The 57,671-nt window shown below is 49.9% G+C and carries 47 protein-coding genes, 5 pseudogenes and 1 CRISPR repeat array; of the genes and pseudogenes, 11 read left to right on the top strand and 41 right to left on the bottom strand.

Translation table 11 applies throughout. The features are described 5' to 3' along the window. The first annotated feature begins 379 nt into the window (after window positions 1-379). A complete protein-coding gene (locus K7397_RS05245; RefSeq protein WP_223066894.1) occupies window positions 380-946 on the top strand; it encodes an RNA polymerase sigma factor in 567 nt (188 codons plus the stop codon). A 138-nt stretch (window positions 947-1,084) separates the two neighbouring features. Here K7397_RS05245 and htpG read toward each other — a convergent pair whose 3' ends face one another. The 13 genes from htpG to K7397_RS05180 all read right to left on the bottom strand — a co-directional run bounded on the left by htpG (window position 1,085) and on the right by K7397_RS05180 (window position 14,237). Then, entirely contained in the window at window positions 1,085-2,965 is a 1,881-nt protein-coding gene (htpG, locus tag K7397_RS05240; protein ID WP_223066893.1) for a molecular chaperone HtpG, read from the bottom strand. Window positions 2,966-3,232: 267 nt separating this feature from the next. Beyond that, window positions 3,233-3,892: a bacillithiol biosynthesis deacetylase BshB2 gene (gene bshB2, locus K7397_RS05235; protein ID WP_223066892.1), complete on the bottom strand. Its 660-nt coding sequence runs from the start codon at window positions 3,890-3,892 to the stop codon at window positions 3,233-3,235. 24 nt (window positions 3,893-3,916) lie between these two features. Further along, window positions 3,917-4,261, bottom strand: coding sequence for a YojF family protein (locus K7397_RS05230; protein ID WP_223066891.1), 345 nt, complete (start codon window positions 4,259-4,261; stop codon window positions 3,917-3,919). Between the two features lie 297 nt (window positions 4,262-4,558). After that, on the bottom strand, window positions 4,559-5,332 hold the full coding sequence (locus K7397_RS05225; protein WP_223066977.1) for a LamB/YcsF family protein: 774 nt from the start codon (window positions 5,330-5,332) through the stop codon (window positions 4,559-4,561). 76 nt (window positions 5,333-5,408) lie between these two features. Then, window positions 5,409-6,413, bottom strand: coding sequence for a 5-oxoprolinase subunit C family protein (locus tag K7397_RS05220; protein ID WP_273545576.1), 1,005 nt, complete (start codon window positions 6,411-6,413; stop codon window positions 5,409-5,411). Continuing rightward, the gene (pxpB, locus tag K7397_RS05215; RefSeq protein ID WP_223066975.1) at window positions 6,410-7,135 is read right to left on the bottom strand and encodes a 5-oxoprolinase subunit PxpB; all 726 of its coding nucleotides are present in this window, start codon (window positions 7,133-7,135) and stop codon (window positions 6,410-6,412) included. Before pxpB ends, K7397_RS05220 begins: the two co-directional genes overlap by 4 nt. Before the next feature lie 44 nt (window positions 7,136-7,179). Then, a complete protein-coding gene (locus K7397_RS05210) occupies window positions 7,180-7,323 on the bottom strand; it encodes a hypothetical protein (RefSeq protein WP_223066890.1) in 144 nt (47 codons plus the stop codon). Window positions 7,324-7,813: 490 nt separating this feature from the next. Continuing rightward, on the bottom strand, window positions 7,814-9,163 hold the full coding sequence (locus K7397_RS05205) for an LLM class flavin-dependent oxidoreductase (RefSeq protein WP_223066889.1): 1,350 nt from the start codon (window positions 9,161-9,163) through the stop codon (window positions 7,814-7,816). A gap of 63 nt (window positions 9,164-9,226) precedes the next feature. Continuing rightward, window positions 9,227-9,700 (bottom strand): DinB family protein, encoded by a 474-nt coding sequence (locus K7397_RS05200; protein WP_223066888.1) that lies wholly within the window; start codon window positions 9,698-9,700, stop codon window positions 9,227-9,229. After that, the gene (gene solA / locus K7397_RS05195; RefSeq protein WP_337926678.1) at window positions 9,701-10,882 is read right to left on the bottom strand and encodes an N-methyl-L-tryptophan oxidase; all 1,182 of its coding nucleotides are present in this window, start codon (window positions 10,880-10,882) and stop codon (window positions 9,701-9,703) included. It lies immediately after the preceding gene. Continuing rightward, window positions 10,879-12,066: an amidohydrolase gene (locus K7397_RS05190; protein ID WP_223066886.1), complete on the bottom strand. Its 1,188-nt coding sequence runs from the start codon at window positions 12,064-12,066 to the stop codon at window positions 10,879-10,881. Before K7397_RS05190 ends, solA begins: the two co-directional genes overlap by 4 nt. A gap of 45 nt (window positions 12,067-12,111) precedes the next feature. Next, window positions 12,112-13,128, bottom strand: a complete 1,017-nt coding sequence (locus tag K7397_RS05185) for an LLM class flavin-dependent oxidoreductase (RefSeq protein WP_223066885.1) — start codon at window positions 13,126-13,128, stop codon at window positions 12,112-12,114. 236 nt (window positions 13,129-13,364) lie between these two features. Then, window positions 13,365-14,237, bottom strand: coding sequence for a LysR family transcriptional regulator (locus K7397_RS05180; protein ID WP_223066974.1), 873 nt, complete (start codon window positions 14,235-14,237; stop codon window positions 13,365-13,367). A 406-nt stretch (window positions 14,238-14,643) separates the two neighbouring features. Here K7397_RS05180 and K7397_RS05175 point away from each other — a divergent pair, with 406 nt between their 5' ends. The 4 genes from K7397_RS05175 (at window position 14,644) to K7397_RS22280 (ending at window position 17,095) form a co-directional block, all read left to right on the top strand. Then, window positions 14,644-14,913, top strand: a complete 270-nt coding sequence (locus K7397_RS05175; RefSeq protein ID WP_223066884.1) for an ACT domain-containing protein — start codon at window positions 14,644-14,646, stop codon at window positions 14,911-14,913. A gap of 57 nt (window positions 14,914-14,970) precedes the next feature. Then, the gene (locus tag K7397_RS05170; protein WP_223066883.1) at window positions 14,971-16,329 is read left to right on the top strand and encodes a PFL family protein; all 1,359 of its coding nucleotides are present in this window, start codon (window positions 14,971-14,973) and stop codon (window positions 16,327-16,329) included. Window positions 16,330-16,767: 438 nt separating this feature from the next. Then, window positions 16,768-16,992, top strand: a complete 225-nt coding sequence (locus K7397_RS22285) for a four-helix bundle copper-binding protein (RefSeq protein ID WP_475599097.1) — start codon at window positions 16,768-16,770, stop codon at window positions 16,990-16,992. Beyond that, a complete protein-coding gene (locus K7397_RS22280; RefSeq protein WP_475599060.1) occupies window positions 16,970-17,095 on the top strand; it encodes a four-helix bundle copper-binding protein in 126 nt (41 codons plus the stop codon). Before K7397_RS22285 ends, K7397_RS22280 begins: the two co-directional genes overlap by 23 nt. A gap of 185 nt (window positions 17,096-17,280) precedes the next feature. Here the strand turns inward: K7397_RS22280 and K7397_RS05165 are convergent, their stop codons facing one another. The 3 genes from K7397_RS05165 to K7397_RS05155 all read right to left on the bottom strand — a co-directional run bounded on the left by K7397_RS05165 (window position 17,281) and on the right by K7397_RS05155 (window position 20,367). Next, on the bottom strand, window positions 17,281-18,288 hold the full coding sequence (locus K7397_RS05165) for a FecCD family ABC transporter permease (protein WP_223066882.1): 1,008 nt from the start codon (window positions 18,286-18,288) through the stop codon (window positions 17,281-17,283). A gap of 2 nt (window positions 18,289-18,290) precedes the next feature. Beyond that, the gene (locus K7397_RS05160; protein WP_223066973.1) at window positions 18,291-19,235 is read right to left on the bottom strand and encodes a FecCD family ABC transporter permease; all 945 of its coding nucleotides are present in this window, start codon (window positions 19,233-19,235) and stop codon (window positions 18,291-18,293) included. Window positions 19,236-19,410: 175 nt separating this feature from the next. Beyond that, window positions 19,411-20,367 carry an ABC transporter substrate-binding protein gene (locus K7397_RS05155; RefSeq protein ID WP_223066881.1) on the bottom strand — a complete coding sequence of 319 codons (957 nt, stop codon included), beginning with the start codon at window positions 20,365-20,367 and terminating at the stop codon, window positions 19,411-19,413. 239 nt (window positions 20,368-20,606) lie between these two features. Between K7397_RS05155 and K7397_RS05150 the strand changes: the two genes are divergently transcribed. Both K7397_RS05150 and K7397_RS05145 read left to right on the top strand, forming a co-directional pair. Then, window positions 20,607-21,503: a gamma-glutamylcyclotransferase family protein gene (locus K7397_RS05150; protein WP_223066880.1), complete on the top strand. Its 897-nt coding sequence runs from the start codon at window positions 20,607-20,609 to the stop codon at window positions 21,501-21,503. Window positions 21,504-21,728: 225 nt separating this feature from the next. Next, window positions 21,729-22,796: a Gfo/Idh/MocA family protein gene (locus K7397_RS05145; RefSeq protein WP_223066879.1), complete on the top strand. Its 1,068-nt coding sequence runs from the start codon at window positions 21,729-21,731 to the stop codon at window positions 22,794-22,796. 85 nt (window positions 22,797-22,881) lie between these two features. Here the strand turns inward: K7397_RS05145 and K7397_RS05140 are convergent, their stop codons facing one another. The 9 genes and pseudogenes from K7397_RS05140 to K7397_RS21315 all read right to left on the bottom strand — a co-directional run. Continuing rightward, a complete protein-coding gene (locus K7397_RS05140) occupies window positions 22,882-24,462 on the bottom strand; it encodes an ABC transporter substrate-binding protein (protein ID WP_223066878.1) in 1,581 nt (526 codons plus the stop codon). A gap of 56 nt (window positions 24,463-24,518) precedes the next feature. After that, a complete protein-coding gene (locus K7397_RS05135; protein WP_223066877.1) occupies window positions 24,519-25,400 on the bottom strand; it encodes a carbohydrate ABC transporter permease in 882 nt (293 codons plus the stop codon). A gap of 10 nt (window positions 25,401-25,410) precedes the next feature. After that, window positions 25,411-26,373 carry an ABC transporter permease gene (locus tag K7397_RS05130; RefSeq protein WP_223066876.1) on the bottom strand — a complete coding sequence of 321 codons (963 nt, stop codon included), beginning with the start codon at window positions 26,371-26,373 and terminating at the stop codon, window positions 25,411-25,413. 76 nt (window positions 26,374-26,449) lie between these two features. After that, window positions 26,450-28,087: a helix-turn-helix domain-containing protein gene (locus tag K7397_RS05125; protein ID WP_223066875.1), complete on the bottom strand. Its 1,638-nt coding sequence runs from the start codon at window positions 28,085-28,087 to the stop codon at window positions 26,450-26,452. After that, window positions 28,080-29,837, bottom strand: a complete 1,758-nt coding sequence (locus tag K7397_RS05120) for a sensor histidine kinase (RefSeq protein WP_223066874.1) — start codon at window positions 29,835-29,837, stop codon at window positions 28,080-28,082. The genes K7397_RS05125 and K7397_RS05120 overlap by 8 nt, the downstream gene beginning before the upstream one ends. A gap of 398 nt (window positions 29,838-30,235) precedes the next feature. Then, window positions 30,236-30,583, bottom strand: coding sequence for a hypothetical protein (locus tag K7397_RS05115; protein WP_223066873.1), 348 nt, complete (start codon window positions 30,581-30,583; stop codon window positions 30,236-30,238). A 77-nt stretch (window positions 30,584-30,660) separates the two neighbouring features. Beyond that, window positions 30,661-33,753 carry an SbcC/MukB-like Walker B domain-containing protein gene (locus tag K7397_RS05110; protein WP_223066872.1) on the bottom strand — a complete coding sequence of 1,031 codons (3,093 nt, stop codon included), beginning with the start codon at window positions 33,751-33,753 and terminating at the stop codon, window positions 30,661-30,663. After that, on the bottom strand, window positions 33,710-34,906 hold the full coding sequence (locus K7397_RS05105) for an exonuclease SbcCD subunit D (RefSeq protein WP_223066871.1): 1,197 nt from the start codon (window positions 34,904-34,906) through the stop codon (window positions 33,710-33,712). The genes K7397_RS05110 and K7397_RS05105 overlap by 44 nt, the downstream gene beginning before the upstream one ends. A gap of 112 nt (window positions 34,907-35,018) precedes the next feature. Beyond that, window positions 35,019-35,243 (bottom strand): annotated as a pseudogene (locus K7397_RS21315) (LysR family transcriptional regulator); the annotation flags it as partial. A gap of 10 nt (window positions 35,244-35,253) precedes the next feature. Between K7397_RS21315 and K7397_RS05100 the strand changes: the two are divergent. Both K7397_RS05100 and K7397_RS21310 read left to right on the top strand, forming a co-directional pair. Beyond that, window positions 35,254-35,613, top strand: a complete 360-nt coding sequence (locus K7397_RS05100) for a tautomerase family protein (RefSeq protein ID WP_223066870.1) — start codon at window positions 35,254-35,256, stop codon at window positions 35,611-35,613. Next, window positions 35,606-35,782 (top strand): annotated as a pseudogene (locus K7397_RS21310) (carboxymuconolactone decarboxylase family protein); the annotation flags it as partial. The gene K7397_RS05100 and the pseudogene K7397_RS21310, both read left to right, overlap by 8 nt. Next, a CRISPR array of direct repeats spans window positions 35,783-37,342; the repeat unit is 32 nt; unit sequence ATTTCAATCCACGCACTCACATGGAGTGCGAC. A gap of 206 nt (window positions 37,343-37,548) precedes the next feature. On the opposite strand, the gene cas2 reads toward K7397_RS21310, so the two are convergent. The 7 genes and pseudogenes from cas2 to cas3 form a co-directional block, all read right to left on the bottom strand. Beyond that, window positions 37,549-37,839 carry a CRISPR-associated endonuclease Cas2 gene (cas2, locus tag K7397_RS05095; protein WP_223066869.1) on the bottom strand — a complete coding sequence of 97 codons (291 nt, stop codon included), beginning with the start codon at window positions 37,837-37,839 and terminating at the stop codon, window positions 37,549-37,551. An 8-nt stretch (window positions 37,840-37,847) separates the two neighbouring features. Continuing rightward, a pseudogene (gene cas1c / locus K7397_RS05090) lies at window positions 37,848-38,878 on the bottom strand (type I-C CRISPR-associated endonuclease Cas1c). After that, a pseudogene (cas4, locus tag K7397_RS05085) lies at window positions 38,875-39,523 on the bottom strand (CRISPR-associated protein Cas4). The pseudogenes cas1c and cas4 overlap by 4 nt, the downstream one beginning before the upstream one ends. Next, the gene (gene cas7c / locus K7397_RS05080) at window positions 39,513-40,385 is read right to left on the bottom strand and encodes a type I-C CRISPR-associated protein Cas7/Csd2 (protein WP_223066868.1); all 873 of its coding nucleotides are present in this window, start codon (window positions 40,383-40,385) and stop codon (window positions 39,513-39,515) included. The pseudogene cas4 and the gene cas7c overlap by 11 nt, the downstream one beginning before the upstream one ends. A gap of 1 nt (window position 40,386) precedes the next feature. Beyond that, on the bottom strand, window positions 40,387-42,312 hold the full coding sequence (gene cas8c / locus K7397_RS05075) for a type I-C CRISPR-associated protein Cas8c/Csd1 (RefSeq protein WP_223066867.1): 1,926 nt from the start codon (window positions 42,310-42,312) through the stop codon (window positions 40,387-40,389). Next, on the bottom strand, window positions 42,309-43,031 hold the full coding sequence (cas5c, locus tag K7397_RS05070) for a type I-C CRISPR-associated protein Cas5c (RefSeq protein ID WP_223066866.1): 723 nt from the start codon (window positions 43,029-43,031) through the stop codon (window positions 42,309-42,311). The genes cas8c and cas5c overlap by 4 nt, the downstream gene beginning before the upstream one ends. A 212-nt stretch (window positions 43,032-43,243) precedes the next feature. Continuing rightward, on the bottom strand, window positions 43,244-45,667 hold the full coding sequence (cas3, locus tag K7397_RS05065; protein ID WP_223066865.1) for a CRISPR-associated helicase Cas3': 2,424 nt from the start codon (window positions 45,665-45,667) through the stop codon (window positions 43,244-43,246). A gap of 351 nt (window positions 45,668-46,018) precedes the next feature. Between cas3 and K7397_RS05060 the strand changes: the two genes are divergently transcribed. Next, complete coding sequence (locus tag K7397_RS05060; RefSeq protein ID WP_223066864.1) at window positions 46,019-46,924, top strand: DMT family transporter; 906 nt, start codon at window positions 46,019-46,021, stop codon at window positions 46,922-46,924. A gap of 40 nt (window positions 46,925-46,964) precedes the next feature. Here the strand turns inward: K7397_RS05060 and K7397_RS05055 are convergent, their stop codons facing one another. The 5 genes and pseudogenes from K7397_RS05055 to K7397_RS21305 form a co-directional block, all read right to left on the bottom strand. After that, the gene (locus K7397_RS05055) at window positions 46,965-47,972 is read right to left on the bottom strand and encodes a GGDEF domain-containing protein (protein ID WP_223066863.1); all 1,008 of its coding nucleotides are present in this window, start codon (window positions 47,970-47,972) and stop codon (window positions 46,965-46,967) included. A 448-nt stretch (window positions 47,973-48,420) separates the two neighbouring features. Further along, entirely contained in the window at window positions 48,421-49,056 is a 636-nt protein-coding gene (locus tag K7397_RS05050) for a TetR/AcrR family transcriptional regulator (protein ID WP_223066862.1), read from the bottom strand. A 73-nt stretch (window positions 49,057-49,129) separates the two neighbouring features. After that, on the bottom strand, window positions 49,130-50,374 hold the full coding sequence (locus K7397_RS05045; RefSeq protein ID WP_223066861.1) for a cytochrome P450: 1,245 nt from the start codon (window positions 50,372-50,374) through the stop codon (window positions 49,130-49,132). A gap of 255 nt (window positions 50,375-50,629) precedes the next feature. Then, on the bottom strand, window positions 50,630-52,093 hold the full coding sequence (locus K7397_RS05040) for an esterase-like activity of phytase family protein (protein ID WP_223066860.1): 1,464 nt from the start codon (window positions 52,091-52,093) through the stop codon (window positions 50,630-50,632). A gap of 179 nt (window positions 52,094-52,272) precedes the next feature. After that, a pseudogene (locus K7397_RS21305) lies at window positions 52,273-52,555 on the bottom strand (Fic family protein); the annotation flags it as partial. Between the two features lie 494 nt (window positions 52,556-53,049). Here K7397_RS21305 and K7397_RS05035 point away from each other — a divergent pair. Next, window positions 53,050-53,964, top strand: a complete 915-nt coding sequence (locus K7397_RS05035; protein WP_223066859.1) for a methyl-accepting chemotaxis protein — start codon at window positions 53,050-53,052, stop codon at window positions 53,962-53,964. Between the two features lie 371 nt (window positions 53,965-54,335). On the opposite strand, the gene K7397_RS05030 is transcribed toward K7397_RS05035, so the two are convergent. The 4 genes from K7397_RS05030 to K7397_RS05015 all read right to left on the bottom strand — a co-directional run bounded on the left by K7397_RS05030 (window position 54,336) and on the right by K7397_RS05015 (window position 57,489). Beyond that, window positions 54,336-54,854, bottom strand: coding sequence for a MalT transcriptional regulator family protein (locus K7397_RS05030; RefSeq protein ID WP_223066858.1), 519 nt, complete (start codon window positions 54,852-54,854; stop codon window positions 54,336-54,338). 133 nt (window positions 54,855-54,987) lie between these two features. Continuing rightward, on the bottom strand, window positions 54,988-55,701 hold the full coding sequence (locus tag K7397_RS05025) for a DUF4274 domain-containing protein (RefSeq protein ID WP_223066857.1): 714 nt from the start codon (window positions 55,699-55,701) through the stop codon (window positions 54,988-54,990). A gap of 213 nt (window positions 55,702-55,914) precedes the next feature. Continuing rightward, window positions 55,915-56,397, bottom strand: coding sequence for a hypothetical protein (locus K7397_RS05020; RefSeq protein WP_223066856.1), 483 nt, complete (start codon window positions 56,395-56,397; stop codon window positions 55,915-55,917). A gap of 30 nt (window positions 56,398-56,427) precedes the next feature. Next, window positions 56,428-57,489, bottom strand: coding sequence for a suppressor of fused domain protein (locus tag K7397_RS05015; protein WP_223066855.1), 1,062 nt, complete (start codon window positions 57,487-57,489; stop codon window positions 56,428-56,430). Window positions 57,490-57,671 lie beyond the last annotated feature (182 nt).

The following is a 57,671-nucleotide window of genomic DNA, read 5'->3' as shown; positions in this document are numbered from 1 at the left end:
TCCTGTTCGTTGGCAGAATACTATTGTAAATCAAACCTTAAACGACCCGTTTCCCTTCCCAAAACACTCGTTTTCATCCCTAACGTTCGATGATGTCGGAATGTTTCAGGGAGGTTGTCTGTCTTACAAAATGATGAAAGCGCCTACCTCCTTTCGAACTTGTCGGGATGTCTGCACTTCCTAATCTAGGTGTATACTTATTAAACGTTTACACTCTCCACTTTCTAACGACTGATATGCCCATCAACTCCGATGAAATTTCATCTGTTTGAGACCTTTTTAAATAATTCCTCATATTTCCAACGTTGGTATATACTTAGAGTAAGGTTGATGCCGAGAAAACTCTTTCCGGCTCCTATTAAATATTCGGGGGAGTATTATGGAACAATGGTTTTATTTTCTACGAAGTCCACCGGACGACCTTGATGCCACAATTCAAGAGTTGGTCTACCGTTCCTTTTACCATTTCATTTACCGGGATACGTATTTTATAGTTCGTGACCATGCGCTTACGGAGGATATTATCCAGGATGCTTTCATGAAAGCTATAACCAAGGGTCCCAAAATGCAATCCGACGATAACATCCCCGCCTGGATCAAACAACTGACTCGCAATACCGCCTTGGATTATTTAAGAAAAATAAAAAGGGACCGTCAGATTTTTGCCGAACCTTACGGTCATATAAGTTATGCGGCCTTCGATGAATTGAGTGTGGCAAACGAAGTCGAATCCAGAGAAAGAGATGAACTTCTATATCAGGCAATGGACGAGTTAAAATCTGAATATCGAACGGTTTTGCTCCTATTTTATGTGGGGGGAAAGTCGTATCGAGAAATCTGTCGGGAGCTAAACGTGACTGAGCCTGTCCTTACCCAGCGTTTGGCAAGGGCGAGAAAAAAACTGCTTCAACATTTTATACGAAAATGGACTGATGAAGATGAATGACTTAAAGAACCAGGATCGTATCATGCGAAAAGCGCTGCAGGACTACTACAACCACATTGAAATTACGTTTCTACGGTAGGGAGAGGGATAAAACCAAAAAGCCGTCCCTCGAGGGACGGCTCCTGCATTTAAAACGGCCTATACCATAACCTTGCAAATATCGTTCGTAAATTCAACCGGATCCTGAATCGGCAATCCTTCGATCAGAAGGGCTTGATTGTACAGCAGATTCGTATACAGGTTCAGTTTCTCTTTGTCTTTATCGAAAGCATCCTTCAAGGATTGGAACACCTGATGATGGACGTTGATCTCCAGCACCTTGTCCGCTTTAACATCCTGACCGTTCGGCATGGACCGGAGGACCTTTTCCATTTCGATCGAAAGCTCGCCCTCGCTACTCAGGCAGACCGGATGGCTTTTCAGCCGCTTGGACGCCTTGACTTCCTTCACTTTGCCCTCCAGGATCGCTGCCATGGATGCGAACAGATCTTTGTTTTCGTTCTCTTCCGCTTCGGCGGATTTCTCACTTTCATCGGATTCGATGCCGAGGTCGCCGCTGGAAACGGACTTAAATTCCTTGTCCTTGTAGCTCATAATCGATTTAAGCGCAAATTCGTCGATGTCGTCGGTCAAATAAAGAATTTCATAGCCCTTATCCGCCACCAGCTCGGTTTGCGGCAGCTTGTCGATCCGCTCGATGGAATCGCCGGTTGCGTAATAAATATATTTCTGATCTTCAGGCATGCGCGCTACGTATTCGCCCAGCGATACCTGCTTTTTCTCTTTGGAAGAGTAGAACAGCAGCAGATCCTGAAGGTCATCCTTGTTGGCGCCATAATCGCTGTAAACACCGTATTTCAACTGTCTGCCGAACGATTTGTAGAACTTTTCGTAGTTCTCTCTTTCATCCTTCAGCATGCCGAGCAGCTGGCTTTTGATTTTATTTTTGATGTTCTTCGCGATTTGCTTGAGCTGCCGGTCATGCTGCAGCATTTCCCGAGAAATATTGAGCGAGAGATCCTCCGAATCGACCATCCCTTTGACGAAGCTGAAATAGTCAGGCAGCAGGTCCGCACACTTGTTCATGATCAGTACGCCGTTCGAATACAGCTCGAGTCCCTTTTCGTATTCTTTGGTGTAATAGTCGAACGGTGTATTTTCCGGGATGAAAAGAATCGCATGATACACAACGGCACCGTCGGCGCTGATATGGATATGCTTCAAAGGCTTGTCAAAGCCGTATCTTTTCTCAAAATAAAAGCTTTCGTAATCCTCGTCCTTAAGCTCGTTTTTATTTCGGCGCCAGATCGGAACCATGCTGTTCACCGTCTGCTCTTCGGAATAATCCTCGAACTCGCCCTCTTTGCCTTCCACCGCTCTTTGTCTGGTCACATCCATCTTGATCGGGTAGCGGATGAAGTCGGAATATTTCTTGATGATCGATCTTAATCCATACTCCTCCAAAAACTCATCGTACTGCTCATCTTCGGTGTTTTCTTTGATTTTAAGAATGATGTCGGTTCCGACGGAATCCTTCTCGGCAGGCACAATCGTATACCCGTCGGCTCCCTCGGACTCCCATTTGAAAGCTTCGTCGCTGCCCAGCGGTTTGCTGATTACCGTAACGGTATCCGCTGCCATAAACGCGGAGTAGAAACCAACGCCGAACTGGCCGATGATATTGTAGCCGTCTTTAAGCTCGGTTTCGTTCTTGAAAGCAAGCGAGCCGCTCTTGGCGATAACGCCGAGGTTATTCTCCAGCTCTTCCTTCGTCATCCCGATCCCCGTATCGGAAATCTTTAGCGTCCGGGTTGCCTTGTCTGCCGTTACTTTAATGTAGTAGTCCTCTTTATTAAACGTCAGTTGATCGTCCGTCAGCGCTTTGTAGTAAATTTTGTCGATAGCATCGCTGCTGTTGGAAATGAGCTCTCTCAGAAAAATTTCTTTCTGCGTATAGATGGAATGAATCATCATGTCCAGCAAACGTTTGGATTCGGCCTTAAACTCCATTTTTGCCATGGAAGAGAAATCCCCTTTCTAACTTTTTTTGAAAAAGATAGACCCAAGCGGGTCATTGCTAATAAGAATAAGAAATATGTAACGTTTGACGAGCTTCGTTAGCACTCTGACAAGACGAGTGCTAACCCTCTTTTTTATATATCATCATTTATTTTCGATGTCAACCGCAATCCCGGAGTATCTCCAGTATCCTAAGCATGAGTCAAATGCCGGCATAAGCATGACGGCTTAAGACCGGCATCTACTATAACTACAGACTGGCAGAAATCAGCTTTCAAATTTGTACGTCCAGTAGCCCTCCGTTCCGAAACGCCGCCGGATTTCCTGATCGTTCAGCTTCTTCCGGCCCAGCAGCTCGGCAGCCTGGAATTGGGACTTGTGGGCCTGCATCGACTCCATTTTTTGCTTCAGAAAGTCCTTGACATCCACCGTTACATCCGGCTTGCCCAGCTCCTCCTCGCAGTTTTTGGAGAAAGCCACGCAATGGACGACAGGTCTCTCGTTCCGGGGCAGCTTGCCTACGCTTCGAATCACCGCCGCTCCGCATGCGTCGTGATCGGGATGAACGCTGTATCCGGGGTAGAAAGTAATGACAAGCGAAGGCCGAAGCTCCTGAAGGAGTGCGTCGATGCTTGCATTCAGCGCATCCTGGTCCTCAAATTCGATCATCTTGTCATGAAAGCCGAGTATCCGCAGATCCTGTATCCCGATGGCCCGGCAGGACGCCTCAAGCTCTTTCTTCCGTATGGCAGGGAGGGTTACCCGGCTGGCAAAAGGCGGAATGCCCATATTCCGGCCCATTTCTCCCAATGTCAAACACGCATAGGTCACCTTGGCTCCGTTATGCAAAAGCTTGGCCAGCGTTCCGGAGACGCCAAAGGCTTCATCATCAGGATGCGGCAGGATTACAAGTACTTGCTGTTCCATCTTAAGGTTTCATCTCCTCATTCATTAAAAAGGCTCCCGGGACAGCTGCAAAGCCACGACCAGCTTGCCCTCGTTGTCATGGCCCGCCATGATCAGCCTATCGGACTCGCTCTCTTCATAATGGGTGAGCCCTTCCGCGTAGATCCAGCCCCGGTCCATTTTCAGACCGACCCGGTACGGTCCGCTCCCGGATATCCCGCCATGGGAATACCGGATTACGGCGTTGGTGATAAAATTGGCGGCAGGATGCTTGGAGCTGTCCAGGTGGGCAGCGTAGGCTCCGGTTGTCATTTCAAGATGAATATATAGGTCCTGATTCACGAATTGGTCGATCATAAGCTGTATTCGGGACGGTTCGATAGACTGCATCTCGTTCTCCTTCTATCAGCTGCAGCTTGCCTGGAAATGACCGGCAGAACGCGGTCATCCCGGGTAAGCCGAAGCGAATGTATATTAGCCCAATCATTTTACCATATTTGGTTGTCAGTTTGCTTTGGTGAAGCAAACAAAGAGCGTAAGGCTTTCGCATGTTCTTTGTTGGTTCACACTCTGTCATGTCAAGGCCAGACCGAGATACGGGGGTTCTGCCCGCGTCCTTCCGGCTGACTATGTCCACCCGGCATTTGACAGGCAAACGTGAAGAAAGGAGGACCCATATGCTGTGCTCTACAGTTTAAGTGTCAAGCCCACCTGCTGGACGACAATGCCGGCTTCCGACAAGGAGCTGCGGATTTTCCCCGCAAAATCTACCGCATGAGCGCCATCGCCATGGATACAGATCGTATCGGCCTGAATGGGCACATCCGTATTTTGCTGCGAGAGCACCTTTCCTTCGGAAACCATACGGATCACCTGATTAACCGATTGCCGGTCATCGGTGATCATCGCATCCGGAAGCCGTCTAGCGGTGAGCGAACCGTCTGATTGATAGGTACGGTCTGCGAATACCTCGCTTGCTGTCCGCAGTCCGGCCTTTTCCCCTGCCCTGATCAGCTCGCTTCCGGCAAGGCCGAACAGAATAAGCTCAGGGTCAACGCTGTACACCGCTTCCGCAATCGCTTCGGCCAGCCCGGCATTGCGGGCCGCCATATTATACAGGGCGCCATGCGGCTTCACATGCTGGAGCTTCGCCCCTTCCGCCCGTACAAATCCCCACAGTGATCCAATTTGATAGACGACTATATCATGAGCTTCTTCCGGCGAAATATCCATCTCCCTGCGCCCGAAGCCGACCAGGTCCTGAAGTCCGGGATGGGCTCCAATCGCCACATCATGCTCCAGCGCCAGCTTTACCGTTCGGCGCATGGTAGCCGGATCTCCCGCATGAAAGCCGCAGGCGATACTTACGGAGGTCACGAATTTCAAAATCTCGCTGTCCCTTCCCAGCCTGTAAGCACCGAAGCTTTCCCCCATATCGCAGTTCAAATCCACTGCCTTCATCTGGCTTGTCATATTGCTTTTGCCTCCCCTCGTCGTTGTGGATTCAATCAAATCCGGCGCTCCGCCCGTCTTTCGCCTACTTCTGCAGTTGCTCCAGTCCGCTGCGCAGCGTCCGGATCGCCCTCTCCCGGGCGACGTACTGTTTCTGGGCTTCCCTCAGGGAGATGAGGCGAAACCGTACATGTCCTCCCAGGTTTACCTGAGCAAGCAAAGGCAAATCCGCCGTGATCACCTGGGCGATTTTGGGATAGCCTCCCGTCGTTTGACGGTCAGCCATCAATACGATCGGATATCCGTCAGACGGCACCTGCACCGTTCCGAAGGTTACGGCGGACGAAATCAGCTCCGTCTTTTCCCTGAGGGTAAGCTTGCTGCCCGTGAAGCGGTAGCCCATCCGGTCCGATTGCGGCAGCACATCGTACCATTCGTTCAGGAAACTGCGCAGGCTTTCTTCAGAAAATAAGCCGTATTCTTCTCCCTCAATGACGCGTACCGTCGGGTTTGGCGAATAGGGCGGCAGCATGCCCGGGGTGACTGACCAATGGCTGACAGCTCCAAAATCCCCATCCGCCTCACGAGCCAGCAGGCCCATTAAATTCAAACAGCGAAGGGATGCAGCGCCAAGCGGGATTCGGTCGCCTTGACGCAGGGCGCGGCCGCAAAATCCGCCGATCCCCGCCCTCAGGTAGGTAGTGCGGCTGTTCATTTCCACTGGCACATCCAGTCCCCCGCCAACGGCGAGATAAGCACGGCAGCCTTGCCGCAGCTTGCCGAACGAAAGGCGGCTGCCCTTTGGCGCCAGAACCGTTCTCCACAAGGGAAGGGGCTTTCCGTTCAGCTTCGGGGATAAATCCCCGCCGCAAATTGAGATGAGAGCTGTTTGCTCCATTAAGATATCCGGGCCCAGCATGGTGATTTCGAGGCCCGCGTCCGTTTCTTCGTTGCCGACCAGCAAATTGGCCATCCTTAGGGCAAAAGTGTCCATAGCCCCGCCTGCAATGACCCCGTATTTTTGTACCCCGAATCTGCCCAAGTCCTGAACGGTTGTCAGAAGCCCTGGCTTATTCACGAACAGACTCATGGCTTCGTCCCCTCCCACTCATCAAACTCCTTGCGGGAAATCGGATAGAAGCGGACAATATCCCCTGCCATCAGCAAAGTTGGCGGCATGAGCTTCGGAATGAACAGCCGGGTCGGCGTCTTGCCGATTAACTGCCAGCCCCCCGGGGTGTCTATCGGATAAACCCCTGTCTGTCCGCCTGCGATGCCAACAGTACCTGCCGGTATTGAAAGCCTAGGTGTTTCCCTCCTCGGTGCAGCGATTCTCTCCGACATACCGCCCAGATAAGCAAATCCCGGGGCAAAACCAAGCATGTAGACGAGATAATCGGCGGAGGTATGAATATCGATGACTTCTTCCGTCGAGAGTCCGTTGTGCTTGGCCACCACATCCAGATCCGGTCCCAGATCTCCTCCGTAGCAAACGGGAATCTCTACGACTCTGGCCGGCTGAACTGGAATGTCCTTAAGCTGCCGCATAATCCGGGTTACGACAGCTGTGGCGATTTGGTACGGAAAGTCCCGGTCCTCCCGATCCACCAAATCGGCATATTCTGCCATCAGCTCCAAACCGTCGTAATAGATCGTTACCGACGCAAAGGCCGGCACATATTCGATCATGCCTTTAAAAGGATGCTCCTGCAGATAATCCGATAACTGTCTGACCTGCTGATGGGTATCCAGGCTGATGGATTCCCCCCATTTCACGACTAGCGCCGAATCGCCAAGCGGGATGATCTTCATCTCATTGGACCGGTTCAATCCGGATCCGGAGCCTCCCGGGTTCATCATACCGGAACCGAAACCGGAACCTGGACCGGCGCCTCGCAGCCGCCTAAACGGGTGCATGTCGACCCGATGCCCTGGTCCCCGCGTATTGGACGGCCATTCAGCCTAACCGTCCTGATGGTCATGATGGAAGTTTTCATCATATCCTCCCTGAATATCGGAATTTACGGTTTCAAATGACCGATCAACGAAACAACGAATAAAATGATATACGACCATTGTAGTAGCATTTGGGCTGATATCAAAGAGGCTGCTTGCTCCAAAAAAATCGGCAACCGCTCTCCGTATGTTGGAGGCGGTTGCCGCATGTTTCTATTTTTCATATAGCTTTGGTGAAAGAACGATCGTCCTCCCGGCAAGACCGGGCCGAAACCTCACTTCGGATGCCGCGAAAACAACTAACGCTGCTCCAAAAGGAACTCGGAATTTCCTGCTTCAGCACGGGCATCACATCCTCGGCAAAACGATGCAAGCTGCTCCAGCTGCTCCAGCTGCTCCGATTCGGTCAAGCCGTTTGGGAAGATTCATCATCAGGCTGAACAAAGCTACTTTCATCCTGTACAAGTCTCCTTTCAAGGCTAGATGCTCATCAAGAACCCATCCGACAATCCGCGCCATTCCCTAAAACCCGGATCAGGCATGGGCGGCGGCTGTATTGCTGTTTTTGCCTGCCTTCGCATACCGGTTCTCCGGAACGGCCAGCCCCAAGTTGCCCCGCAGCGTATCGCTTTCATATTCCGTTCGGAACAGTCCGCGCTCCTGCAGAATCGGAACGACGCGGTCGACAAAATCCTCCAGTCCGTTTGGTACGGCGGCCGAAATCATGAACCCGTCGGCCGCTCCCGCCTCAAACCACTCCTGAATCCGGTCCGCCACCTGCACGGGAGTGCCGATGAACCCGCCCCGCGGCGTCGCTGACTGAAGCGCCACCTGCCGGAGCGTAAGCCCTTTCTCCCGGGCATCCCGCTTGATTTTGTCCGTGCTGCTCTGAAAGCTGTTTTTGCCGAGATCGCCTAGATCGGGGAACGGCTCATCCAGCGGATATTGGGAGAAATCATGATGCTCGAAAAAGCGGCCCAGATAGTTCAGGGCGTTCTCAATCGTCACCAGCGAGGCAACCTCGCGGTATTTGCGCTCCGCTTCTTCCTCCGTGCTCCCGATGATCGGTCCGATCCCCGGGAAGATGAGCACATCATCCGGATTCCGTCCGAATGAAGCGGCTCTTCCCTTGACGTCCCGGTAAAACTCGGCCGCTTCCTCCAGCGTCTCTTGTCCGGTGAAGATGGCATCGGCTTCTTTGGCGGCGTAATTTTTGCCGACTTCGGACGAACCCGCCTGAAAAATCACCGGCTGGCCCTGCTTCGAACGCGCGATGTTCAGCGGGCCTTTGACGGAGAAAAACTCGCCCGCATGGTTCAGCGTGTGCATTTTCGCCGGGTCAAAAAATACGCCGGACTCCTTATCCCGAACAAAAGCGTCGTCCTCCCAGGAATCCCACAGACCACGCGTCACCTCCAGATATTCGGTGGCGATTCTGTATCTTTTATCGTGGTCCGGATGCTCCTTTTTGCCGTAATTCAAAGCAGAGCCTTCGAGTGGGGATGTGACGACATTCCAGCCGGCCCGTCCGCCGCTGATCATATCGAGGGAGCCGAACTGGCGGGCAACGGTAAAAGGCTCGCTGTAGGAAGTGGACAAGGTGCCCACCAGCCCGATATGGGTGCTGACCGCAGCGAGCGCGCTGAGGATGGTAATGGGTTCAAAGCGGTTCAGAAAATGCGGGATCGATTTTTCATTGATATACAATCCGTCCGCGATGAAAATGAGATCGAGCTTGCCGGACTCCGCTTTCCGCACCCACTGCTTATACAATTCAAAATTGACGCTTGCGTCCGGCCGCGCATCGGGATGCCGCCACATCGACGTACTTCCCCCAACGCCGTGAAGCATAGCTCCGAGCTTTAATTGTCTCTGCCTGGCCATGATCCATCCTCCTTGTCTGTTTCGGTATCGTGATTTGAAACTAAACGGCCCCTAGTCCTGCCTCTACACGGAAGCTGCTGCGGCAGCCTGTTTGATGCGCTCGATTTGTCCCAGATGCGTCTGGACATGCCGGATAAAAAGACCGGCAATGTCCGCCACGCTCACCGTTTCGCCCTTCGCATTGACGCCGGTCTTCTCCCACTCCGCAGCGCTCAAACGCCGGAACAGCCGGGCGTTGTTCAGCAGGAGAGCATAGAACGTGTCCAGCAGGCTCGCGGCATCCCCGTCATTGGCATGCTGTCCGCTGACCCAGGCATCCTGGTTGAACGCGGGCAGCCTAACGGTCGTTTCGGCCAAAATATCGCGAATCCGGAAAGAGACCACAATGCTGTGATCCACCAGGTGGGAGAGCACCTCCTTGACGCTCCACACCTCCGGCGCCTGCTTCCAGCTCAGCTGCTCCTCGTCAAGCCCTGCTGCGGCTGCCAGCAGCTGCTCGTAAGTGTCCAAAAAAGCCCCAATATTCACGTCGCTCATTCAATCTCCTCCTAATTGGTGCCGCTGCCGGATCTCACCCGTGCCCTTGTCAAAACGGGAAAGCGAGAACGGGCTGATATTGCGGCGGGTTTCGCCGCGGATGATCAGATCTGCCAAAATCTCGCCTACCACGCTTGAAAATTTGAAGCCATGGCCGGAAAAGCCTCCGGCAGCGATCACATGATCGTAAAGCGGATGACGGTCGATGATAAAATCCTCATCCGGCGAATGCTCATATTTGCACACCGCGCCTTTCAGCAGCTTTCCGGCAGCGCCCGGCATATAAGCTTCCAGCAGGCGGCGAAGATCGCCTTCGTCTTCTTCGCGGCTGCCGAATGGCGCAAGCGGCTCTCCGGGCGACCAGGTTTCGCCGGTGTCATGCCTGCCGATCTTCAGCCCAGCGCCGCCGATAGAGGGGAACCCGTAATACACGCCCTCATTGGTGTTCAAGGTGAAGCCCGGAAAGCGCCCGGCCTGGAAAGAAGCTTCCGCTTCGAACCAGCCGACAACCTTGCGCACTGCCCGTACGGGCAGTGCCAGGAACGGCGACAGCGAGCGAAACCAGGCGCCGGCGCTGACAATCGCCGCCGATGCATGGTAATTGCCCCGCTTCGTATAAACCGTCACGCTGCCGGCATCAGCGGAAATGTTTCCCACAGGCGTACCTGTCAGGAGCTCTGCTCCATGCGACAGAGCAAGCTCTCTGTAAGCGGCCAGGCACCGCTCGCTGTACAAGTAACCCGCCGCCGGTTCATACATCGCTTCAAAGCGGTCCGGGATGCGGATACCCGGCCAGCGCCTGCGGATTTCAGCCGCATCCAGCCGCTCCACGGCTATATGGCTGCGCTCGGCTTCAGCCGCCCGGGAAGCGAACGAATACAGCTCCCGGTCCGCTATGTTCAGCACGCCGGACTGCACAAGCAGCTTCGTTCCCGTCAGCTCCTCGATCTCGTTCCAGAGCTCGTGAGCCCGCAGCGCCAGATCGATGTAGGTTGGATGTCCGGTGTAGGCATGCCGGATCAATCTGGGCTCGCCATGATGGCTGCCCTCAAGGTGCGGAGGGTCAAACGCGTCAATCAGAAGGGTTCGTACTCCCTGCTTCGCCAAATAGTAGCCGGCGCTCATGCCCATCGAACCCGCTCCGACAACGATGACGTCGTAGGTATTGGCTGCAGCTGCTATTGCGGGTCACCCCCGCTCCCGCTGACGGACAGGCGCTGCAGAGCTCGCTCCGCCAGCAACGCGAAGAAGCGGATGCTGACCGGCAGCGCCGCCTCGTCCAGATTGAATGCCGGGTGATGCCATTCATGCGTACCGGCGGTTCCCATGAAGACGAACAAGCCCAGCAGCCGCCGCTGGTACACGGCGAAGTCCTCGCCCGCAGGGGACGGAACTGGCGTCACCGCCTGAAAGCCCGCTTCGGCGGCCACTTCCTCGCCCAGCCGGGCCAGCGCCTCGTCATTGTGAACCGGCGGCGGACCGCCGATCAAGCGGACGGACGCCGAAGCGCCGAAGGCGGCGGCTGTGCCCTCCACCACCTGCTGAAACCGCTCGAGAACGCGAAGCCGCACGTTCTCCTCGAAGGTGCGGATCGTTCCCTCCAGCACCGCCCTGCCTGGAACGACATTCCAGGCCGTGCCGCTGTGGAACTTCGTTACGCTGATGACCGCGCTCTCTCCCGAGCCCACATTGCGGCTCACAATCGATTGAAGCGCCGTCACGATTTGGGACGCCGCCACAATCGGGTCAAGCCCGGCCTCCGGCACGGCAGCGTGGGTACTCTTCCCGTCCACCTCGACGATGAATCCGTCGGCCGCGGCCATCAATGGGCCGCTCTTGATGCCGATCGTCCCTACGGGAAGATCCGGCTTGTTGTGCATCCCGAAGATGGCCGCCACTCCCTCCAGCGCTCCGCTGTCCAGCACCTGCTGCGCGCCTTTGGCCTTCTCCTCCGCCGGCTGAAAGACGAGGCGGACGCTCCCTTTCAGCTCGCTCTCCCGCCGCTTTAAGACATATGCGGCGCCGATCAGGGCAGCCGTATGAAAATCATGCCCGCAGGCATGCATTTTGCCCGGAACAAGCGACGCGAAGGAAAGACCGGTCTCTTCCTGAACCGGCAGGGCGTCAATATCGGCGCGGAGTGCGATGACGGGGCCTTCTTTAAGGCCCCCCACCTCCGCGACCAATCCGGTCTTCAGCGGATAATCGGTAATCCGGATCCCCGCTTCCGCAAGGCGTGAACGGATAAAGCGCGTCGTTTCAAACTCCTCGCCCGACAGCTCCGGATGCTGATGCAGATGACGGCGGATTTCCACGAATTTCCCGTAGTCATTCTCCGCTTCTGTTGTTACGGGCTCAGTTGCCATAATTCTCTCCTCCCCCTGATTTCTTTGAATAGGCCAAAGCGGGGCTCATGCCTTTGCAGACACTTCAGCCAAAGCTTCACTCAGCAGCTCAAAGGAGCGAAGCCGCTTGGCGAATGGGCTGATGTTGCTGGTAATTATGAATTCATCTACGCCAAGAGCCTCCTGCAGCGCAAGCAGCTTCTCCCGAACGGCTTCTTTCGTGCCTTTCGTAATGGAAGGCTCCTTCTCTTCGATCGTATAAGGCTCGCTCGCCTGCCTGGCGAATTCTTCCGCCTGCTCCTGCGTAGCCACGGTCAGCGTCTTTCCGCTGGCCAGATGGATTTTGACCAGCTTGTGACTGCCAGCCAGCTCGGCGGCTTCCTCTTCGGACTCCGCCACAACCACGAAAAGGGCTACTATGATTTGCGGCTTCGTTCCGTAAGCCGAATTAAAGGAGCTGCGGTACGCGTGAACGGCAGCAAGCGCCTGCGATTCATCCCCGTTGATAAACAGGGAGAAGACGTAGGGCAGACCCAGGTCGGCTGCAATTTCGGCGCTGGCCGGACTCGCGCCAAGCACATACAGCTCGGGAGCCGACTGCGGAGCCGGCGTCGCCCTTAGGCCCGCGAGCGGATGATCCTTCTCCAGACGGTTCTGCACAAACTTTCGAAGCTCCACGATTTTGTCCGTCAGCGTCGCATGATCGTTACTGCCCCTTTGAAGTGCCTGCGTGCTGCGCGGCAGACCTCCCGGGGCACGTCCGACCCCCAGGTCGACTCTGCCGGGAGCCAAAGAAGCCAGCACATTGAAATTTTCCGCCACTTTGTATGGGCTGTAATGCTGCACCATCACGCCTCCCGAACCGATCCGGATCGACTTCGTCTTCGCGAGCAGGTAAGAGATGAGCACCTCGGGCGAAGAGCCCGCCACATGGTCGGAGTCATGATGCTCCGAAACCCAGAAACGGCGGAATCCCAGCTCCTCCGACCTTTGGGCGAGCTCCACCGTATGCGCGAGCGCTTCTTCCGAAGTCTCCCCCGGGTAGAGGGGGCTTTGATCCAGCACGCTGATTGTGATCGCCATATAAACAAGCCTCCTATATGCTGTAGTTAAGTTCCGGCGTGATCCGCTTCAAAAATTGCCGCGTCCGCTCTTCCTTCGCGATCACTTCAAGCACTTATTTACCCCTTCTTTGTACGGATCTCAATATATTTATAATACCTATCGAATTAGTGAGGATTATATTGGTACTAACTTTACCGTGATTTTAATCACCCGTCTAATAGAGTTTTTCTATTCACTAATGCAATTTTCTAATGCTACAATTGTCCGCCCAGCTCCAGCAGCGATTGAATCACCCCGGCATGTTCCCCGTTTAACGAAATCAAATTCGTCTGGAGGGTAATTCCAGCCGTTTCGGCAATGTTAACCGGCACCAGTCTTCCTTCCTCCACTTCCTGGCGGGCGCATACCCCTGGAAGAAAAGCGATTCCCGCCCTGCCCAGCACAAGCTTCTTCGCCGTCTCCGAATTATCCACCTGAAAAACAATATTCGGCGGTTCCACCAGACTCTCGAAAACACGGTGGATTCTCATCCAGTCCAGGGAGCCGCATTCGAAGAAAACGAGATTTTCCCGGTGAATGTCGCGGATCGAGGCGCTGCCGGCTTCTGCAAGGGGATGTTCTTTATAGACATACAAGCGGATCGGATCCTCCAGAAACGAATAGGATTGAAAAGCCGGATTGATCAGTCGCCGGACAAAGGCCAAATCAATTTCTTTGGAAGCGAGCTTTACCGCCAGTTCCTCCGTTGGGGCTGTGGTCAGCTTGAAGGTCATGTTCGGAAAGCGCCCGGCAAGCGTCATCAGCAGCTTGGGCATGAGATAATTCGACACGGACACCGTGCTGCCGATCCGGAGTTCGCCGGGAAGCGATTCATTGGAATGAATCTGATGTTTGCCTTTTTGATAGGTATGAAGAAGCTGCTGGGCATAAGGGAGAAACAGCTTGCCCTTGTCCGTCAAATGGATTTGTTTGCCCAGTCTGTCGAACAGGCGGCAGTCAAGCTCCCTTTCCAGCGATTGAATACGGGCCGTCACCGTCGGTTGGGAGAGAAACAGAATGTCGGCCGCCTTGTTGAAGCTTCCGTAGTGGTTGATATAGACAAATGCTTCGATGTTTTCAATATTCATCATTAGTCCTCCTAATTATTTATAATTCCAATAAGTATACAAGGTTTTGAAGGTGAAAAATTACCTTAAATTATCATTATCTTAGGTAGTGTACCCCGTATTGTCAACGATGGAATCCGTTATGGGTTTCCGTTGACGGTGAACTTGTGAAAATTCAAGTGGTAGAAATGCAGGAGTTAGGAGAAAAACGCTAACAAGCCAAGGATAGTTGTATGAAAAATATCATTTTTGCCCGAGGATATCTCTAACTAGATGTGAACCCCCGACAAAACTAATTTGTCTCGATTATTTTAGCACTCAGTCGACATCTTTCATTGAAGATCGGCCCATCTTCTGACATAATAGTCTGAACATCAATAACGCCGCACCAGCGGCAATTCAGGAAAGCCAAAGGGGGCCGTTTTCGTTGAAAGGCATCATTACCGTACTGGGAAAAGATAAGGTAGGGATCATCGCCAAAGTCTGCACCTACCTTGCCGAGCAAAATGTTAATATTCTCGATATCTCGCAAACGATTGTTCAGGATTATTTCAACATGATGATGATTGTGGATGTTTCAAAGCCAGCCAAAGCGTTTGAAGCGCTGATTGAAGATCTGCAGGGGATCGGGCACGAGATCGGAGTCGAGATCAAGCTGCAGCACGAGGATATTTTCAACAGCATGCATCGTATCTAACACGCAAACTAAACCTGCACCTGACGTGCCTTATTTGCCATATTAAGGAGGAAATCAATGATCTCGCTTGTGGAAGTCCAGGAAACGAACAAAATGATCCGTGAAATGAATTTGGACGTGCGAACCATAACGATGGGCATCAGCCTGCTTGATTGCGCTCATCCGGATCTCGCTGTTTTTAACCGCAATATCTATGACAAAATTACGAGACTCGCCGAAAACCTGGTCAAGACCGGCGAAGATCTTGAAAAACAGTTCGGCATCCCGATCATCAACAAACGCATATCCGTGACCCCGATCGCCATTGCCGCGGGCGGCGTACATACCGACACGTATGTACCGATCGCGGAGCAGCTCGACAAGGCAGCCAAGGAAGTTGGCGTCAACTTTATCGGCGGTTTCTCCGCCCTTGTGCATAAAGGCTTTACCAAAAGCGACCGGATTCTGATTGACAGCATTCCCGAGGCGCTGGCCGTGACGGATCGGGTCTGCTCTTCGGTGAACATCGGTTCTTCCCGCAGCGGCATCAACATGGACGCCGTCAAGCTGATGGGCGATATCATCAAGCAGTCCGCAGAGCTTACCGCTGACCGGGATTCGGCCGGTTGTACGAAGCTTGTCGTATTCTGTAATGCCGTCGAGGATAATCCGTTTATGGCAGGCGCCTTTCATGGACCCGGGGAACCGGAGTGCGCGATCAATGTTGGGGTAAGCGGCCCCGGCGTTGTGAAGAGAGCTTTGGAGGAAGTGAAAAACAAGGACTTTGAAACCCTTTGCGAAACCATCAAGCGGACAGCGTTTAAAATAACCCGGGTCGGGCAGCTTGTAGCGCAGGAAACGTCCAAAAGACTGGGCATTCCTTTTGGCATCATTGACCTGTCCCTGGCCCCTACTCCCGAAATTGGCGATTCCATTGCGGAAATCTTCCAGGTGATGGGCCTTGAAGAAGCGGGAGCCCCCGGCACGACGGCCGCGCTGGCTATTTTGAACGACAACGTGAAAAAAGGAGGCGTCATGGCCTCCTCGTATGTCGGCGGACTGAGCGGCGCGTTCATTCCGGTCAGCGAGGACCACGGCATGATCGAAGCGGTGCAGCGCGGCGCCCTGACGCTGGAGAAGCTGGAAGCGATGACCTGCGTTTGCTCCGTTGGTCTCGATATGCTTGCCATCCCGGGCGATACCAAGAAAGAAACGATCGCGGGCATCATCGCCGACGAGGCTGCGATCGGCATGATCAACAACAAGACGACCGCCGTCCGCATTATCCCGGTCATCGGCAAGAACGTCGGCGACATAGCCGAATTCGGCGGCCTGCTCGGCAGCGCCCCCGTGATGGCGGTGAACCCATTCAGCTGCTCAAGCTTTATTAACCGGGGCGGCCGTATCCCTGCCCCGATTCACAGCTTTAAGAATTAAAGCGGACAACCCTAAGCAGCCGCATCGCGCTTTGGCGCGGTGCGGCTTTTTCTAATGGAGCCCAATTCAATTCATCCTGGAACCCTGCAAACCATTTGATGACTGTCAGGTCTTGGCTTGGCTTGGCTCAGCCAAAATCTCATAATATCATCTCAATAAACAAATGCTACCTTAAGAGGTGGTGTTCAATTAGCGACCCCATCAGGGGATGAAATGGATTATTCACTGATTAGCTATATGCCTCCTGATTTTTGGCTAAAGCAGAAACAAAGATGAGAAGAACGCGAACCGCAATTGTCAATTTGCATGCAAAGAATGGGCAAGAATCTAAGGAATTGGGCTGGGTATACGCATAGGATGTAGTGTTATCACCTAACATGAGGAGGAATAAGCTTGTATCAAACGTATGTCCCGCCCCGCCGAACAACCCGAAATCCTATGTCTCAACAGCGTTTAATTGAAACGATCCAAAATTGCGAAGCTACATGCGAATTTACGGAGTCCATGATTCTGCAAAAGGGGGAAGCTAGCCATAGGCGGGAGCAGCTAAAATTGCTCAGGGATTGTGCAGATATTTGTACGCTGACTGCTAAATCTATTGCCCGTCAAAGCGGCTTTTCAAAGTCACAAGCCTTGTTATGTGCCCATATTTGTGAAATATGAAATATGCGGGAATCATTGTCTGAAGCATCCTGACGAACTGTCTCAAACATGCGGCAAAATATGCCTGCATTGTGCGAAAGAATGTCGGGCTTTTGCAATGTAAGCCAATTTGGGTCTGAACAAATAGAAACGGCAAAACCGTCATTTAATAGACGGCATCCGTTTCTGCGACAACTATAAGAAAGTATAAGGCTTCGCTTATACTTTCTTATAGTTTGAGTAAAGGGGCGGCTAAGTCGCCCCTTTGTCATTATTGGCAGTTCGTTAAACATCCCCCGTCATGAAATGCTACTGCTTGCGCTGACGGAGCAAAAGGAACAAAAAGTAAGGTCCGCCGATCACGGCAGTTACGATGCCTGCGGGAATTTCCATTGGCGGATTGACGCCCCGGCCAAGCATGTCTGCCAGAAGCAGAATTAATGCGCCTAACATTCCGGCTGCAGGCAGCAAAAGGCGGTGTTTGCCGCTGCATATCTTCCGCGCCATATGCGGTGCAATCAATCCAAGGAAGCCGATTGTCCCGACAGCCGCAACGCACACGCCGGCAAGCGATACTGCCAGCAGAAGCAGCACTTGACGAGCGAGCTTGACACGCAGGCCGAGCCCTAATGAAACCTCATCGCCCAGACTTAGCACATCTAGCCAACCGCTTAGCAGTATACAAATCGGCGTAAGCAGAATAAGCCAAGGCAGAAGAATCGTGGCCTCATCCCACCCTCGCCCATGGAGACTTCCCGCCAGCCAGATAAGCGTACTGTTCGCCGTCATCGGGTTTCTCACAATGATATATTCGATTCCCGCCTGACAGACTGCGCCCAGCGCAAGACCGATGAGCGCAAACATTACCGGCCTTCCTCCCGTTTTGTAGGATAGAGCCAGCAGAATTACCGCAACCAGGACGGCTCCGGCAAAAGCAAAAACAGGCAGCAAACCAATAGGCAGGTCCGTAACGACAACCAGAATGACCACGGCGGCCAAGCCTGCCCCTTTGTTGATGCCAATGACGTCGGGAGAAGCCAGCGGATTCCGGATAATGCCCTGAAGAATAACACCGGACATCGCCAAGCCTGCTCCCGCAAGCATCGCGACAATGACTCTTGGGATTCGGTATTGCTCCACAATAAAGGATACATCCGTTTCCTTGCCCGAGAGCACATCCAGGACCTGAAGCGGAGTTAAATAATTGGCACCAACCCCTAAGCTGAAAAATGCACCCAGTAGAAGCAGGAAGCCTAGAACGAACAGCACTGACAAGCCTTTAAGCCGGAATTTGCGAGCATTGTTTGTTCTATTCATGTCTATTTCATCCCCTTTCCTTTGCTTACCGCCAGGTAGAGGAAGAATGGCCCGCCAAGAAGGGCTGTGACAATGCCTACAGGCGATTCATACGGATACGCAATAAACCGCCCAAGCACGTCCGCCAATGTCAATAGCCCGGCTCCGCATAAAGCGGATAAAGGGAGGACACGGGAGTAGTTCTCGCCGACCAGCATTTTTACGATATTGGGCACCATCAATCCGACAAAGCCGATCGCACCGGCCAGACTGACCGAGGCCCCTGCTAATATGACAACAATGAGCGCAATAATGAGCCGCATTAACCTAACGTTTAGGCCGAGTCCTTCCGCCGTTTCCCCGCCCAGACTAAGCAGGGAAACCGGGCGAGAAAGAGCTATGGCGAAGAGAAGTCCGGCGACCGACCACGGCCATACAATCGAGATAGCGCTCCAACTGGCCCGGTCCACCGATCCTGCCAACCAATAGAGTACATCTGAAATCCGCTCATCGAAAATGAGAATACTCTGGGTAACCGATGCCAGCAGCAGATGAACCGCCATCCCGGCGAGCGCCAATTTGACAGGCGTCATTCCGCCTTTGGCAGAGAAAGAGTAGACAATAGCCCCCCCGAGCACGGCACCGAGAAAAGCCAGATATATCAAATTGGAAGAGCCGATATTCGGCAAGAAAGCAACAGCAGCAACTACGATAAGGGAAGCTCCGCTATTGATGCCGAACACCTGAGGCGAAGCAAGGGGATTTCGCAGCATGGCCTGCATCAGCGCCCCGGCTACGGCCAAGTTGGCTCCCACGATGATGCTTGCTACTGTACGAGGCAGCCGAATGGTCATAAGGATGGAATAGGACTTCGAATCTGCGCCTTTAAAGCCCTCCACCAGTTCCTTCCAGCTAATGGATGCTACACCTACAGACAAGCTTCCAACTATGGCGATCAGGAGCACCATGATTAAAATGATTGTCACCCAAAGGAGATGGACTCTTTTCGGTATTGCCGACCTTTCAATCACAAAAACACATCCTTAACCACGAAATAAGAGAAATAAGCAGAAACGGCAAAGCCGTCCTTTTCAAAGACGGCAAGGAGAACAGCCAGAACGGCGCTCTGGCTGTCTTTTCTGATTATCCCTTTGGATACAGGTGATCTATGGCTTCCTGGGCAATTTTCTCAGCTGAATCGAGACCGCGGAATCTCGTCCATAAGCTGCGATTCACTTCAAAGACCTGCTTGTTTTTAACGGCATCAATATTTTGCCAAAGCGGGTTCTTCGACCATTCGTTCAGCAAGTCGTCGTCGGCCTCAGCCATGAAAATGACGTCTGGATTCCATTCGACCAGTTGCTCCAGACTGATTTTGGCCGTTGCGCCAGGAGCATTCTGAATCGCATTGGGGATGTTCATGAGCTCCAGCAAATTACCGTCAAAAGATTTTGCGCCATGCGCTGACAGCGAATCGCTGCGGAAAACGCCAACCAATACTTTGCGGTTTTCATTAGCCGGAATTTCCGCTTTCAGCTTCTCCAGTTTTGCACGGTGCTCTTCAAGTACCCTGGAGCCCTCTTCCTTCTTCCCTACCGCTTCAGCAATCGTTTGGAAGGCGGAAATGACTTCCTCGTAGGACGCATTGCGACTCTTCAAAATAAGGGTAGGCGCGATCGCGCTAAGGTCTTTATAGATAGCCTCATGACGATTCTGATCCGCAATAATCAAATCCGGCTTCAATGTGCTGATCGTTTCCAGCGAAGGCTCCGCCCGGGTACCAACCGACGTATAATCAATCTTTTGACCGAGCATCAGATCAATATCGTCCTTATTCTCATGGGCAATGCCTACAGGCTTGATCCCAAGCTGCCAAAGCGCATCCACAAACGAGAATTCAAGTACGACGATGCGCTTGGGCTCCGCCGGAACAACCGTTTTGCCAGCCTCGTGCTGAATCTCTTTCGATCCGGCTGGGGCTGCATCCTTCCCGCTGCTGGAGGCATTCCCTCCATTGCTTCCGCAAGCCGACATAATTATTGCTGCAACCAGCATCACGCAGAAGACAAAAGCTCCACGTTTTCTTTCGACGCTAAACATCTGCTAACCCCTCTCGATGATTTTCAGTGAGAATCATTATCAATAGCTGGATTTAATAATACCATCGAGTGTCCCAAGAGGCAATAACAAATATTTAAAAAATAATAGAAATGGCACATTTCATTTTCCGGGGGAGCTGCCATGAAGGTCGGAGAGAAGAACATGATATGTCTCCCAACCCATTTCAAATCAAGGTAAACTATAAATACACAAAATGATAGATGTTTGGGGGAACGATCATGAAAGACGATTTAGTTTTCGTATACGGTACGCTGCGCGAAGGAGAATCCAACCACGGGTTCATGAAGGGCATTGAACGTGTTGCCGAACAGGCTCGAACTACCGGCACGCTATGGGATACGGGGAATGGATATCCGGCTATGACGGTGGATAATGGAAGCGAGAGCTTCGTTTATGGCGAGGTCTATCGGATTCCGGAAGGAGGAATGGACGCGTTGGACGTCCTGGAAGACTACTATGGGCCAAATGACCGCCGCAACGAATATGAAAGAATCAGTGCGGCGATCCAGGTAGATACCGGGACCCTTCAGGCATGGACTTATATTTATAAATCTGAGCAAATTGCCGGACTTACGCCTATTCGGTGCGGAGACTGGAAAATGAATCGGCTGCTGGATGAAGGGGAAGAACCCTCCGTTCCGGCTAAAGAACTGTTCTATTTCGCATACGGCTCATGCATGGATGACCGCCGATTTCTCCTTCAGGGCGTGGATCGCCATTTTCTGAATCAAGCAGGCCGGGGCGTCGCAAAAGGATACAGACTTGCCTTTACGTACCGCGCCACTGACGGCGGACGTGCCGACATCATCGAAACGGGCGGCATCGTGGAGGGCAAGCTGTACCGGATCGGAAACGAAGCCTTGGCTTATCTGTGGCAGCGTGAAGGTGTTGCCGCAGGTTCATATCGCCCCGCTTTCATCCGTGTGGACAGCGACGAAATGAAAGGCAAGGTCGAAGCTCTAACCTTCATCGTCCTGGATAAGAAGGAAGAAAGTTCTCCGCCAAGCTGGTATCTCGAAGAAATCATTCGGGGCGCCGCCACGGTTGTAAGCCCAGCCTACTTTTTGCAGCTAAAAGAGATGTTCCGTACGCGGTTCGGGTATGAGTACTGCTAGCAAAACACTCCGTGATTCCCAAACCTTTCACTCCCTTCCCCGAGTACTCTTATAGTAGGCTGCGGGCGAAAGGTCTGTTATAGGAAACAAACCCCATCCACATGCCAAACCTCAGGAAGTCGTTTTTGTACAAAAAGAGTCTCAATCCGCCATCCCCATTCATTCCGCCAAAGACTATACTTACAGAGAAGTTTTTACAAATTTAATTGGTTAGGGTGATGATGAATGGGGAAATTAAAAATCGGTATGATCGGGTTAGGCGGAATCGCCAACTTTCACAGTGAAGGAATCCTGGCCAGCGAAGACGCGGAAATCTGGTCCATTTGCGACTGCGACGAAGAGAAGCTTATCCAAAGAAGCAAGGAGTGGAATATCCCGGAATCACGCGCTTACTTGAATTATTCCGACTTGCTGAAGGATCCGGAGGTGGACGCCGTAACGATAGGTACTCCCAACTTCAATCATTTTGAAATTGCAAGCGCTGCCATTAAACATCGCAAGCCCTTTGCCCTCGAAAAACCGGTTACGATGAAGGCCGAAGAAGCGGCGGCTCTTAAAGAAGCGCTGGAGCGGGAACCCCTTCCCCACATGATCTGCTTCTCCTATCGTTACAAGACTGCCGCGCGGTACGCAAAATGTCTGATTGAAGAAGGCAAGCTGGGAACGATTCATCATGTGTACAGCCAATATTTTCAGAGCTGGGGCATTAACGAGGATGTCCCGCTTTTATGGAGATTTCAGAAAGAGCTTGCGGGGTCGGGAGCCATGGGGGACTTGGGCTGCCACATTCTTGACCTGAACCGGTTTTTGGTAGGTGACACGGAGCAAGTTTTCGCCGATGCCGGAACGATTATCCATGAACGCAATCATCTGGACGGGTCTGGCAAAGGACAGGTTGACGTTGATGATTATTGCCATGTCCTTTCCAGAATGGAAGGCGGAATTTCTTCCACCATGGCCATTTCCCGATTTGCTTACGGCCGCGGCAATTACCAGCAAATTGAGGTTTATGGAACCAAGGGCGCTCTTGTGTATAATCTGGAGGCGGAAGATTCGCTCAGGGTCAAATTGGCCGATGAAGGCGATCAAGAGTTCCGCAAAGTCCAGATTCCCGATTCGTTCAAGATGGGGCAAATGCAAGCCTTCTTCAATCTCGTGGGCGGCCATGGAGACGGCAAAAACGCGACAATGGCAGACGGGTACATGAATCAGCTGGCTGTTGACGCCGTTATCCAATCCTTTACGGAACAACAATGGGTGTCCATCCAAAAAGAGCACAGCGTTACCGGATGAACGTGAGCATCGTTACGAATAAGCTATGTTGACACAGGAAAAAAGGGTATAACCGTATGGAAATACCCTTTTTTTTGCAATCTTATTATTTCCCGTTCGCCGCGCGCCACTCGTCAACCTGCTTCTGCGCTTCGGCCATCAGTTTGTCTATACCTGCGGCCTTGAGCTTGTCGAGCAGCTTTGGAATGTTCTCTTCCGGATCCAGTTGGCCCGATCTCAGGCCGTCATCGAATGACTTCTTGGCGTTATCGATGGCGATCAGCACGTCTTTGACCGGCTCCGGGTCAAACACAAACCCGAAAATTCTGGACTCCTTCTCGGCAACCTTCTTGTTGAACGCCTCATAATTCTCGTATTTCTTCGGATCTTCGCCTACGCGGGTGTAATTCAGCATCTGGTTCCCGATTTGCCACATATTATCGTGGTAATACCCTACGGTATCGGAAGTTTTGCCGTCAGGCAGGGCAATTTGCCCATCCTTCACTACATAGTGCGTTCCCTCGATGCCGAAATTGAACAAGGTAAGGAGCTCTTTATCCTTAAAGAACAAATTCAGGAGCATCATAGCGCGCTCGGGATCTTTGGAAGTTTTGGATATCGCTTGCATCGTCGCCGCCATTTTTCCCGTCTGCAGTCTGTCGATATTCAGCGGAACCTGAATAATATGCGTTCCGGTCACAGCGGTTTTGCTCGGCATCGGCATCGGAACGCCGATATCCAAATTCGCTACAATATCCATGTCGGCAACTGTGGCAAACGCCCGCTTGGCCTGGAATTTCTTCCAAATATCAAGCCCTGCCGTCGTGGCGTCCTTATTGATATAGCCGGCCTCGAACCATTTATGCGTCAGCTTGGCAAGCTCCATATACCGGGGGACTTCGTACGTATTCACAACTTTGTACATATTCTCCGGGCTCGTGTCCCGTATATCTAAGACCGCAACGTTAGCCACCCCGTCGGTGCTGCTGCTGCCATAATAGGCATCCAGCGGGAAGCCCGGACCGACCAGGGGCGTGACACCCGGTTCGTTCTCTTTGATGATCTTCAGCATCGGTTCCAGATCCTCGACTTTCCCGGACTTGAACACACTGAGATCAAACTGGTATTTATCCACCAGTTCCTTGCTGAAGGCTAACCCCTGCGGATTGCCGAGTTCCTGGTGTGTATGGATGCCATAGAGCTTGCCTCCGCGTTTGGCGGCATCATGGTAATCTTTCTCCACCGCCTCAATATCCGGGCCGTATTTGGCAAGCAATTCGTCCAACGGAAGCAGAGCGCCCTTTGTGACTTGTTGTTGAAAATTGAGCCAATCTGCCGTAAAAATCAGGTCAAACTTGTCTCCAGAAGCCATCATCAGATTCGTCTTGTCGCTCCAGGCGCCCCAGTCGATCGGATTCAGCTTGACCGTAACGTTCATCTCTGGATAAGTCTTGTTCAGATAATCGTTGATCGCGTCCTGCACCTTCTCATTGTCCTTCTGCGGCGCATCCGGATAGACCATAATCACTTCATACGGCTTCAGTCCGCTTCCTTCGTTCCCTCCCGTACCGGATGGCTGGGACGAACCCGAACCATCTTTCGTATTGTCCGAACAGCCCGCAGCCACGATCGCAACGGAGAGCATAAGCGAAGACAGGATGACCGCACCTTTCTTATACCATTTCATAAGTAAACCTCCCTAATCGTTTCATAGCTTTATACTAATCCGTCCAAAAAACGGTATTAGCCTTTTACCGCACCCACTGTAAGCCCTTTCACAAAATACTTTTGCAAAAACGGAAAGACGAGCACGAGTGGTCCGATCGCCACCATGGCCATCGCCATCCGAATCGATTCCAAAGGCTGGGTAATCTGGGCTGTAGAACTGTATGCCTTATTCGCAATCGTCTGCAGAAATGAAGCATTCATCAAGGTCTTGTTAAGCAAATACTGCAAAGAGTACAGCTTCTCGTTCTGAATAAACACCAGGCTCGTAAACCAGTCATTCCAATAGGATACGGTGATGAACAGGCCGATCGTCGCCATAACCGGCAGCGAAAGCGGCAGAATAATGCTGAAGTAGGTTCTGTAGTCGCCGGCGCCGTCTATTTGCGCGGAGTCGATCAGTGACGGCGGAATGCTGGTTGTGAAGAAGGTACGCATAATAATTACATTAAAGCCGCCGATCAAGCCCGGTATAATTAAAGCCAGCAAGGTATCCTGCACATGAAGAAGACGGGTATACACCAAATACCAGGGCAGCAGTCCGCCCGAGAACAGCATAGTGATCAAAATATAAATGCTTAGCGCACCCCTCAGAGGGAAATCCCGGCGGGACAAGGAATAAGCCATCGCGGAAGTTACAAACAGGCTTGCTATGACCCCCACAACGGTTACGAAGATGGACACCCCGTACGCGCGGACAATTGTCCCGGAATCCTGGATCAGGTATTGATAGGCGACAAAGCTGAACTTTTCAGGCCAAAAGCTGTATCCGTTTCGCAGCACTTCATTCTCGTCGGAAATGGACACGGTCAGCACCAGCCAGAACGGAATGATGCAGGCCAGGCTGAACAGAGACAGAACAACAAGGATCAGCGGATTCGTCCGTTTTTTAGTAGGCATGCTTATCCTCCTAGAACAAAGCGTTCTCTTTGCTGAATTTTCTCACGATGAGATTCACCGATATAATCAGTACGAAGCCCACTACGGATTGAAGCAGGCCAGCTGACGAGGCCAGGCCGGTGTCGCCGGTAACGAGCAGCGCATTGTATACATAAGTGTCGATAACGTCCGTCGTCTCCTTCAGCATGCCGGATGCCATGGTTGCCTGGTAGAAGAGCCCAAAGTCCGCATTGAAAATTCTGCCGATGGCAAGCAGCGTCAAGACGATAATGACCGGGGCAATGAGCGGAATGGTGATCTTCGTCATCTGCTTCCATCTGCCTGCGCCGTCAATGAGAGCGGCTTCATAATATTCCTGATCGATCCCGATAATGGCTGCCAGGTAAAGGATAGCGGCGTATCCTACATTTTTCCATGCGTTTACAATCGTTAAAATATAGGACCAATGTTCCGGAGCAGCATACCAGTTCACCGGCTCGTATCCCAGAGGTTCCAGGATGAATTTGTTGACAAAGCCCAGTTCGGGATTGAGGAATCCAAATACGAGGTAGCCCACAATGACCATGGAAATGAAATTGGGCAGAATAATAGTGCTTTGAAAAAACTTGGAAAGTACCCTGTTCTTCACCTCGTTCAGCAAAATGGCCAGAAAAATCGCCAGTACTGTATTGATGACAAGAAAGGCCAGGTTGTAGAAAATCGTATGCCTGATAATCCTCCACGCATCATTGGAAGCAAACAAAAATTTGAAATTGTTCAGCCCAATCCACTTGCTGCCCCAAATGCCCTCGGTGTAATTCAGGTCCTTAAACGCCAGAAAAATGCCGAACATGGGCAGATAATTGTTGATAAACATCAATAAAATGCCGGGTAAAGCCAGAATAAGCAGCGACCGGTGCTTCCACAGCTTCCCTTTTCTTGTCTTCGTGCGCGTCACCGCCGCATTCGCTTCCAGCACCTCTACCGAAGCCATATACCCACCTTCTTTTGATTTGATATGGCTTCATTATACGTCCCGTCTCCATCGCCGCCCTACCGTTTTTGTAACCTCAGTCCATTCGTTTTGTGACTTTCCGGTATTCCTGCGGATTCACGGCAAATTGCTTTCTGAACATTTTGGTGAAATGGGAAAAGTTGCAGTAGCCGACCTGCTGGGCTATGGCGCTCACCGTCATGCCTGTGGTGTCAAGCAGCTCCTGCGCCCGCTTCATTTTGGCTTCAATTAGGAAGTCGATCAGATTCTGTCCGGTTTCCTTCTTGAACAGCCGGGACAGGTAAGCGGGATTCAGACCGACATGCGCGGCCACGTCCTCCCGCGAAATATCCTCTTCTACATTCTGGCGGATATACCGGATCGATCTTTGGATCAATCCCGTTCTCTCGTCCGGTTCAAAGGCCGCCTCCATCACAGCGGAAACCAGACTCTCCGCCCAATGCATATAATGGCGCAAGCTGCGGATTTGGGCGGATGCCCACACGTGAAACTCGGGAACCTGGTTGGCGCTTATCCCTTTTACCTGGAGAAAATAATAAATCATCTGCAGCGTATCCTGATGAAGATTCTCCAAATGCTTGCCCTGAACATTCGGCGTCGCTTCCAGCCTGAAGGCAACCCGGTGAATGAGCCGGATCATCATCTCTTTGTCCCCGTCCAGCATATAATGGGCCCATTCCGAAATATTGATTTCGGCGGGACTCGAAGAAGGCATCGCGACAGGCGTTTGCGGGGTGTACAGCAGAACCGGCTGTGTCCGAGTAATGTTATTGCGCTCCATTTTCTTCAGGCTCTCGCAAAGTCCCGGCAGCTGCTGAAGAATAGCATAGTGGCCCACATAGCACGTAACCGAGCAGTAAAAAAACTGCCGGCACACTTCAATAAAACGGCTGCCCATCTGGATCCATTTGTCCAGTCCTGAATCCGGCATGTGTTCCCCCGTGATGTCTTCCGCTAAGCGGGAAGCGTAAACAAAGGCAAACATAACGCCGGTTTTGTCCGTAATGACGTCTCCAGGCTGATCTGTGAGCCAGATTTCCTCCGCCGCCTTCTTGACCGCATACTCCATAATTTCCTGATTCCGGGAATTCAGCGGTTTGCTCCATTCTTCGATACTGATTAGAACAGGCAGTACCCGATCATCCGGATGGAGGTCGATCTGCGCGTCCTGAAGCGCGCGTTCCAGGAAATCTCCGAAGGAAAGAATCCGGCGGGACAGCAGATCCTGCCAGAAGCATTCTACCAGCCGAGGCTTCTGTTTTCTCCATAGGGCAAAATATTTACGGTACATCTCGTTGTAGCCCATATGCTCTTCTTTTTCCTTGATGGCTCGCAGCATACGGGTAACGGCCTGGGCCAGTTCCGCTCCGTCCACCGGCTTCAGCAGATAGTCGGAGGTTCCCAAATTGATGGCCTGCTTGGCATAGGCAAATTCCGAATGGCAGGTCAGGAACAGGGATTCCGTATGCGGAGAGCAATCTTTGACCCAACGGACCAGCGACAGTCCGTCTTCATCAGGCATTTCAATATCGCAAATCAGAATGTCGATCCTGCGTCCCAGCATGATGTCCCTGGCCTCATCGGCGCAGCTCGCTGTATGCACCTGGTTTATCCCAAGCGCTCCCCAGTCGTTGCAAAGCCGGATTCCTTCCACCGCAAATTTCTCATCGTCCACAATCAGCATCTCAGCCATTTTCTCGTTCCTCCAATGCTTGGGCTGGCAAAACCATCCTTACCCGGAAGCCTCTCGGTTCGTTATGACAAAAATGAATTCGGGCCTCTTCCCCATAACGCATAGCAAGCCGCTTCTTCACATTCCATATCCCGATATGTTTACCTTCGGAGGAGGGAACATACCCCAGGGAGTTCAGTTCCTCCAGCATTTCATCACTTGCTCCTTTGCCGTTGTCCCTTACTTCAATGGACATCAGCCGATCCGTCCCTTCTGCCTGGCTTGCTGAAATGTGAAGCCTAAAAGTCTCTCCTTTCAGAGTGATGCCATGAATCATGGCATTTTCCACGAAGGGTTGAACGGTCAGGGAGGGAATGCAGGCATGGAGCAGATCATCCGAAATCTGAATGTCAAAGTCAAAGGAATGCTGATAGCGCATCTTCTGAATTTCCAAATAATTTCGAATATGTTCCAGCTCCTGGCCCAGCGTAATCAGATCCCCCTTCGCATACAGCATGAAGCGGAAATAATGGACCCTATGCCGAACCGTCTTTTTCACCAATTCATATCGTTTTAAATCCGCGAGCTGGAAAATAATATTTAACGTGTTGAGAAAAAAATGGGGATTGATCTGCGCTTGCAAATGCTTGAGCTCCGCCTTCTGGGAGTTCAGCCGCTCTTCATACACATCGATCTTCAAATTATGAATTTCTTCTACCATACTGTTGAAGGCATGATTGATAATTTGGAATTCGGCGATACGGGAATCCGGCAGTTTCGTCTCCATATGGCCTTCCCTGATCCGGCGGATCGCCCTTAACAATTTCAGAATGGGCCTAACAACCGTTCTGCGGAAAATATAAAGATAAAGCAGCAGGATCAGAAATACGATCAGCGGCAGCACATTCACAAGGGTCTGAAAATGATTGAGTCCCTGCAAAAGCTTGGAATAGGGAAGAACGACCGTCAGGTTGATTCCGTTCTCGGGAGATTGGCTGGAAATGACAAACAGCTTTCTTTGTCCGTCCGAAAACGAGAAGGAAGAGTTTTTGTTCATTTTCTCCGCCGGAAGCCGAAATTCAGTCCCGAGATCGGGAGATGGAGTGGACAAAACCGTTCCGTCATTGCCGACAAACAGGACCTCCCCTCCCGCCTGCAAATTGAGATTGCTCAAAGGAAACTTCAGCGAATTCATATTAATCAAGGCTCCTATATAGGCTCTGTTGCTCAGATCATCGCTAACGATCCGGTTCAGATAATATTCTTCCCCGATGCGCACAATAGACCATTTATACAGCAGTTTCTCCAAGGATTCGGAGTGGTGTATGGAGGCAGTGAGCCAATTCCTAATGTTGTCCATATAGGTTTCCGTAGCTCCGAGTATATTGGAAGTAACCAGCAAATCATTCGGTTTGGAATACACATAGAACATATCAACGGTATGATAGTAGGATTGATAAACCTGATTGCGCTGCACCAGCCCCACCCGGGCAAAATAATAGTCGGAATCGGACAAGCCCGCCTGCCCGAATCGCTGAAAATTCTCATCATGATCAACGATATCAATCATATTGATCGTAATATCATCCAAACTCTTGTCGATCATCTGAAGATTAGTGTTGACCAAATTTTGATAAGACTTGGAGACCTGTGCAAGCACTACATCTTTGGCATAATACCCGGCCGCAAAAAGAACGAGCAGAAGGGGGATCATGACGGCGGCAAAAAGCAGCATTAACCGAAATCCGAGCGTATTTGTTTCGATTCTCATGGGCATCCCTCACATCTTGATTTGGAATTACCATCCAACCCGAATTTATAATACCCCAGCCTCACCGCTAAGTAAACGTTTACATTTATCTAAGATAAAACGTCAGTGTGGATCACCCCTGACGTGTCCCTTTTCGTGCTATATGATACGTTTGTGCGTGGGAGGGGAATGGGTGTAGGGTTCCACCGCTGTTTAAATCGTGTTCTATTCAAATTTATTAGCGGTAATAACACGATTTCAAAGGCGGCCGCTACGCTCTCCCCCCAACACCCATTCTCCTTTCTGATTTCGGATACATTTCGTAAAAAGAAATAGGACGCCATCTGACATATCGCTCTTGCTATCTTTTTCGCGCAACAATAAACCCGCCGACAAGCGGCGGGATGGTTCGTACCGGTTCATTTTTTATCCACCTGAAGAAGGGTTACGCTCTTGACCGAAAACGTATCTTTTATCTTCTCCTCCGAGATCACACGGAGTTTGATCAAACTGGCGATCTTGGAAGAATCGGGCTTGGAGAGCATCCGCCATACGCCGGGATCGGGAAGTGCTTCATACAGCTTGTTGTCATCGTACTCCTTCCGCTCCTGAAGGACAAGCTTCGCTTTGTAGCCTCCCGCCTCCAGCTCGGACAGGCCGTGCTCCCGGCAATGGTCCATGATTCCGCTGCGCAGCTCGGATAATTCCTGCTCTATCTCTTTTTGCTTTTGCTTTAATTGATAGTAACGTTTCAACTTCTGCTCCATCAATATCACGCTCCTCTTCACAACATATGTATGCGAAGGGAGCGAAATTAGGACAGGTTCTTGCCGGCTCCGCCGAATTAGCCCACATGGAAGCTTGTATAGCTATACCCTTCCCGGGTCTTCTTCACTTCCAAAATAGCGGGGATCGCTTGTTTCAGCTCCTGGACGTGGGAGATGACGCCGATCATACGTCCCGATTGCTGCAGATCGACCAGGGTATCAATGGCCTTGTTCAGCGATTCTTCGTCAAGCGAGCCGAAGCCTTCGTCAATAAACATCGTTTCAAGCGAAATGCCGCCTTCATAAGCCTGAATGACATCCGCCATTCCGAGCGCAAGGCATAAAGAGGCATTGAATTTTTCCCCGCCGGACAACGTTTTTACATCCCTCAGTTGACCGGTGTAATTATCATAGACGTCAAAGCCAAGTCCGCTCTGTTTGCCGCGTTTCTCCATTCTGTCGCTTCGGACCAGATAGTACTGTCCCCCCGACATCCGCTGCAGCCGCTGGTTGGCATTATGAATAATCTTCTCCAAAAATTCAATCTGCAAATATCGTTCAAAAGAGATCTTCTTGCTGTTTTCTCCGCGGACGACGTCATACAATTCCTTGACGAGCTGATACTCCCGTTCGGCATTCCTCCAGTTGCTCTCAGCCTGTACAATATCCGCTCTGCCGTCCGTTCCCTTCCTTAAATGATTCTCGGCTTGCATTTGGTCGCTTCGTATAGACTCTATATACTGCTCCAATGCCTGAAGCTGCTGTTCGAGCACGGCAAGATCCTGCCGCTTCTTACCTTCCAGGGCTGCAGACAAATCCTTGATCTGAGCGATAACCGCTGCCGCCATAGTGTTGTGCTTCTCAATTTGGCGTTTCAGTTCGGCACGCGCGGCTTCCGGCATTTTCGCCGACTTATAGGCTTCTTCCGTCTCAAATCCAGCCTTCTCCAGAGCTTGCACGTAGCTGTCATACGCTTTGTCTCTGCTGCCCGCCGCCTCAATCTTCCCGTTCTCCGCCTGACTGCGGCTTTCGATCGCCTTGATATTCCGTGCATTCGCCTCTTGATATTGCAGCTGAGCGTTCTTCCAGGCGGCTTCCAGCTGCTGCTTGAGGTCCTCCGCGATCCGGATTCGCTCTTCAAGCTTCTCAAGGCTTCTCACCTCTTCAGGCAGGGCAGCCAGTGACTGGTCATAAAGAGCCTTCTCTCTGGCATGTATGGTCTTCTTGTCATTGTATAAAGCGAACGCGTCTTCCTTGCGCTTCCGGAGCTCATCCAATTTGTGTTCCAACGTTTCAAGCTCTGCCTTAAGCGGCGCAAGCTTCGCATTTTCTTCCTTCAGCTGCTTCTCGTCCTCTGCCAGGGCTTTTCCTTCCCTCACCAGCTCCGCGAACAGCTCCTGAATCCCTTCCAGACGAAAGCCTTGTTCTTCCACTTGCCGCTGCTTGTCCGAGAGCTGCTGCCAGGTAGCATGGAGCGCCGCTTCCGCTTCCAGATAAAGCTTCTCCGCCGCCGACTTGTCCTTGCGCAGCCGTTCAAGCTCTTCTTTCGTAGGCATATCCGCCGTCCCGGCTGCCTTCTTCGGATGCTCCATACTTCCGCAAACGGGACAGGCTTCGCCGTCATGCAGATGGCTGGCGAGCAGCCCTGCCTGACCTTCGATAAAGCGCTCCTCTACCCTTGAATAAGCTTCATCCGCTTGCTTAAACCGGCCTTGAAGAGCCGCCGCTTCTTGCTGCTCTTTCGCGGATTTTTTAGAGAAGTTCATATACTCCTGCAAAATGGTTGCCTGCTGCCGCATCAGGAGAAGTCTCTCTGTCTTTTGCGGCAGATGAACGAGCCTCGCTTCCAATTCCTTAACTTGCGCCGACCTGGCCGTCCGCACGGACTGCAAGGATTCCAGCTCATGCTGGATATCCGCTACTTGCTTCGCCAAATCCTTCATTTCTGCCGCAAGCTTGCCCACCAGCTGCTCTTTCTGATCGATCTCTTTGACTGTCGGCAAAAATCCCTGCAACCGGTCCAGTTCGCGCAGCGCCTGTTCTCTCTGCTCCTGCCTGCCCTCTTCCTGCTTAAAATGCACCGCGGCCGCGTGGAGAGCGGCTTCAGCTTGCGCGCATTCGGCGATTGCAGCTTCGAAGAGTTTGGCTTTACGGACGAGCTCTTCCCTTGTCTCCGCGTAGCGCTGCTCATACAGCTCCAGATAAACCGCCTGCTCGGCTAGCGAAAGCTGTGTCGCCTTTTGCTCGATATCATGTGCCTGGGCAGCGAGCTGCTTTTGTTCCGCAGCTTTCTGATCCAGGAGATCGAATTGCTCGTTTATATTTTTCGCTTGATGATATTGTGCCGTATGCTCCTGGTGCTTGGCCGTTTCCGCTTGCAGTTGCTGCTTCTTCTGCGTCATTAGCCCCGCATAATAATCGATCTCTTTATCCAGCGCTTCAATCACTTGATGCGTATTGTAATATTCCTGTTGAAAGACCTCATACAGCTCGGAGCTTTGACGCCCGCCCAATGAACTCTTCAAGCTGCCCATATGAAGCTCCCTGGTCTTCTCCATGCTTGTGCAAATTTGCTGCATTTCCTTGCGTTTGTCGTTCAGATGATCAGCGACATATTTGTACAGTCCGGTCTTGAAAATACGGCGCAAAATCTCCTCTTTATTCTCCGTCTCCGACGTCAGCAGCTTTCGGAATTCCCCCTGAGGCAGCATGACGATTTGGCTGAATTGCTCCTTCGTAAGTCCAATAAGCTCGCGGAGCTTCTGATCCACCTGCGATACGATAAAACGATCCGTCAGCGGAACTTCCTCCCCGCGCTCCGTTTCATACAGCTCATATCTTTCACCGGTTGCTCCCTTGTTGCCTGCTTTAACATGGGCCAGTTGTCTGAATACCCGGTAGGTGCGGCCCTTCAATTCAAATTCAAAGTCAACGGAGGTGTGCACCTGATCATCGGCGAAATGACTGCGGAGCATTTTACTGTCGTTCCTGTCTTCGCCGCTGGCGTCCCCGTATAAAGCAAAACAAATGGCGTCAAAAATCGTTGTTTTCCCGGCCCCCGTATTCCCCGATACAACAAACAAACGGTGACCCTCCAGCTCGGAAAAATCTATAACCTCCGTATCCTTATACGGCCCGAACGCTGTCATCGTCAGCTTCAGAGGTTTCAACGCGCTCACCTTCCTTCCCGTGGATCTCCTGCAGCGTTTCGATAAACAGTTTCTCCGTTTCCGGCGACAGCTCGCTTCCGCTTACTTCCTGGTAAAATGCTTTAAACAGCGAAAGCTCATCCATCTTCGCCCGTCCGCCAGCTGCGGAAGATTCCCCGACCAGCCCGGCAATCGCCCTTTTCCGTTCCACATGCATCGCATTCGGATAAACGGAGCGGACTCTCTCCATCGGAGACAGCACGGCCGCCTCGTCAAGCAGCCGTACGAACACATAATCTTCGTTGACCGGATGCCGCTCGATATCCGCCATCAAGCCCTCCACAGTGCGCATGTCGCGCCTTGGGGAAAGGTATCTTTTCTCGATCTTCGCCTGACCCTGCTCATCCAGTTCGACGATCAGATAGCCTTTCTTGTGATTTTCCTCCGAAATGGAATACTTGAGCGGCGAACCAGAATAGCGAACCGTTTCCACCCCGACATGGTGCGCCTGATGCAGGTGTCCAAGGGCCGTGTAGTGGAAGCCTTCAAAATGCTTGGCGCTCACATACTCCGCACCGCCGATGGACAGCGGCCGTTCCGAGTCGCTTGTATTCTCCTCCGCCTCGCCGAGGGGAGTGACAAACGCGTGGCCCACCAAGACGTGGCGGGCATTCGGATCCAGGCTCTCCTTAAGGCCATCGGTCAGCTTCCTCATCGCATCATCATGTGTCCGGATCTCGTCATCACCGAGCAAATAGCGCACTTTTCCCGGCTCGGCATACGGAATGAGATGAAAATGAACCTCGCCATACTCGTCAGAAAGCACCACAGGATTCAGCGGATATGTAAGCTCGCCTGCAATATGTAAACCCGCCGCTTTCATGATGCCGCTGCCAAAATCGAGCCGGCTCGGGCTATCATGGTTGCCTGCGATCGCTACAACGGGAATTTTTAACTGAAGAACGATTTTCTCAAGCACGCTGTCCAGCAACTGCACAGCCTCTGTCGGCGGAACCGCACGATCATATAAATCGCCCGCAATGACGACCACGTCCGGCTGCTCCGACTCGATATCCAGGATCAGTTGCTCAAGTACATAGGCCTGATCCTCTGTCATATAAACGCCTTGAACCAGCTTGCCCAGATGCCAATCTGCGGTGTGGAATATTTTCATAGACAACCGCCCCTTCCTTTTGTCACTCTATTATATCAGAAGCCGGGCGGATGCTACTTGTCAGCGAACGGTCGTTTGTATAGGGCGAAGCGAAAAACGCAGTAATCTCTATTTACAACGACGATTCAATCAATTGCATAAGCTGCCGTTTGTTTTGGCTTAAATAGCTTCTTTTTCTGGAAGAATATAATATGCCAATAGGAAATTTGGGATCGAATCCATTGACCTTAAAGGGTATGGTGCTTTTCTCTAAAACCGTCCCCTTAGGTATGATGCCGATCGCATCCCCGACGAGCATTTGTGGAATAAGATGCAGCGCATTGCAATTGTAGACTCTTTAAAAAAAGGTGAGCACTAGCATTCATCGTGCATTCATTGCACATTTTCACGTCCCGGAACAGGATTACTTTCAACTGTTTGTTCCATACCCCGTTAATCAATTTTTTTACGATCCGTCTTACCTGCTGGAAGGAGCGGCAAAGAGAACTGAAAACATGATCCATGTATTCATTACATGCGGGCCGGGAAGAACGGTAAGTCAGAAAAGGAGTTTGTATCAATCTATAACGCAAGCTATTTCTGATCATCTAAACATCTCTACAGCCGATATTTTTATCACATTAAACGAGACATCTGCTGAAAATTGGTCATTTGGTCAAGGCATAGCGCAATTGGCAAATTTGGAGGAGGAACAAGAACGTGAATAATCGTGTCGAAGCCCATATTCCGCAGAAAATGAGAGAGCTTGCTCTCGATTTTGTGGATTACAGTGAAAATATTTTGTTCGAGCAAGTATGGAGAGATCCTGCTCTACCGTCAAGAGAAAGCAATTTGAGTTTGATTACGCTGTCTGCTCTGATTAGTATTGGCAATACGATTTCAATCCACGCACTTACATGGAGTGCGACATCGGCTTACCTTTGACTACAGCACAATCAAACGAATTTCAATCCACGCACTCACATGGAGTGCGACGAAAATATTCCTTCGTTGCTATAATAAGTTTCTGATTTCAATCCACGCACTCACATGGAGTGCGACATCGTCCTCACCACGGACGTTCTTAATAATTTTTCATTTCAATCCACGCACTCACATGGAGTGCGACGAGGATATTGGCCGGGTGTGGGAGATTTCAATCCACGCACTCACATGGAGTGCGACGTGAAGAATATTTCAAACGATGTCATTGATATTTTGATTTCAATCCACGCACTCACATGGAGTGCGACGTATTTGGCATAGGAGACACGGAGGGGCTTATCCCATTTCAATCCACGCACTCACATGGAGTGCGACGATATGCAGCCTAGGCCGTATGGATTCTGCATCTGATTTCAATCCACGCACTCACATGGAGTGCGACGCATGATGGAACAATTTGTGCAGCAAATGAGTCCAATTTCAATCCACGCACTCACATGGAGTGCGACCATGGTTACATCCACAACTTATGCTCACACCAGAATTTCAATCCACGCACTCACATGGAGTGCGACCTGGAATTCACTGGAGCCGTTGCCGATTCCTGAAATATTTCAATCCACGCACTCACATGGAGTGCGACGCCTTACGATTTGCTACGGCATCCATAGCAGTCAATTTCAATCCACGCACTCACATGGAGTGCGACCTGCGCCTACCGCGAGTGCAATCGCGCCAAGAATCGATTTCAATCCACGCACTCACATGGAGTGCGACGAGCCTGGCTTCTTATCTCAATAAGTCAGAGCAAATTTCAATCCACGCACTCACATGGAGTGCGACGTAGCAGCAGCGCTAGATATCATCATTTTCCAAAAATTTCAATCCACGCACTCACATGGAGTGCGACTTAATTGAAATAGAGGATTTGTACATTAAAAAAGATTTCAATCCACGCACTCACATGGAGTGCGACCGGGACATCAGGACAGAAAGTTACCGACTGCTGGAAATTTCAATCCACGCACTCACATGGAGTGCGACGATGAAGCAATCTCGTTGTTTGATATCGTTAATTCTATTTCAATCCACGCACTCACATGGAGTGCGACGAGATATAGTCGCCTCCGTTTGGTTCATCATTTCGATTTCAATCCACGCACTCACATGGAGTGCGACCGATCCACTCAATCAATACAATACGGTGGCTTGATTTCAATCCACGCACTCACATGGAGTGCGACCGTTATAGCTTACTTCGATCACGCCCTCATTTGGATTTCAATCCACGCACTCACATGGAGTGCGACTAGATTTGCTGCTGTTGTTACTTCGGGGATAAACACTTTCAATCCACGCACTCACATGGAGTGCGACTAGATTTGCTGCTGTTGTTACTTCGGGGATAAACACCTTTCAATCCACGCACTCACATGGAGTGCGACCTTATATACCTCAAGATAAGCAATTTTTCGGTATAATTTCAATCCACGCTCTCACATGGAGTGCGACGGCGAAAAAGTGCCCAATTAATCCGGTATTGGTATTAATTTGGCACCTTCTCGCTATAAATCTTGCAAAAAAAGCATGAGTGAATCATTGACTTTTTTAGAAGCATGATAAAAAAGTCAATTTTCGACAATATTCGAGGTGCGAAGGAACCGGGGAAATCGTGGGAGCTTGCGGTTCGCACCTTCTTCCATCCACATTTTCACATTTTAGAGAATCAAAGGACCTTCCATATCGTAGGACGCTTTTACTCCAATATGTTCGACTTTGGTCTTATGCTTGTCCCCCAGATTATAGAAGCGCAAACTGTCCGTGTTTTTGTCGATCAATTCTTCCAACTCATATTTTAAACGGCGAAACTGGGTCGTATCAAGAATACATTCAAAGACTGAGTTTTGAACCCGTTGACCGTAATCCAAACACTTCTTGGACACTTGGGTCAGCCGTCTTCTGCCCTCCCTGCTTGTCGTGCTTACATCATAAGTAACAAGGACTAACAAGCTAACACCTACTTCCACATAAATGGCGGATACTCATCCAAATCGCCTCTAATATATCTCGCCAGGAGCAATGCTTGCGCATAGGGGACAAGTCCCCAGGATATTTTTTCATTCAGATAAGGATGCATGATCTTCTCTTGTTTGCGTTCTTGCCATGCCTTTAAGACTTGTCTTCTTGTCTCTTCATCCATGATGACGGCACCATTCTCTTTCTTATAGAAGCCTTTAGATTGAATAAGCCGTTTATTAATCATTGAAAGCACGAATCGATCTGCGAAAACTCCCCTAAGCTCTTCCATGACATCCAGAGCGAGCGAAGCCCGCCCCGGCCGATCCCTGTGCAGGAATCCTACATAGGCATCGATGCCGACCGACTCCAGGGCGGCTTTCACATCATTGGACAACAGCGTATAGACGAATGACAGCAAGGCATTAACTTTGTCAAGAGGCGGACGTTTATTGCGTCCATGAAAGAAGAAATCGTCTTTCTGCTGCAAAATCAAATCATCAAAAACCGAGTAATATTGAACCGCTGCCGCTCCTTCCAGCCCCCTCAAAATATCCAGATCCTCCACGTCCCGAACCAATTTCATCGTCTCGGACAATGAGGCCGTGATCTGCTTAATTCGTGTGACATCAAGGCGAAGGGAGTGATCCCTGGCGGCACGCTCAAGAATCCACTTGCTGTTGTACAATTTCCCCAAAATGAAGTTTCTTGCGACAAGAGCGCTTTTGGCCTCGTTATCCGATATCCGGTACTGCTCCTTGCGAAGCACTACATTCCCTCTGCTCTCGCCAATTACTCTTGCAAGAAATCGTCCGGTTCGCGTCATAAAGGTCAAGGAGATATTGCGCTCCGCGCAAGCTCCCATCAGGGCAGGGCTTGCCCCTGTATAACCGAACGTGCATACGGCTTCCAAATTGTGCAGCGGGTAGCGAGCCATAATGTCGTCTTCATGTTTGACAACGATATTCTCCCCGTCAAGCGATAAGTACGTATCCGGTTGGTGACAAACAGGGTATTTAATAGCTTCTTCATTCCCTTATTTTCCCTTCGACATAACTTTTTACGCTCCGTTTATTCATCAGCTCCGGCAAACAAATCGAATGAAGAGAACAACTATTGCAAAAGGAACCGGTCTTCACCTTTGGTGTATATCTGCGCTTGTAGTAATCCTGCATTTCCGCAATAATCAATTTCACCTTATTCTTAATCGTAAGCGTCAGGGGTACTTCAACCCGATGTTTAATTTCATTGTAAAACATATAGCCAGCGTTGACATCGCACAGCAGCATTTCTTCCAAACAAATAGCTTGAGCCGCTAGCTGCAATAGATCCGCATCGTCCAGCTTGGGTTTTCCCCTTTTGTATTCGACCGGATAAGCTGCATATTTCCCGTCGGCACCATTGATTTCAACACCATGCTCGTCCCTTACAAACTCGACGACATCACAAATGCCTGTTATTTTAAGTTCCTCAGACTTCACGGGCATTGCCCGAACGATAAGCTTATCCCCTCGCTTCTCCCGCTTTCCGGTGAAGGTGCTGTCCCTCGACCGTTCTGACATTTTCCTCCCATTGCTGTTCAATGTGGATCAGTGCCCACTGACGCTTGCAAAATTGAAAATGCTGAATTCCCGATAACATTAAATAATCGTCATCATCATTTTCATTAAAGGCCATCTACAATCTCAACCTTTAATCCTTCAAGCTTCGTTAATTCAATGGAATAATCATCAAAAGATTTAGGTTCTTCCACTTTTGATTTTACCGAAAGAGACCGGTGTACTTTGGCCGAAGAATATTGCCCCAGTTTGGAAGAGTGTTCCCACCAATATGCTTTATGAACCTCCATGCTCCCATCTGGTCTGGCTGCAGAGGCATCATTTTCGAACAACGTAACTAGAGCCTGTTTGATTTTGTCCGCATCTTCGTTTGTGAAGCCGGTTTTTTCGGCCAATTGGGTGTTGATGCTGCCATAAAAAACATAAAGTCCGAAATCTACCCGATGCTTCATTCCCATGGTATCCGAGCTTTTCTTGTTCGGATCTTTTGGCGTGACCGCATTGACGCTTTTGGTAATCTGCATGCTGGAAATATCAATAGGGTCGATGCTTACAGCGGTATGAATGGATACTGGCCCGCGAACTCCGATGGATACGCCGCTGGATGCATCCGAGCTGCCAAAAGCAAAGACTTGTCCAAAGCTGCGCACGTCCATCCATGCCTTGCAAGCCGCCTCGGCGTACAATTCATTATTTTGCTTCTTCCCTTTAGCAAATTCTTGCACTTCCGCATTTGCATCCACTCGATCCTTAATGCTGCGAAAAGCGTCGCTCCGTCTCTCATCGGACTGTACGAGAATCGGCTCGCCCATATCCTGAAGGCGATTGCGAATTTTTCTTTTAATACAAACGTCGGAGATTTCACCGTGTCCCTCATAGTTTTGACGCGGACGATTGCCGTTCAACGGGTCTCCATTCGGGTTGGCATTGTGGACGGCCAGAACTACGGCAAAATCAATTTTGTGATCGAGTATGCTCATTTTACATCTCTCCTTGTTGAGTATTTTCATTTTCGTTCTCTGCAACCTCTTTATCTTTCTTACTGGTATACAAGTCATTTCGCTGACTATAAAATCCGAGCAGATACAATCCGCTTAACGATCTGTCTGAAAAATCCTCGGGTTTCAGCTTTGCGCCAACCTCATTGAGCAATCGATTGCAATAATTAATGATTCCATCCATCGTTCCCATTTTTGCCTGATAAGGCTGAAGGTTCGACTGGATTATAGACCAGGTTCGAGCCGGATGCTGCGCAAAAGCGTTCATATAGCGAATAGCATTCGTAGCCCGCTTCTCCTCCTTGCCAAGCGCCTTTCTTTCCAATACGTCGGCAATCGCCAGCATTCTCCCGAACAAGTAATCGCGGTCTGAATTGTGGACGTCCAAACTCACTTGATAGTCCTCCTTCTCATAGGTTTTGTTCACTAGCGCGCAGGTGATGCTAAGTGTTTTTTCCCATTCCAAATCATCCATCCCTACGGGATTGGAAGCTCGGCTGATGGCGCTTCGTACAATGTCGAGCGGGATTTTGCGTCCATCGACAATCGACGGAAGCATCCTTTCCATCAGATTTTTGACGATTTTATCGCTCGCTCGTGGACCGTATGCAGCAAAGGCTATATCGCGTGTTGCCGGCGCCCCGATAAACGAAACGAAACGTTTTTCTTCATTTTTCCGGTAACGATGCTGCCAGCAGCAGGTTTCGTGCCAATTCTGCAGCCGGTCCAGGAACAGTTGCTTGTTCAGCTCCAGATAGTACATAATGGACAGCCGTCCCGGCGTTGCTGCGTCCAGTACCATGATGATGACATCAGAACGGTAGTCATCGTCATACCTATAACCGCCAAAAGCGCGCCGGATCTGGCCCGCATACTCTCTATGCGTCGCATCTCCGGAAACCTGCTCAGCTTCGTCTTCATCCCGATATAATGTGAAAGTATCGCCGAAAGGGTCGGGAAGATCCAAGCTTTCTGTCCCCCATACGAGAAAAACTTTACCGTCGATTGTAAAGCCCTGCCGATCGATCAGCCATTTCAACGCATTATGGCCTTTCTGAGACACTTCGTAACTGACCGCCGCCGCATCCCGGCTGTTGCGGAAGCGGCCTCGAAACGTAAAACCGCTCGTGTCGTTGGCTGAGATTAGCTTGGATTTGTCTGCAGAGTTTCGGATTCGGGACGCATGTTTACCAGCATAGGGTAGATATTCTCCAGTTACGTAGCACAAATCCTTCTCCTTCAGCTTCATTTCATAAAAATGAATGAACGACTGCTGTACTGACGAATCGCGCCATAGGCGCGCTTCCGCTTCACCTGGCACTTGTACGGAAAACCGGACAAACGCGGCGCTTTGATCCGAGGCCATCACTTTAAAAATATCCGGCTTTTCCCCATATTTTTGTTCTAGCGCCGGCGTCCACTTATCAATCAATCTGCCCCGTTCATCTGCCCAAAGCACTTTTTCCCGGATCAAATCGCCCATTAGCGTTCCTTTAGCAAGATATGCATAAACACTCTTCACCTTCGGATGGGCGGCGGGAGATTCGCACCAGGACCCGAGTTGCTCCATATAATCCGCATGCGGGTTCCCTTTCACCTTCCCGTAATAGCTGGTAAAATCGCCAGCTACATAAACGAGTTTGTCAAACAGAGGATAGGGGACCGGAGCGCTTGTCCTGCTGGCGGAAGCTTCCGTACAGGGAATAATCGTATTCGCCTCGCTCTTGTCAACGACCTTGGCCGAAACAAAGTTCCCCTGCCCGTCCAGATTCACTTCAATGTGGGCGCTTTGTGTCGTATGCGAAACGGGAATCAAAGCGTATTCGCGGTCGTTTTTCTTTTTCTCAAACTGTCCAATGAAACGGGAATTGTTCTCATAAGTTTTGTACAGATTACCCAACCAGGTCATTCGCTGTCCTCCTCCCCGAATAAATCCGCATATAAGTTGTCCACAAACTGCATATTGCTGGAAGTAAACGGCTTGATAGCACCCTCGCCTGTTTTACGAACTATTGTACATTCCTCCGGACGGATAAAGCGGATTATCCCGTACTCCATCTTTGCTCGCCATAAACGAGTCTCCATCTCCGGCTTTCCAGTTTCATCCGGATAATTTATGCCATGAACCATTATGCCGAAATCAATTTCCGGAGTGTCATCGTAAAAGCCCCTTCCCTCTCCAAATACAGTCGGTTCCACATAGCCTTGACATTCGCGAGTTCCTAAAAAAATATCCCTCCGTCCTCCCGCCTGCACTGCCCGTTTCGCAATGTTATGATGCTTATTTTCGTTACGGTCAGCGATCAGATCTTCACGATAAGGGTTAAATTCAAAATGACAGCGGACCCGATATTTTACGTCTTTCAAATAGGTGTAATAAGCTAGTGTGTTCCCGCCGTTATACTCGATGGGGCGGATGCCTTTGGACTCGGTCTGAATCGAATTCATCACTCTCAATTCATCGATATACCAAATTATGGTAGGTTTCCAGTAAACTGATTCGACAATCCCTTTCAGAGACTGATACGAAGGAATTTGGTATGTAAATTTTTCTCCTCCGATTTTAGTTAAAGGATCCGTGAAGAGCGCATACTTGCCACTTACTTCAAACTCAATTTGATTTCTCACCGGCACTACCTCCTTTCTTATATATCATTATTTAATTTTCATCAGATACACATAAATTATAATACCTCTTCCAAATTAATACAACTGGTATGATAAAATTGCTTGTAGCAATTTGTCTGTGTTAAACTCATTTTGTCGCTGTAAAGCGTGGATTGAAAATTATAAATCATCATTTGCATGATTGGAGAACCCGCTATAAGCGGGTTTTCTCCCTATATCATCGCTACCCGCCATTCGCCTTCTCCTTCCGATTCAACCCCAAATTCCTTGGAATAAGCCGTTTCGCGCAATGTCAGAACATGACCGTTAAGTAGTGGATAAATGTCCCCGTTCTTCTCCAGCTTCTTCAATTCATGATCATAGACATTGACCACATATGGCTGCAGCTTCCGCATCAGATCACCTAATTCCCGGATTTCCAGATCTCCGTTCAATGCCAGTATCAAGCTCTCCGCCTCTGTGTTGAAAGGCACAAGCACCGACGTGGCAGCATTATTTATAACTTCAAAATACTGCTCCGCGGTAGCAAAAGCTGGACGACTCAAAATACCAGAATTTTTTCCGTGCTTATTCCCATAAGACGCAAATAAATCTTTATTTCTATCCAGCAAATCAAACAAGTTCTTTCCGAGCTTGGGAATACGATAATTTAGCTCTTCCTTAATGTGCTCGTAGTAGTATTTGAAGTAGAGTTCCATCGCCGTCGCCGACAACAAATCATGACCGAGCAGTTCCGGCTTCTTTTGAAACTCTCTTAGCAGCCGTTCCGTTTTTTCCGCTCCAATCTTAATTTCCGGCAACCGCATCAGGTTCTCATCGGCGGATTTAACGATATACACCTGGCGCAGCGGATCTTTACCATGACGGTTGCATCTGCCCGCTGCTTGCGCAATGGAGTCCAGCCCAGCAAGGGAACGAACGACGCATGCGAAGCTGATGTTCACCCCGGCTTCAATAAGCTGAGTGCTGACACAAACGACCCGTTCTTTTGCCTCAAGCGCTTGGTTCACCTCCGACAGCACCTCTTTCCTGTGAGCTGCGCACATATTGGTGCTCAAATGAAACAGTCTTACGCCGCTTTCAGAGGTCCACTCCTCTTTGTTCAATTGGACAAACAATTTGCGTGCTGCTGATTTCGTATTCAAAATAACCAGTACGCTGTTCACTTCCAGCATCTTCTCCTGGATAAAGGACGTCAGTTGTTCCGTTTCCCATCCCGATGGAGTTGTACAGTCGATAAGCTCCACTCGCTTGAATGCTTTACCTACTTCGTCCAAATTCTCAATCATTTCCGCCTGTTCCGGGAGATGGAGGTTATATTTGACAAAATCAAGCGCCGGTTGCGTTGCCGTACAAAGCACTAAACTTGAACGGCCAAGAAAATGTAAAAAATTCAACGCAGCGTTAAATAGAGAGACGCACTTAGGAGGTACAGATTGAACTTCATCAAAAATGATGACGGCATTCGATAACTGGTGTAATCTCCGTACATTTCGGGTTCCTTTAGCGTAAAACGTATTTAAAAACTGCACCATTGTTGTAAAAATGAGCGGTCGGTCCCAGTGATCTTTGGCTAGCTTGAGTTTCTTCCTGCGAATATCATAACTGTCGTCCTTCGGATCTATCTCCTCGACCACATTGGAATGATGTTCCAAAATCATATCGTTATCCTGTAAAATGTCCCGAATTTCCTTCGCATTCTGCTCAATGATCGTTGTATAAGGAACAATGTAGATAATTCGCTCTTTTCCGTACTCCAGCGCATGCTTGAGAGCATATCGCAAACTTGCGAGCGTTTTTCCTCCTCCTGTTGGAATGGATAATGTGAATATTCCAGAAGGTCGTAGCGCAAACGCTTCGCACTGCCGGGACATCTCGCTTCTTAAACGGTTGATGGGATGATCGGCATCCTCTGCATCATCAAACGCTGCGATCACTTCCATTAATTTTTCGTAGCTTCTGTGAAAAAAAGGCAGGCTGTCGCTTCTCCGCTCCGTTTCTTCCTCCTCTTCAAACTGGCGCGTATTCGTACGATCCGCATCAATCAAGCAGCTGAATATGTATTTGATAGCCAGCGAAGCGACAATGGGAGGCAGGCGATGCTGTTGGATGACACCCAGAACATGTCTCAGTTCCGCTTTGGCGCTTGAAAAATAGCGGTCGATTTCTTCCTCCGGTATATTTTCGAAAAAAGCAGTTACAGCCTGATCGTATTCCTTAAGCTCCCTCTGCGCTACCCGTTCCAGAAAAGGCGATGTCCAGTCAGGGCCGAAAAAGTCCCTTAATCCTTGATGATGAGAAATAATACAATTGGCGATCCATTCTGCCGTCACCTTGTCTTCATAGGTTACAGCCTTCTGATGATAACGACGATAAAGTAATCTTCCGCCTGCAGTCGAATGATCGACGCTTCCTCTCTTTGGAGGAGAACCCGGATTGTTCACGGCTTCCAATATGTAATTTCTGAAAGCATCCGTATACTTCCCCATATCATGGAGCATACCAGCCAGTCCGGCCATGTGCAGGAGATTTATTTTTGCTCCGAATGCTTCTGCCAAAGCTTTGACGCCCAGCAGATGTTCCTCCACGGTTTGTTCCTTCCGATCATTTTCACGGATGTGGGCAATATAGTTCATTTCATTGCTCCCTTCCTACTAGGGTAGTAAAGACCTATGGAAACAATTATAAAAGAGTCAAGATACAGCAAGTTGTCACCGAACATATGTTTTTCGTGTAAGCATATTGATTCTACTGACCTATACTAATTTTCAATTAATTCAATAATAACACAAAAACCGCAATGATCTGCGGTTTTTTACATAAAATCTAGGACTTAAAAACTAATTTGGAACACTATTTCAATACAAAAGAATATCGAATATTGATCTCTAATCATCGTTTATCTATACTTGCTACTAGGTCGAAAATAGATAAACAACGTTATTTCATTCTTGAAATTGCATAACCCAGGAAAGAAGGACTGCATAATGAAAAAATACCCGGTACTCGCTCTGCTCGTTCTTGCCAACTTGTTCTGGGCAGGGAATTACGTGTTTGGCAAATATGTCGTCGCCGAGATGACCCCCGTTCAAATGACGTTCACTCGGTGGCTGATCGCCATTCTTTTGTTGTTCCCTTTGGCCCAGTGGCTTGAACAACCACAGTGGAAAAGCGTCTGGAAAGAGTGGAAAATGCTGCTGCTTCTCTCCCTGCTCGGTATAATCGGATATAACCTTCTTCTCTATGAAGCGCTTCGCTTTACGACGTCGCTGGAGGCGGCGCTTGTTAATGCGATCAATCCCGCCATGATCGCCATTCTTGCATTTTGGCTGCTGAAAGAGAAGCTTTCCCTTCTGAACAGCTTTGGGATCGCCATTTCCCTGATCGGGGTGCTGCTGGTGCTGACTCGCGGGCATCTGCTGCAAATTTTTCAAATTCATTATAATTGGGGCGAGCTGATGATGCTGCTAGCCATTACCGTTTGGTCCTTCTACACCTTGCTTGGACGAAAAATGAAACACGTGCCGCCAATCGCCGGAACCGCGGTGTCTGCCACGCTGGGGCTAACTGTGCTGGCCCCCTTTTTTCTGGCATCCGGTTTTTCATTTCGGCTCGGCACGCAGGCTGCAATCGGAATCGTTTATATCGCTCTCTTCCCGTCGGTTTGCTCGTTCGTCTTCTGGAACAGCGCGATCCGCCAAGTCGGCGCGAGCCATGCAGGTATTTTTCTGAACTTAATTGCCGTCTTTACGGCCATACTCAGCCTGCTGCTTGGAGAGACAATCACGGTTCCCCAACTGGTCGGCGGACTGCTTGTCATCTTCGGGGTCTACCTGACCAACAAAAAGAGAGGCAAGCCATCTGCCTCCCCGAACGAATCGCCCAGCCCTTAAGCTCGAATCTCATGCAAGCTGCGCCCCCAGCCAATCCATTCTATTTACTAACGCAATTTCTCCCTTTCTTCTTCGCTCGGTATAAAGCCTTGTCGGCAGCCTTCATTACCGTATCCGGTGTTTTGCACTTTTCGCTTCTTTGCGAAACGCCGATACTTACGGTGATGTAAATTTGTTTTGACGGTTTTGAGCTCTGAGTTCTGCGTTTCTGCTTGTTTTGGGTTTTGCCCTTGCTGCGCAAAGTAAAACCCTTCTTTGAAATTTTCTCACGCAGTTCTTCGAGATGAGGAAGGACATCACTTATGCTTTTACCTGGAAAAAGAATCGTGAATTCCTCTCCGCCGTAGCGGAAGGATTTTCCTCCCCCCGTCACATCCTTGATCGTCGAAGCCACCAGCTTTAATACGTCATCTCCCGTGTCATGTCCATAAGTATCATTGAATTTTTTGAAGAAATCGATGTCCAGCATAGCGATGGAATAGTTAAAGCCCAATTTCATCATGTCCTGTTTAAGCGCCCGGCGGGACGGCAGACCTGTGAGTTCATCGGAAAATGCCATCAAGTACGAATCCTGAAGAATGGAAATGATGAGTATAACGCCTGAAACGGCGAAAAATATGGGATAAAGCATAGGGTGGCTATTATCGTGCAGCACATAAAACAACGCAAACAGCACGCCGATAAAGGAAATATCCTGCGAAGATTTCACTGAAATTTGCCTGAAGACCAATATGATGAAAGTGATCAAAAAGGCTATGATCGGAATCTGCGGCACTGAAGTTATGGAATGAAGGTTCACGGGTACCAGGTTTTTATTAATCAGATCGAGAAACTCTCTTTGTCCAGAGCCTATCAGCCAATACGAAACTATGAATTGAGCAGCAATAAAGCCTAACCGGCTAAGCCCCCACAAGCTTAAAATTCCCCGTTCTTTAAAAAAGGAAAACAGGCCGATGTTGACAGGGATCGCCAGACAGATGATCGAATAGGCATCTTCGGTTTTTATGTATAGACCCAAACTCTGAGACAAACCCGTAATGAACGACAAACACAGCGTCAGGAGGATAAACGTGAAAAATTTCCGGCTATGATTGAATTTCCAGGAAATAGCAGCCCCGATGCAGAATACCGCGTAAGGAGACATCCTTACAATATCCAATTGCGATTTTGACATCGTGTCCGTCTTTGTAAAAAAGATATACGCCAAAGCAATCAACAGAAACGGCAGTATGATCAGAAAAGCAGTTTTTATCGTAGTCTTCAAGTTCAAAAATTCCCTTCGTAGGTGTCGCTTTGTTACATTACATTATTATCGGTAATAAACAGTCGCCAGATTATACTTTTGTCAAGTTTCATCCTTACCCGTACGCTCTCCTTTTTCGATGGAGTCAGGAGCGGCTGCGCCGTAGACGAAACAACCCGGCCAGAGATGCAGTATCCCTGGCCGGGTCATTTTTCGAAATACGGTTATGCTTAATCTTCAGAGCGGAAGTTCTTTAACGCCAGCATTCCAGCAGAAAATCGACCATTTCAGTCAGCTCGCGATCAAACTCGGAATGATCCCGGCTTGAATTACCCAGAAACCCCTGTTCGATAATGAGACTCTGTATGGTACTGAGGAACTGCCGGGCCATCAGTCTGCAGTTAACCTGGCGAAGTTCCCCCTTCAGAACTCTCTTGTCCAACAGGGAGGAAAGATGGGAAATAATAGCCTCAAACGCCTGCGGAAGCCACTCCAAATGTTTATCCAATAACGACGGTTGTTCCCGTATCAATATGATAAGAAGCTTCCGGTCACGGTGAGCATCCTCAGCGATTGTCTTGGCGATATTGAGCAGCTTATCCCGAATCGGAATTTGATCGTCAGTTTCCTTGATCGCCTCTACGATATTCTGAAGTCTTCCTTTGGTCGATTCCTGAACGATCGTATGAAGGATTTCGAGCTTCCCTTTCGGAAAGTAATGATAGATGAGTCCGTCAGCCATTCCGATCGTCCGGTTGATTTCTTTCGTTGAGGTATTGTGGAACCCCTTATTGGCAAAAAGCTCCTTTGCAGCCTCCAGCAGCTGGTGTCTGCGTTCAGCGGCTTGCAACTCCCGGCTTGTCAGTCTTTCCTTTTCCGTAGAACCCATCTTTATCCATTCACCTCATATTTAGTGAAAATGTTATCTGTCTTTTCGGTGATTGTCAACGGGTTTATTTATTTCAATTCACCAATATCGGCAAGCTTTTTAAACCGTATATAAATGGACTTCTAATCGGATCAATCTTGTAACCCTCTTGAAACGAAATATCCGAATAACTGTTGATAAGTCTGGTTAAAGCAATTTTCGCTTCCAGCCGGGCCAGCGGAGCGCCAAGGCAGAAATGGATTCCATTCCCAAAAGCAAGATGGGGGTTCGGATCACGTGAGAAGTCAAAATCCTCCGAGTGACTGAACTTCTTCTCATCCCGGTTCGCGGACCCAATCCAGGCGATTACCGTGTGGTTCGGTTTTAGAACGTGACCTCCGATAGTAGTCTCCGCTTTTACCTTTCGTGTCAATGCTCTTACTGGCGACCGATAGCGCAGCACTTCTTCTATGACATTCGGAACGAGGTCCGCATTTTGCTTTACCTTTTCCCAGATCGTCTTGTTTTCCATGAAGGTGTAGACGGCATTGCTGATCAGGTTTGTTGTCGTTTCGTTTCCCGCAACCAATAGAATGATACAGAAAGCTAAGAGCTCTTCTTTAACCAGCTTACCTTCATTTTCTGTTGCCTGAATCAAGACGGAAATAATGTCCTCTTTCAAATCTTTTCGTTTTTCCTCAATTACAGAATCAAAATACTCCAGCAGCTCGGATATTGCTCTGTTACGCTTATTTATCGCATATGATAGCTCCTCTTGCGAGGAACTTTCGATCACAATCGAATTTGACCATTCTTTAAATTGCTTTCGGTCGCTTGAGGGAATCCCTAATAACTCGGCGATAACCATGACGGGTAACGGAGAAGAAAAATGCTCGACAAGTTCAATCATCGGTTGTCCGCTTACCTGTTCCAAGAGGTCGTCAGCAATCGCTTGAATCCTCGGTTCCCAATCGGCAACCATCCTCGGAGTGAACGCCTTGTTGACCAGAGAGCGCAGACGCGTATGATCCGGCGGGTCAGCGCTGAGAACCGTACGCGAGAGCAATTGCGGATCATCTCGTTTACTGGAAAAATAGTCTTTATCCGAAATAACTCTTTTTACATCGTCATACAAAAACACATTCCAGATTTCCTGATGGGGGTCCAAATAGACCGGAGACGTTTCCCTCATCCTTTTGTACCAGGAAAAAGGGTTATATTCGTTGTCTTCTGTGTGCAGCATAGAAGTTTCACTACTTAACAGCCGTTCAATATTAGTCTGACTCATTAAAACGTTCCTCCTTTCAATTTGCCAATCTTTTTTAAGCGAACGATTCAACAACCAACCTATTGAAGCGGTCTAAAGCATATCATTTGCCATAATGTTCACCGACCGTTCAATGAAATATTATTATTTAATTAAAGTATCGTCAACCTTTTTTTGGAAAAAAAAATAAAACACCTGTTTAATTAACAAGTGTTTTAAAACTGTAGGGTATAATATAACTGTTCGTAATCCGTACGGCTTTTCCCTGTATCGGAATCCAGTGAAATCAAAATGGACATCCATCCCCAAACTTGCGGGCACATTTGCTTATTTGATCGAATACGGAAGTTTGAATTGCCAGAGGATCGTCCCATTTCCTTGCTCCGTACTTCCTACGCCAAAATCGTTGTCGTTGACAATCGTCAGCAGATTGCCGCCCACTAGAGACAAGCCTTCGATTTTTTCATACGGGAAACCAAATTCCACCGCATCGAGCACGGTACTCTTTACCGGCGTCTTGATCCCGGCTTTGGTCATTTCGGCCACCGTCATTTGCTCCAATGTTTTGCCTGCCTGTTTCGGGTCGTCAAATTTACCGAGAAGATTGGTGGCCCCCTTCAAGTCCGTCAAGTAAATCTTCTTCAACTGAGCGGCATCGCCGGCGTTCTTATCGCGTTCATCGATCAGCAGCGTATGCTCGCTCACGGCGACCAGATCGGAAATCACGATATCCGACTGCTTCAGATCCTTAAACTGAGCTGCGTCTTCAGTCAGATATGCGTATTCGGCGACTGCCTTCAGCGTGCTCAAATCGAACTTCAAAATCCGCAGTGCCCGCGAATTGTCCGTCTTCTTATCCGGATTGCGGAGCGGGCTTTGCATTGCGGCGAACATCCACTTGCCGTCCGGCGTAATGCTGAGCGCCTCCATGCCGCGATTCTTGCGGCGATCCAGATAAACTCCTGGAATCGATTCGACCAACGGGATGGCCGGAGAGTCCAGCATCGCCTTCATCCCGGCGGGGACGATGCGCTGCAGGATCGTTCCGTCGCGTTTGACCTGTATGATACTCGGGCCGTATTCCTCCGAGATCCAGAATGTATCGTCATTCGGGTTATAGCCTATTCCCTCAATATCCACTCCGTACGGATCATAGCCAAGCAAATTTTTCGCTTCCGTGTCGTAAGGGACCTCGTCCCGGGAAGCAACATTCGGCAAACCGGTGATATTCGCCGTCTTGGACACCGGGTCGACGCCGTTCACTTTAAGCGGGATGGTCTCTAAAATCTTGATCTCGCCATCATTCACCTGGATTTTGTAAATCGAAGGCGTGTAGGAAGCGAGCGGGAAGGTGCGGCGCTCTTCGCCGTCCACTTCCACCTGACCGTTGGGCCCGCGGTCTGCCGTGGAATAGAAGACGTTATCAGGATCTCCGGGCAGATGAGTCAACGAAGAACCAACGCCCATTTTGATGCCTTCCGCCAAGTCTTTCGCCTTCAGTTCATATTTGCCGAGCAACTGGGGTTTGTCCGTCAGGATAACTTTTTTCGAAGCCGCATCCCAATCCACGTATTTCCCGAGCACCTCGGCAAGTGCGCGAATCGGCATATATAGACGCCCGTTAACATCCACAGCCGGCGCACCTGGCGTCATTTCCGTTCCATTCCAGGTATACTGCACGTCGTCAGCGACATTGGCCGTTATTTCATTGCCAGCCGCGTGCAGCGAAGTTCCGGGTGCCGATAAAATCAGGATGGAAGCGAGACTTGCGATCATCCAATTTCGTTTCATATTTATATAGTTCCCCCTTCAGAAATTATGCCTAGCAAAGTTAATATATCAAATGGGTATAAACGGAAATCCAAATTGTGTTAAATGAATGTAAAAAAATATAAAAAAACAGATAACCTCGAATCAAACCGAAGTCATCTGTAAGAAGCTTACTCACTTTACCGCACCAATATATCTCTCTCAGTCAATTCTATATTTCTATGTACTATATCCTGTACATAATCAATGGCTTCTGAATGATTGATAACCTCAAAATGCTCGCGCAGCTTTTTGCCGGCTATTGTCAAACCTTCTTCCAGAACAAACTTGGTTTCAAGGAGGGTTAGTGTATTTCCTTCAATGGCATTGGATGTAAGTCCACTCTATACGGTAGACCTCTTCCAGATTTCTAAGAGCGGCTGCCGGTAAAGGCCTTAGCGTATCTAATTCCCTTTTTAATTGGTCTATTGTACCAAAGTCCATATCCGCCTGTCTCCCCTCCCTGCTTTAATTTTCATTATATCATTGTTGACGTTTTTTAGACCGCGATTCCTTAATAAATTCGGATAGCTCTACATCATAGACTATCATCTCGTCGGAATGAATTTTACGAAGCTCAGGATCAATGCTGAATCTGCATCTCATGGTAAAAGAGATCATGGATATGTATTTTGCCGATTTAAATTTACTCAAGATGGGATTTTTTTCGCTGCGGTTTTGTGGAAGACTTTCTCAGTACCTCCGTATTCTTCGGATTCTCTTTTTTGAATATGGCTAATAATTTACCTACTCTTCAACTCTCTTCGTTATAAGAATATGTGATCCGAAAGCACGTTAAGAGTTACATTTGTCCTCTAACTAACAAAATCGAAATTTGACACAAAATAGCGAAGTTTGTAACTTCTAACCACGCGGAAATTATTATAGAATAAATTGGAAAGGAATATTGCCCAATTAATTCGACAAGGAAGTGTAAAATGTCATTTAAAATACAAACAACACAAGTGCTAAATGAAAAATCTGTATTAGCCGCACTGGAGCAATCGCTTGCGATGATTGAATTTAATATTCAGGGCGAAGTACTTTGGGCAAATGAGAATTTTGCTCATGCGATGGGCTACCAAATGTCCGAGTTGGAAGGAATGCACCATCGGCAATTTTGTACCGCAGAATTTGTCAACAGTTCAGAGTATGAGTCGTTGTGGAATAACCTTAGAAAGGGTAACAAATTTCAAGAGAAAATCGTTCGTGTGACTAAGGACAGAAGTATGCTTAATCTTGAAGCCACGTATATGCCAATTCAAGATGAGAATGGTAAAGTAGTGGCAGCCCTGAAGGTGGCAACAGACATAACTGAACGCGAAACTGCCACAGTACAAGTAACAACCGAGTTACGAGAAATGTCGGAAGAGTTGCTTATACGTACAGAAGAAGGCATATCACGCAATCAACAAGTAGCCTTGGCAATTGACCGTGTGGTGAACGACAATGAGAGTAACTTGAATGATCTTCAAGACTTGGAACAACAGAGCCTTGCTGTTCATCGCATTGTGCAGACGATTAGGGATTTTGCATCGCAAACCAATCTACTCGCCTTAAATGCGGCAATTGAAGCGGCACACGCCGGGGATCATGGACGCGGCTTTAATGTTGTAGCAACCGAAGTAAGGAAGTTAGCGAATAACGTACAAGAAGCAACATTAGAAATTCAAGCCACCGTTGAGAAGATTTTCAAGCATGTTGATAGAGTCAGTGAGGGAACGAAGACCTCTCAGAAAGCAATTCTCAATAGTCAAAGCCAAATTCAGCAAGCACTCGATGAGTTTGCACGCATTGGTGAAGCCGTTGGCAAGTTAGATGTTCAGGCCAAGACTTTAAGCCAAATGATGTAACAGGGGATAAGACTGTAAGCTATGGGAAACGAGAGTCGAATAACCGCAATTTTTCCCGATCCGGCGACCTCCTGTTCGATTCGAACTTCCAACATAATCTGGCCGAGCATATTACGTCCGGTTCCATCCCCATTGTCAGCCCAGAAGGAATCGTTGGATGTAGGTTCGACTAAAAGACAATTGCCCGTAGACATCATGCTTTGAACCTGCAAACTTCATGGCTTGAAAATAATGTTCGGACGTTGGCCACAGCGCCGGATCTTCCGGGTTCCTGAAGTCCGCATTCCATATCGGGCCGAGCAAGTCCAAAGTTTCCCGATGCCTCCCGGCCTTGTTGCATTCCTGGCTGCAATCATTAGCTGCTCAATGCCCTAGTCCGCCTTGTTTTTCGCTTGTCTCAAATAGCTGTACGCCTGCTTCAAAGGGATTTGGAGGGCATCCGCAATGTCCTTTAATTTCATTCCTTGCTCGCTCATCGACTTGATTTTCCGGATCAAAGCCTCTTCCTGTTGCCGTGCGGATCGGTAGCTCGGTGCGAGCAGGGCTTTCCAGGCATCCGCATGGGCGTATTCGTCTGCCTCCGCAATCTCCGCGACAACAGCGTCCAAATCGGCGCAGGCGACGGGCACATTCGTCCGCTCCGGTTCTTTGCATGTCATCAAAAGCCTGACCTTGGCTATTGCGTCCTTGCATTGTCCGATCGAGCCGGCGATATAGCTGCCCGCATCCCATTCCTCCATGCCGTGCATAAGGCAGGCAACAGGCTGTCCGGCTTCGCGAGTATCCACAATGATCGGGTCCCCGGTGAGCTCGACACAGCCGATGACGATCCATCCCGGCTGCCAGGCCCCTTCTTCATCCGAGACCAAGCGATTGCCCTCAACATCCATGCTGTAGCCGATCTGTTCGCGTTCCAGCTCCTCCAGAGCATAAATCGAAATACCGATGAATTCCGAAGCACGGTCACATTCTGACTTCAGTTGACTTAACTATTCTGCCATTGCAGCGCCATTGCGCATTTCCTTATGACTCCTTCCGGGATCGGTTCAATCTTTCCTGCAGCCCATCGGCAAGCTCCCTCCAGCGTGTGTTCTCCCCGGACTCTTCAAGCTCCACCAAGTCATGCTCCAGCCAGTAATCCCCATCCAGCAGGTCGTACATATCCAGCAGCGTAATTTCCGGGCAGGCCGGATTCCAGAATGCGGCGAGCATCGGCTCCGGGCCGTTATCCCAATTGTAGCTGTTCACGACGGCATGCAGCAGGACAGGGGAGTCCGGCCGGCTGATTTTGCGGCACATCGCCTGTATGGATTGCTCATATACGATATCGTCCAGCGTATCCTGCTCTTCAGCCGTCAGTGTCAGTCGGACCGCTCCGGTCGTCCCCAACAGCAGGTCGGCGATCTCCTTGCTGCGGCCGCGAGCCAAATTCCAGGCCGTAGCCAAAATGCCGTGCGGCGAATCGAGCTTGGCGCCTGCCTCGATCAGCTTTACGATCGCTTCCTTCTGCTGGAATTTGACCGCTTTCTTCAGTGCCGTATCTCCAAGCTTGTCCTCTGCCTCAAGGTCGGCTCCCCGCTCGATGAGCAGATCAATGGCCTGGACCGGCATGTGATTCGTCAACAGCAGCATGAGCGGCGTCCGGCCGCGTTCGTCCCGTTCATTGACGTCGAGCTCTGTGGCCGCCATGCGAACCGCTTCAAAATCTTTCGCCTTACTGATCTCCGTCCAATTCATGACTTTAGGCCAATCCTTTCCTCATTTCCTTGAGCGAGCGGTCAAGCAAACTTCCTACCAAGCGGGAAGGTAAGGCTTGTACCGATGACCCTGGCACCGAATACTTTGCACTCCGGATCGGCTTTGGCCGCTTGCTCCAGCTTCCGGCGAATCCGGTACAATTGTTCTTTTGGCAGGTGCTCCTCCCATGTTTTATTCCAAAAGCCTTCCTGATCATTTCAGCGGGATACTGTAAAGTTGGATCGCCGTTTGTATGGAATGATGAAGCCGGCGAACCGTTTCAAAGGCCGGCTCCAGGCTCTCTTCGATGCCATCGATAAAAAGGTCCATATGCCATTTCAGCGTCGTTCCCAGCTGCCTTCCGAGGGGAGTTTCCGGCGGAAGAGCAAAGGGCCTAAGCTGGACTTTCGTTCCGCCCCGCGCGCAATCCCTGACAAACCAGGCCAAAAACTCTAGGGATTGCAAGCTATCCGGCGAATAGTCGAAGGCAAGCTCAAACTGGATCAGCACTTCCTGCTTCAGCCCCCCGCCGGTGCGCAGCAAGGCGGCGTGGGGAAGATGGGCGCACGCGCTGTACCCAAGCATGTCCGTATCGATCGGCTCCAGGTTCTCGACTCCGCTTTCGATACCCGTAATGCCTCTCAGCTTGAAAAGTGTATTATGAAATTCTTCAATGACGATGGGATAACGGCTCATATTCTTCTCCTTGTTATACGGCATCATTGGCTAGCCGATTATCGATACGACATTTCCGTCCTGGTCTTTAATATAGGTTTTGACGATTTGAATGGTCATCCCTTTAAAGGACGACAACACAATCGTGCCTTCCTTCGGCAGCAGCTTCCGAGATAACTCGACGGCGCTCGCCTCATCGAGCTTGAGACGAACCTCATCCTCCCCTTCTTCGAAGCCCGCTTTCTCCCCCGGCTCCAAAACGACCTGAATATCCGGACCTGTCATATAAAGCGATTTTCCTTTCAAAATGCGGCCTGCCAGCAGTTTGCCGACGATCCCGGCCTGCTTGGCCCCTAGCCTGAGCGCAGCCGGGGTCTTGCCGAGCAAACGCTTCTTGGCCGGCTCCCAGCCCAATTGATCCACATATAAAAAGCCCGTACTAGACCCGTCCCGTTCCATCCCTCTTTGCACCGCTTCGGTGATCGCAGGCTCCTGCATGAAGGAACCTCGCGTCAGATCCGTTATGTAACGGGGCATGTGCTCCTCGCAAGCCTTCAGCATGCCGAGCGTATTCCACGTCTGCATCGCTTCGAGTTCGCAGCCCGTAATGCCGACCATTTGCAGAAACTGCACCCGCCCGTTCGGCGTGTCCGCTTCCGGAAGCTCGGGGTCCTGGGCAAATGCCAGCGCCGTCAGCTTTGTATCGGATCCAAGGCAGATCGGTCCGTTGGCATCCAGGTAATCGCCCGACCGGAAGATGTTCCCGCTCTTGAAAACATATCTTCCCATATTTTGCAGCAGGTTCAGCGCCCAGGCCGGAGGTTCTTCCTCCGTTTCCTCGCGCGCAAGCCGAAAGGTCAGTTCAAATCCGTATCCGCTTTGCTGGTCATCGTCCGATTCTTTATCGTACAGCTCCGAAAACCCGAACGTAACAATATGCCAATGAGGAAAGGGCTGCTCCGCCTTGTATGCGCTGATGCCGTCGAGCGGATCGGGTCCTCCCAGCATATATGGAATAAGCGTGCCGTAATGTTTCGGCTCCTGATCTCCGTAGAGTCTGGACATGGCCTGTTCAATGGCATCCCATCCAGCAGATTTTGCTTCTTCGTTCATCGTCGTCCCTCCCATTGTTGCGTATGCCTATTATAACAATTGTATTTCATTGCCACTGGACAGTGAAAAGTTCTAAGGGTTAAGAAGCCAGAGAATCGCTGTCAAAATCAAGCTGCTCTTGCTTGGAGCGGATTATTCTCGTTATGGATAGATGCGGGTTGCGAGCAAACAGGTGAAAAATA

This window comes from Paenibacillus caui (genome assembly GCF_019904135.1).
In the GTDB taxonomy this organism is placed as follows: Bacteria; Bacillota; Bacilli; order Paenibacillales; family Paenibacillaceae; genus Fontibacillus; species Fontibacillus caui.
This window is presented reverse-complemented; position numbering and strand designations above follow the sequence as displayed.

What these genes read in the sequence shown, in the direction of transcription:
- K7397_RS05165 (WP_223066882.1), bottom strand. Translation starts at nt 18,288, where the DNA reads ATGAATAGAACAAACAATGCTCGCAAATTCCGGCTTAAAGGCTTGTCA.
- K7397_RS05205 (WP_223066889.1), bottom strand. Translation starts at nt 9,163, where the DNA reads ATGGCCAGGCAGAGACAATTAAAGCTCGGAGCTATGCTTCACGGCGTT.
- K7397_RS05185 (WP_223066885.1), bottom strand. Translation starts at nt 13,128, where the DNA reads ATGGCGATCACAATCAGCGTGCTGGATCAAAGCCCCCTCTACCCGGGG.
- K7397_RS05115 (WP_223066873.1), bottom strand. Translation starts at nt 30,583, where the DNA reads ATGGAGCAGAAGTTGAAACGTTACTATCAATTAAAGCAAAAGCAAAAA.
- K7397_RS05105 (WP_223066871.1), bottom strand. Translation starts at nt 34,906, where the DNA reads ATGAAAATATTCCACACCGCAGATTGGCATCTGGGCAAGCTGGTTCAA.
- K7397_RS05245 (WP_223066894.1), top strand. Translation starts at nt 380, where the DNA reads ATGGAACAATGGTTTTATTTTCTACGAAGTCCACCGGACGACCTTGAT.
- K7397_RS05130 (WP_223066876.1), bottom strand. Translation starts at nt 26,373, where the DNA reads ATGGCTTCGGTAGAGGTGCTGGAAGCGAATGCGGCGGTGACGCGCACG.
- K7397_RS05140 (WP_223066878.1), bottom strand. Translation starts at nt 24,462, where the DNA reads ATGAAATGGTATAAGAAAGGTGCGGTCATCCTGTCTTCGCTTATGCTC.
- K7397_RS05125 (WP_223066875.1), bottom strand. Translation starts at nt 28,087, where the DNA reads ATGGCTGAGATGCTGATTGTGGACGATGAGAAATTTGCGGTGGAAGGA.
- K7397_RS05155 (WP_223066881.1), bottom strand. Translation starts at nt 20,367, where the DNA reads ATGTTTAGCGTCGAAAGAAAACGTGGAGCTTTTGTCTTCTGCGTGATG.
- K7397_RS05230 (WP_223066891.1), bottom strand. Translation starts at nt 4,261, where the DNA reads ATGCAGTCTATCGAACCGTCCCGAATACAGCTTATGATCGACCAATTC.
- K7397_RS05135 (WP_223066877.1), bottom strand. Translation starts at nt 25,400, where the DNA reads ATGCCTACTAAAAAACGGACGAATCCGCTGATCCTTGTTGTTCTGTCT.
- K7397_RS05220 (WP_273545576.1), bottom strand. Translation starts at nt 6,413, where the DNA reads ATGAGTCTGTTCGTGAATAAGCCAGGGCTTCTGACAACCGTTCAGGAC.
- pxpB (WP_223066975.1), bottom strand. Translation starts at nt 7,135, where the DNA reads ATGAAGATCATCCCGCTTGGCGATTCGGCGCTAGTCGTGAAATGGGGG.
- K7397_RS05120 (WP_223066874.1), bottom strand. Translation starts at nt 29,837, where the DNA reads ATGAGAATCGAAACAAATACGCTCGGATTTCGGTTAATGCTGCTTTTT.
- K7397_RS05210 (WP_223066890.1), bottom strand. Translation starts at nt 7,323, where the DNA reads ATGATGAAAACTTCCATCATGACCATCAGGACGGTTAGGCTGAATGGC.
- K7397_RS05180 (WP_223066974.1), bottom strand. Translation starts at nt 14,237, where the DNA reads ATGAATATTGAAAACATCGAAGCATTTGTCTATATCAACCACTACGGA.
- K7397_RS05150 (WP_223066880.1), top strand. Translation starts at nt 20,607, where the DNA reads ATGAAAGACGATTTAGTTTTCGTATACGGTACGCTGCGCGAAGGAGAA.
- K7397_RS05025 (WP_223066857.1), bottom strand. Translation starts at nt 55,701, where the DNA reads ATGAATTGGACGGAGATCAGTAAGGCGAAAGATTTTGAAGCGGTTCGC.
- K7397_RS05015 (WP_223066855.1), bottom strand. Translation starts at nt 57,489, where the DNA reads ATGAACGAAGAAGCAAAATCTGCTGGATGGGATGCCATTGAACAGGCC.
- K7397_RS22285 (WP_475599097.1), top strand. Translation starts at nt 16,768, where the DNA reads ATGTCTCAACAGCGTTTAATTGAAACGATCCAAAATTGCGAAGCTACA.
- K7397_RS05050 (WP_223066862.1), bottom strand. Translation starts at nt 49,056, where the DNA reads ATGGGTTCTACGGAAAAGGAAAGACTGACAAGCCGGGAGTTGCAAGCC.
- K7397_RS05170 (WP_223066883.1), top strand. Translation starts at nt 14,971, where the DNA reads ATGATCTCGCTTGTGGAAGTCCAGGAAACGAACAAAATGATCCGTGAA.
- cas3 (WP_223066865.1), bottom strand. Translation starts at nt 45,667, where the DNA reads ATGAACTATATTGCCCACATCCGTGAAAATGATCGGAAGGAACAAACC.
- K7397_RS05020 (WP_223066856.1), bottom strand. Translation starts at nt 56,397, where the DNA reads ATGAGCCGTTATCCCATCGTCATTGAAGAATTTCATAATACACTTTTC.
- bshB2 (WP_223066892.1), bottom strand. Translation starts at nt 3,892, where the DNA reads ATGGAACAGCAAGTACTTGTAATCCTGCCGCATCCTGATGATGAAGCC.
- htpG (WP_223066893.1), bottom strand. Translation starts at nt 2,965, where the DNA reads ATGGCAAAAATGGAGTTTAAGGCCGAATCCAAACGTTTGCTGGACATG.
- K7397_RS05060 (WP_223066864.1), top strand. Translation starts at nt 46,019, where the DNA reads ATGAAAAAATACCCGGTACTCGCTCTGCTCGTTCTTGCCAACTTGTTC.
- K7397_RS05225 (WP_223066977.1), bottom strand. Translation starts at nt 5,332, where the DNA reads ATGAAGGCAGTGGATTTGAACTGCGATATGGGGGAAAGCTTCGGTGCT.
- K7397_RS05035 (WP_223066859.1), top strand. Translation starts at nt 53,050, where the DNA reads ATGTCATTTAAAATACAAACAACACAAGTGCTAAATGAAAAATCTGTA.
- K7397_RS05190 (WP_223066886.1), bottom strand. Translation starts at nt 12,066, where the DNA reads ATGGCAACTGAGCCCGTAACAACAGAAGCGGAGAATGACTACGGGAAA.
- cas8c (WP_223066867.1), bottom strand. Translation starts at nt 42,312, where the DNA reads ATGACCTGGTTGGGTAATCTGTACAAAACTTATGAGAACAATTCCCGT.
- K7397_RS05200 (WP_223066888.1), bottom strand. Translation starts at nt 9,700, where the DNA reads ATGAGCGACGTGAATATTGGGGCTTTTTTGGACACTTACGAGCAGCTG.
- K7397_RS05145 (WP_223066879.1), top strand. Translation starts at nt 21,729, where the DNA reads ATGGGGAAATTAAAAATCGGTATGATCGGGTTAGGCGGAATCGCCAAC.
- K7397_RS05030 (WP_223066858.1), bottom strand. Translation starts at nt 54,854, where the DNA reads ATGGATGTTGAGGGCAATCGCTTGGTCTCGGATGAAGAAGGGGCCTGG.
- K7397_RS05040 (WP_223066860.1), bottom strand. Translation starts at nt 52,093, where the DNA reads ATGAAACGAAATTGGATGATCGCAAGTCTCGCTTCCATCCTGATTTTA.
- K7397_RS05160 (WP_223066973.1), bottom strand. Translation starts at nt 19,235, where the DNA reads ATGGTGCTCCTGATCGCCATAGTTGGAAGCTTGTCTGTAGGTGTAGCA.
- cas7c (WP_223066868.1), bottom strand. Translation starts at nt 40,385, where the DNA reads ATGAGCATACTCGATCACAAAATTGATTTTGCCGTAGTTCTGGCCGTC.